Annotated in this window: 48 protein-coding genes and 4 pseudogenes (1 of these 52 cut by a window edge); 26 read left to right on the plus strand and 26 right to left on the minus strand. The window is 70.9% G+C overall.

Features of this window, described 5'->3' with window-relative positions:
- Positions 1 to 186 precede the first annotated feature (186 nt).
- Entirely contained in the window at positions 187 to 666 is a 480-nt protein-coding gene (locus tag ACWCWD_RS31835; RefSeq protein WP_450778235.1) for a DUF2000 family protein, read from the minus strand.
- Positions 667 to 682: 16 nt separating this feature from the next.
- Here ACWCWD_RS31835 and ACWCWD_RS31840 point away from each other — a divergent pair, with 16 nt between their 5' ends.
- Positions 683 to 1,567, plus strand: coding sequence for an AraC family transcriptional regulator (locus ACWCWD_RS31840; protein ID WP_450778354.1), 885 nt, complete (start codon positions 683 to 685; stop codon positions 1,565 to 1,567).
- Between the two features lie 10 nt (positions 1,568 to 1,577).
- Here the strand turns inward: ACWCWD_RS31840 and glgB are convergent, their stop codons facing one another.
- The 4 genes from glgB to ACWCWD_RS31860 all read right to left on the minus strand — a co-directional run bounded on the left by glgB (position 1,578) and on the right by ACWCWD_RS31860 (position 9,554).
- Positions 1,578 to 4,037, minus strand: a complete 2,460-nt coding sequence (gene glgB / locus ACWCWD_RS31845; RefSeq protein WP_450778237.1) for a 1,4-alpha-glucan branching enzyme — start codon at positions 4,035 to 4,037, stop codon at positions 1,578 to 1,580.
- A 131-nt stretch (positions 4,038 to 4,168) separates the two neighbouring features.
- Complete coding sequence (locus ACWCWD_RS31850; protein WP_450778239.1) at positions 4,169 to 5,611, minus strand: maltokinase N-terminal cap-like domain-containing protein; 1,443 nt, start codon at positions 5,609 to 5,611, stop codon at positions 4,169 to 4,171.
- Positions 5,612 to 5,850: 239 nt separating this feature from the next.
- Positions 5,851 to 7,557, minus strand: coding sequence for a maltose alpha-D-glucosyltransferase (gene treS, locus ACWCWD_RS31855; RefSeq protein WP_450778241.1), 1,707 nt, complete (start codon positions 7,555 to 7,557; stop codon positions 5,851 to 5,853).
- Complete coding sequence (locus ACWCWD_RS31860; RefSeq protein WP_450778243.1) at positions 7,554 to 9,554, minus strand: alpha-1,4-glucan--maltose-1-phosphate maltosyltransferase; 2,001 nt, start codon at positions 9,552 to 9,554, stop codon at positions 7,554 to 7,556. The genes treS and ACWCWD_RS31860 overlap by 4 nt, the downstream gene beginning before the upstream one ends.
- Before the next feature lie 699 nt (positions 9,555 to 10,253).
- Here ACWCWD_RS31860 and glgP point away from each other — a divergent pair.
- Positions 10,254 to 12,989: an alpha-glucan family phosphorylase gene (gene glgP / locus ACWCWD_RS31865; protein WP_450778245.1), complete on the plus strand. Its 2,736-nt coding sequence runs from the start codon at positions 10,254 to 10,256 to the stop codon at positions 12,987 to 12,989.
- 159 nt (positions 12,990 to 13,148) lie between these two features.
- Here glgP and ACWCWD_RS31870 read toward each other — a convergent pair whose 3' ends face one another.
- Positions 13,149 to 15,194, minus strand: a complete 2,046-nt coding sequence (locus ACWCWD_RS31870; protein ID WP_450778247.1) for a M4 family metallopeptidase — start codon at positions 15,192 to 15,194, stop codon at positions 13,149 to 13,151.
- Between the two features lie 970 nt (positions 15,195 to 16,164).
- On the opposite strand from ACWCWD_RS31870, the gene ACWCWD_RS31875 reads away from it, so the two are divergent.
- From ACWCWD_RS31875 to ACWCWD_RS31895, 5 genes are read left to right on the plus strand one after another with little or no spacing between them, the layout of a single operon-like run.
- On the plus strand, positions 16,165 to 17,640 hold the full coding sequence (locus ACWCWD_RS31875; protein WP_450778249.1) for a nucleotide sugar dehydrogenase: 1,476 nt from the start codon (positions 16,165 to 16,167) through the stop codon (positions 17,638 to 17,640).
- Complete coding sequence (locus ACWCWD_RS31880) at positions 17,637 to 19,166, plus strand: glycosyltransferase family 2 protein (RefSeq protein WP_450778250.1); 1,530 nt, start codon at positions 17,637 to 17,639, stop codon at positions 19,164 to 19,166. The genes ACWCWD_RS31875 and ACWCWD_RS31880 overlap by 4 nt, the downstream gene beginning before the upstream one ends.
- Positions 19,163 to 19,357: a hypothetical protein gene (locus tag ACWCWD_RS31885; protein WP_450778252.1), complete on the plus strand. Its 195-nt coding sequence runs from the start codon at positions 19,163 to 19,165 to the stop codon at positions 19,355 to 19,357. The genes ACWCWD_RS31880 and ACWCWD_RS31885 overlap by 4 nt, the downstream gene beginning before the upstream one ends.
- Positions 19,354 to 21,000: a polysaccharide deacetylase family protein gene (locus tag ACWCWD_RS31890; protein ID WP_450778254.1), complete on the plus strand. Its 1,647-nt coding sequence runs from the start codon at positions 19,354 to 19,356 to the stop codon at positions 20,998 to 21,000. The genes ACWCWD_RS31885 and ACWCWD_RS31890 overlap by 4 nt, the downstream gene beginning before the upstream one ends.
- A complete protein-coding gene (locus tag ACWCWD_RS31895) occupies positions 20,997 to 21,950 on the plus strand; it encodes a hypothetical protein (protein WP_450778256.1) in 954 nt (317 codons plus the stop codon). Before ACWCWD_RS31890 ends, ACWCWD_RS31895 begins: the two co-directional genes overlap by 4 nt.
- A gap of 340 nt (positions 21,951 to 22,290) precedes the next feature.
- Here the strand turns inward: ACWCWD_RS31895 and ACWCWD_RS31900 are convergent, their stop codons facing one another.
- The gene (locus ACWCWD_RS31900; protein ID WP_450778258.1) at positions 22,291 to 22,884 is read right to left on the minus strand and encodes an SMI1/KNR4 family protein; all 594 of its coding nucleotides are present in this window, start codon (positions 22,882 to 22,884) and stop codon (positions 22,291 to 22,293) included.
- A 63-nt stretch (positions 22,885 to 22,947) separates the two neighbouring features.
- On the opposite strand from ACWCWD_RS31900, the pseudogene ACWCWD_RS31905 reads away from it, so the two are divergent.
- Positions 22,948 to 23,332 (plus strand): annotated as a pseudogene (locus ACWCWD_RS31905) (transposase); the annotation flags it as partial.
- A 39-nt stretch (positions 23,333 to 23,371) separates the two neighbouring features.
- On the opposite strand, the gene ACWCWD_RS31910 reads toward ACWCWD_RS31905, so the two are convergent.
- Complete coding sequence (locus tag ACWCWD_RS31910) at positions 23,372 to 23,836, minus strand: DUF3885 domain-containing protein (protein WP_450778260.1); 465 nt, start codon at positions 23,834 to 23,836, stop codon at positions 23,372 to 23,374.
- A 369-nt stretch (positions 23,837 to 24,205) separates the two neighbouring features.
- Here ACWCWD_RS31910 and ACWCWD_RS31915 point away from each other — a divergent pair, with 369 nt between their 5' ends.
- Positions 24,206 to 24,412, plus strand: a complete 207-nt coding sequence (locus ACWCWD_RS31915; RefSeq protein ID WP_450778262.1) for a hypothetical protein — start codon at positions 24,206 to 24,208, stop codon at positions 24,410 to 24,412.
- Positions 24,413 to 24,461: 49 nt separating this feature from the next.
- Here ACWCWD_RS31915 and ACWCWD_RS31920 read toward each other — a convergent pair whose 3' ends face one another.
- Positions 24,462 to 24,908 carry a VOC family protein gene (locus ACWCWD_RS31920; RefSeq protein ID WP_450778264.1) on the minus strand — a complete coding sequence of 149 codons (447 nt, stop codon included), beginning with the start codon at positions 24,906 to 24,908 and terminating at the stop codon, positions 24,462 to 24,464.
- Positions 24,909 to 25,089: 181 nt separating this feature from the next.
- Between ACWCWD_RS31920 and ACWCWD_RS31925 the strand changes: the two genes are divergently transcribed.
- On the plus strand, positions 25,090 to 25,959 hold the full coding sequence (locus ACWCWD_RS31925; protein ID WP_450778267.1) for a DUF6461 domain-containing protein: 870 nt from the start codon (positions 25,090 to 25,092) through the stop codon (positions 25,957 to 25,959).
- A gap of 493 nt (positions 25,960 to 26,452) precedes the next feature.
- Positions 26,453 to 27,694, plus strand: a complete 1,242-nt coding sequence (locus ACWCWD_RS31930; protein WP_450778269.1) for a MarR family transcriptional regulator — start codon at positions 26,453 to 26,455, stop codon at positions 27,692 to 27,694.
- 285 nt (positions 27,695 to 27,979) lie between these two features.
- Here ACWCWD_RS31930 and ACWCWD_RS31935 read toward each other — a convergent pair whose 3' ends face one another.
- Both ACWCWD_RS31935 and ACWCWD_RS31940 read right to left on the minus strand, forming a co-directional pair.
- The gene (locus ACWCWD_RS31935; RefSeq protein ID WP_450778271.1) at positions 27,980 to 29,314 is read right to left on the minus strand and encodes a hypothetical protein; all 1,335 of its coding nucleotides are present in this window, start codon (positions 29,312 to 29,314) and stop codon (positions 27,980 to 27,982) included.
- Positions 29,315 to 29,608: 294 nt separating this feature from the next.
- Positions 29,609 to 30,469, minus strand: a complete 861-nt coding sequence (locus ACWCWD_RS31940) for a hypothetical protein (RefSeq protein ID WP_450778273.1) — start codon at positions 30,467 to 30,469, stop codon at positions 29,609 to 29,611.
- A gap of 382 nt (positions 30,470 to 30,851) precedes the next feature.
- Here ACWCWD_RS31940 and ACWCWD_RS31945 point away from each other — a divergent pair, with 382 nt between their 5' ends.
- Both ACWCWD_RS31945 and ACWCWD_RS31950 read left to right on the plus strand, forming a co-directional pair.
- A complete protein-coding gene (locus tag ACWCWD_RS31945; RefSeq protein ID WP_450778275.1) occupies positions 30,852 to 31,793 on the plus strand; it encodes an MFS transporter in 942 nt (313 codons plus the stop codon).
- A gap of 43 nt (positions 31,794 to 31,836) precedes the next feature.
- On the plus strand, positions 31,837 to 32,004 hold the full coding sequence (locus ACWCWD_RS31950) for a hypothetical protein (RefSeq protein ID WP_450778277.1): 168 nt from the start codon (positions 31,837 to 31,839) through the stop codon (positions 32,002 to 32,004).
- A gap of 10 nt (positions 32,005 to 32,014) precedes the next feature.
- On the opposite strand, the pseudogene ACWCWD_RS31955 reads toward ACWCWD_RS31950, so the two are convergent.
- The 4 genes and pseudogenes from ACWCWD_RS31955 to ACWCWD_RS31970 all read right to left on the minus strand — a co-directional run.
- A pseudogene (locus ACWCWD_RS31955) lies at positions 32,015 to 32,433 on the minus strand (Tn3 family transposase); the annotation flags it as partial.
- Between the two features lie 42 nt (positions 32,434 to 32,475).
- Positions 32,476 to 32,961: an NUDIX domain-containing protein gene (locus ACWCWD_RS31960; protein ID WP_450778279.1), complete on the minus strand. Its 486-nt coding sequence runs from the start codon at positions 32,959 to 32,961 to the stop codon at positions 32,476 to 32,478.
- Between the two features lie 868 nt (positions 32,962 to 33,829).
- Positions 33,830 to 34,753, minus strand: coding sequence for a hypothetical protein (locus ACWCWD_RS31965; protein ID WP_450778281.1), 924 nt, complete (start codon positions 34,751 to 34,753; stop codon positions 33,830 to 33,832).
- A complete protein-coding gene (locus tag ACWCWD_RS31970; protein WP_450778283.1) occupies positions 34,750 to 35,082 on the minus strand; it encodes a PadR family transcriptional regulator in 333 nt (110 codons plus the stop codon). Before ACWCWD_RS31970 ends, ACWCWD_RS31965 begins: the two co-directional genes overlap by 4 nt.
- 224 nt (positions 35,083 to 35,306) lie before the next feature.
- Between ACWCWD_RS31970 and ACWCWD_RS31975 the strand changes: the two genes are divergently transcribed.
- Entirely contained in the window at positions 35,307 to 35,663 is a 357-nt protein-coding gene (locus ACWCWD_RS31975) for a PadR family transcriptional regulator (protein WP_450778285.1), read from the plus strand.
- Positions 35,660 to 36,385 (plus strand): DUF1700 domain-containing protein, encoded by a 726-nt coding sequence (locus ACWCWD_RS31980; protein WP_450778287.1) that lies wholly within the window; start codon positions 35,660 to 35,662, stop codon positions 36,383 to 36,385. The genes ACWCWD_RS31975 and ACWCWD_RS31980 overlap by 4 nt, the downstream gene beginning before the upstream one ends.
- Before the next feature lie 427 nt (positions 36,386 to 36,812).
- Here the strand turns inward: ACWCWD_RS31980 and ACWCWD_RS31985 are convergent, their stop codons facing one another.
- The 4 genes and pseudogenes from ACWCWD_RS31985 to ACWCWD_RS32000 form a co-directional block, all read right to left on the minus strand.
- The gene (locus ACWCWD_RS31985; protein WP_450778289.1) at positions 36,813 to 37,934 is read right to left on the minus strand and encodes an IS630 family transposase; all 1,122 of its coding nucleotides are present in this window, start codon (positions 37,932 to 37,934) and stop codon (positions 36,813 to 36,815) included.
- A gap of 82 nt (positions 37,935 to 38,016) precedes the next feature.
- Positions 38,017 to 38,249 (minus strand): annotated as a pseudogene (locus tag ACWCWD_RS31990) (DUF397 domain-containing protein).
- A 301-nt stretch (positions 38,250 to 38,550) separates the two neighbouring features.
- A complete protein-coding gene (locus ACWCWD_RS31995) occupies positions 38,551 to 38,754 on the minus strand; it encodes a DUF397 domain-containing protein (protein ID WP_450778291.1) in 204 nt (67 codons plus the stop codon).
- Entirely contained in the window at positions 38,751 to 39,590 is an 840-nt protein-coding gene (locus ACWCWD_RS32000; RefSeq protein ID WP_450778356.1) for a Scr1 family TA system antitoxin-like transcriptional regulator, read from the minus strand. Before ACWCWD_RS32000 ends, ACWCWD_RS31995 begins: the two co-directional genes overlap by 4 nt.
- 149 nt (positions 39,591 to 39,739) lie before the next feature.
- On the opposite strand from ACWCWD_RS32000, the gene ACWCWD_RS32005 reads away from it, so the two are divergent.
- From ACWCWD_RS32005 to ACWCWD_RS32030, 6 genes are all read left to right on the plus strand, one after another.
- Complete coding sequence (locus ACWCWD_RS32005; RefSeq protein ID WP_450778358.1) at positions 39,740 to 39,937, plus strand: hypothetical protein; 198 nt, start codon at positions 39,740 to 39,742, stop codon at positions 39,935 to 39,937.
- 77 nt (positions 39,938 to 40,014) lie between these two features.
- Entirely contained in the window at positions 40,015 to 40,509 is a 495-nt protein-coding gene (locus ACWCWD_RS32010) for an NUDIX domain-containing protein (protein ID WP_450778293.1), read from the plus strand.
- Between the two features lie 273 nt (positions 40,510 to 40,782).
- Positions 40,783 to 41,250 (plus strand): hypothetical protein, encoded by a 468-nt coding sequence (locus tag ACWCWD_RS32015; RefSeq protein WP_450778294.1) that lies wholly within the window; start codon positions 40,783 to 40,785, stop codon positions 41,248 to 41,250.
- Positions 41,247 to 41,585, plus strand: a complete 339-nt coding sequence (locus tag ACWCWD_RS32020; protein ID WP_450778296.1) for a hypothetical protein — start codon at positions 41,247 to 41,249, stop codon at positions 41,583 to 41,585. The genes ACWCWD_RS32015 and ACWCWD_RS32020 overlap by 4 nt, the downstream gene beginning before the upstream one ends.
- Positions 41,586 to 41,752: 167 nt before the next feature.
- On the plus strand, positions 41,753 to 42,055 hold the full coding sequence (locus ACWCWD_RS32025) for a hypothetical protein (protein ID WP_450778360.1): 303 nt from the start codon (positions 41,753 to 41,755) through the stop codon (positions 42,053 to 42,055).
- Positions 42,056 to 42,132: 77 nt separating this feature from the next.
- Positions 42,133 to 42,513 (plus strand): hypothetical protein, encoded by a 381-nt coding sequence (locus tag ACWCWD_RS32030; RefSeq protein ID WP_450778298.1) that lies wholly within the window; start codon positions 42,133 to 42,135, stop codon positions 42,511 to 42,513.
- 475 nt (positions 42,514 to 42,988) lie between these two features.
- Here the strand turns inward: ACWCWD_RS32030 and ACWCWD_RS32035 are convergent, their stop codons facing one another.
- Positions 42,989 to 43,465: an ArsI/CadI family heavy metal resistance metalloenzyme gene (locus ACWCWD_RS32035; protein WP_450778300.1), complete on the minus strand. Its 477-nt coding sequence runs from the start codon at positions 43,463 to 43,465 to the stop codon at positions 42,989 to 42,991.
- An 80-nt stretch (positions 43,466 to 43,545) separates the two neighbouring features.
- Between ACWCWD_RS32035 and ACWCWD_RS32040 the strand changes: the two genes are divergently transcribed.
- The 3 genes from ACWCWD_RS32040 (at position 43,546) to ACWCWD_RS32050 (ending at position 45,513) form a co-directional block, all read left to right on the plus strand.
- Positions 43,546 to 43,968 (plus strand): ArsR/SmtB family transcription factor, encoded by a 423-nt coding sequence (locus ACWCWD_RS32040; RefSeq protein WP_450778302.1) that lies wholly within the window; start codon positions 43,546 to 43,548, stop codon positions 43,966 to 43,968.
- Entirely contained in the window at positions 43,965 to 45,083 is a 1,119-nt protein-coding gene (arsB, locus tag ACWCWD_RS32045; protein WP_450778304.1) for an ACR3 family arsenite efflux transporter, read from the plus strand. The genes ACWCWD_RS32040 and arsB overlap by 4 nt, the downstream gene beginning before the upstream one ends.
- Before the next feature lie 76 nt (positions 45,084 to 45,159).
- Positions 45,160 to 45,513, plus strand: coding sequence for an arsenate reductase ArsC (locus ACWCWD_RS32050; RefSeq protein WP_450778362.1), 354 nt, complete (start codon positions 45,160 to 45,162; stop codon positions 45,511 to 45,513).
- Between the two features lie 162 nt (positions 45,514 to 45,675).
- Here the strand turns inward: ACWCWD_RS32050 and ACWCWD_RS32055 are convergent, their stop codons facing one another.
- The 3 genes and pseudogenes from ACWCWD_RS32055 to ACWCWD_RS32065 all read right to left on the minus strand — a co-directional run bounded on the left by ACWCWD_RS32055 (position 45,676) and on the right by ACWCWD_RS32065 (position 47,913).
- The gene (locus ACWCWD_RS32055; protein WP_450778364.1) at positions 45,676 to 46,659 is read right to left on the minus strand and encodes an MFS transporter; all 984 of its coding nucleotides are present in this window, start codon (positions 46,657 to 46,659) and stop codon (positions 45,676 to 45,678) included.
- A 91-nt stretch (positions 46,660 to 46,750) separates the two neighbouring features.
- Positions 46,751 to 47,074 (minus strand): annotated as a pseudogene (locus ACWCWD_RS32060) (MFS transporter); the annotation flags it as partial.
- Positions 47,071 to 47,913 carry an alpha/beta fold hydrolase gene (locus ACWCWD_RS32065; RefSeq protein WP_450778306.1) on the minus strand — a complete coding sequence of 281 codons (843 nt, stop codon included), beginning with the start codon at positions 47,911 to 47,913 and terminating at the stop codon, positions 47,071 to 47,073. The gene ACWCWD_RS32065 and the pseudogene ACWCWD_RS32060, both read right to left, overlap by 4 nt.
- A 92-nt stretch (positions 47,914 to 48,005) precedes the next feature.
- On the opposite strand from ACWCWD_RS32065, the gene ACWCWD_RS32070 reads away from it, so the two are divergent.
- Positions 48,006 to 48,974, plus strand: coding sequence for a LysR family transcriptional regulator (locus tag ACWCWD_RS32070; protein ID WP_450778308.1), 969 nt, complete (start codon positions 48,006 to 48,008; stop codon positions 48,972 to 48,974).
- 36 nt (positions 48,975 to 49,010) lie between these two features.
- Here ACWCWD_RS32070 and ACWCWD_RS32075 read toward each other — a convergent pair whose 3' ends face one another.
- The 3 genes from ACWCWD_RS32075 to glgX form a co-directional block, all read right to left on the minus strand.
- The gene (locus tag ACWCWD_RS32075) at positions 49,011 to 50,894 is read right to left on the minus strand and encodes an ABC transporter ATP-binding protein (RefSeq protein ID WP_450778309.1); all 1,884 of its coding nucleotides are present in this window, start codon (positions 50,892 to 50,894) and stop codon (positions 49,011 to 49,013) included.
- On the minus strand, positions 50,891 to 52,759 hold the full coding sequence (locus ACWCWD_RS32080; RefSeq protein ID WP_450778311.1) for an ABC transporter ATP-binding protein: 1,869 nt from the start codon (positions 52,757 to 52,759) through the stop codon (positions 50,891 to 50,893). Before ACWCWD_RS32080 ends, ACWCWD_RS32075 begins: the two co-directional genes overlap by 4 nt.
- 171 nt (positions 52,760 to 52,930) lie before the next feature.
- Complete coding sequence (gene glgX / locus ACWCWD_RS32085; protein ID WP_450778313.1) at positions 52,931 to 55,219, minus strand: glycogen debranching protein GlgX; 2,289 nt, start codon at positions 55,217 to 55,219, stop codon at positions 52,931 to 52,933.
- Between the two features lie 153 nt (positions 55,220 to 55,372).
- Here glgX and ACWCWD_RS32090 point away from each other — a divergent pair, with 153 nt between their 5' ends.
- Positions 55,373 to 56,533, plus strand: the 5' portion of a protein-coding gene (locus ACWCWD_RS32090; protein WP_450778315.1) for an Ig-like domain-containing protein. 60 nt of this gene lie beyond the right edge of the window; only the first 1,161 of its 1,221 coding nucleotides appear in the window; its start codon is at positions 55,373 to 55,375; its stop codon lies off the right edge, out of view.

Raw genomic sequence — 56,533 nt, forward strand, 5'->3', positions numbered from 1 at the left:
TGCAGGGGGGACCCTGTGGGAGAGTAGGACGCCGCCGAACAATTTTTCCGGGAGACCCCCGTGCCTTTGGGCACGGGGGTTTTCTGCGTTTACGGGGAATTGCCTCGGGCTGTCCGGGGAGCAAGAGGAAGACGGCCGGCTCCCAGCGCTTCGGTCAGCGAGGAAGTCCGGCCGCCCGGGCGCGGATCAGGGGTGCATGCGCCCGCCCTTGAGCACCTTGTCCACCGCGTTGCGCGGCCCGTACACCGCGAGGCCCACCAAGTCGAGCGCGTCCGCGCCCACGGCCCGTACGGCCGCCCGGTTGTCCCGGTCGTTGCCCGTGGCGAACAGGTCCGAGGTGAACAGGGACCTCGGCAGCGCGCGGGAGAGCGCCCGGCCGTGCGCGGCCGTCAGCACCTCCTTCGTCCCCTCGAAGACCAGCACGGGCTGACGGAACATCGGCAGGTACGGGGTCGCGTCGGCGTCCTCGTAGGGTTCGCCGATCACCTCGGGCGTCACCGTGCCGAGCCCGCTGACCAGGAAGGCGGTCACGTTCAGGCGCTGCCAGGTCTCCAGGTCCTCGCGGAGCAGGACGGCGATCTTGGTGTCGAAGCGGACGGGGGCGTTCTCGTCAGGGGCGGTGACCTGGGAAGTGTTCGGGGCGGTGTTCTCGTTCTCGGTGTTCATGCTCCGAGACTCCGCGATGCCCGCCCGCCCCGTCTTGTACGTTCTTTGCGTGACGTCCTCGCAGGAGCAGGAGATCTCCGCATGGCGCCCGCACGTTCCGGGCGTCGTCGAGGTTCTGCACGCCCACTTCACCGAGCACGCCTACCCCATGCACGTGCACGACTCCTGGACCCTCCTGATCGTCGACGACGGGGCCGTCCGCTACGACCTCGACCGGTACGAGCGCGGCACCCCGCGCGACACCGTGAGCCTGCTGCCGCCGCAGGTCCCGCACAACGGCTCGCCCGCCACGGCGCACGGCTTCCGCAAGCGCGTCGTCTACCTCGACATGACGCAGCTCGACGCGGGCCTCATCGGTCCCGCGGTCGACCACCCGGATTTCGCCGACCCCCTGCTGCGCACCCGGGTCGGGCAGCTGCACGCGGCGCTCGCGCATCCCGGTGACGTCTTCGAGGCGGAGAGCCGGCTGGCCTTCGTGGGGGAGCGGCTGCGGGCGCTCCTGAGCCCCGCGGCCGAGAACGGTGGTGCCGTGCCCGACGGCCACGGCGTCGCCCGGGACCTGCGTGATCTGCTCGACGAGCGGCTGCCCGAGGGCCTCACCCTGACCGAGGCCGCCCGTCTGGTCCACGCCCACCCCACCCATCTCGTACGGGCCTTCAGCGGCGCGTTCGGTATCGCCCCGCACCAGTACCTGACCTCCCGCCGCGTCGACCTGGCCCGCCGCCTGCTGCTCGACGGGCTGCCGCAGGGCGAGGTGGCCGCCGCCGCCGGGTTCCACGACCAGTCGCACCTCACCCGGCACTTCAAACGGATCATGGGCACCACCCCGGGCCGGTACGCCGGCGGAACGCCGGGAAGCCCGGACCGCGGGGTCCGGGCTTCCGGTGGTGCGGGGGTGTGACCGCCGCGGGTCAGGCCGGGCGGAACCAGACCGTCGCCAGCGGCGGCAGGGTCACCGTGATGCTGGCCCCACGGCCGTGCGCCGGTACCTCCTCCGGCTTCAGCGGCTCCTCGTTGCGGACGTCACTTCCGCCGTAGCGGGCCGCGTCGGTGTTCAGCACCTCCACCCAGCTCTCGGCCGACTCCGGCACCCCGAGCCGGTAGTCGTGCCGGACCACCGGGGAGAAGTGGGAGACCGCGAGCAGCGGGGAGCCGTCCGCGTCGTAGCGGAGGAACGCCAGGACGTTGTCCTCCGCCGCGCCGCCGTCCACCCAGCTGAAGCCGCCCGGGTCGGTGTCGCGCTGCCAGAGCGCGGGGACCGCGCCGTACACCGCGTTCAGGTCGCCGACCAGGTCGCGTACGCCGCGGTGGTCGCCGGAGGCCTCGTACGCCGGGTCGAGCAGCCACCAGTCCGGGCCGTGGCCCTCGGACCACTCGGCGCCCTGTGCGAACTCCTGCCCCATGAAGAGGAGTTGCTTGCCGGGGTGGGCCCACATGAAGCCGAGGTAGGCGCGGTGGTTGGCGCGCTGCTGCCACCAGTCGCCGGGCATCTTCGAGACCAGCGCCTGCTTGCCGTGCACCACCTCGTCGTGCGAGATCGGCAGCACGTAGTTCTCGCTGTACGCGTACACCATCGAGAAGGTCATCTCGTTGTGGTGGTACTTGCGGTGCACCGGCTCCTTCTCCATGTAGGTGAGGGAGTCGTGCATCCAGCCCATGTTCCACTTCAGCCCGAACCCGAGTCCGCCGAAGCCGTCCGGGCCGATGTGGTGGGTGGCGCGGGTGACGCCGTTCCAGGCGGTGGACTCCTCGGCGATCGTCACCACGCCGGGGTTGCGGCGGTAGACGGTCGCGTTCATCTCCTGGAGGAAGGCCACCGCGTCCAGGTTCTCCCGGCCGCCGTGCTCGTTGGGCGACCACTGGCCGTCCTCGCGGGAGTAGTCGAGGTAGAGCATGGACGCGACCGCGTCGACCCGCAGCCCGTCGATGTGGAACTCCTCGCACCAGTACGTGGCGTTGGAGACGAGGAAGTTGCGGACCTCGGTGCGGCCGTAGTCGAACTCCAGGGTGCCCCAGTCCGGGTGCGCCGCGCGGGACGGGTCGGAGTGCTCGTACAGCGGCCGTCCGTCGAACTCCGCCAGCGCCCATTCGTCGCGCGGGAAGTGCGCGGGCACCCAGTCCATGATCACGCCGATGCCCGCCCGGTGCAGCGAGTCCACCAGGTGGCGGAAGTCGTCGGGGGTGCCCATGCGGGAGGTCGGCGCGTAGAAACCGGTCACCTGGTAGCCCCAGGAGCCGCCGAACGGATGCTCGGAGACCGGCATCAGCTCCACGTGCGTGAAGCCCAGGTCCTTGACGTACGCGGGCAGTTGCTCCGCGAGCTGGCGGTACGTCAGGCGCGGTCGCCAGGACGGGAGGTGGATTTCGTATACGGAGAACGGCGCCTCGTGCACCGGGCGGTCGCCGCGCCGGTCCATCCAGTCGCCGTCCTGCCACACGTAGTGCGAGGCGGTGACGACCGAAGCGGTGGCGGGCGGCACCTCCGTGGCGCGGGCCATCGGGTCGGCGCGCAGGGTGTGCGATCCGTCCGGGCGGCAGATGTCGAACTTGTAGAGCGCGCCCTCGCCCACGCCGGGGAGGAACAGCTCCCACACCCCGGTCGAGCCGAGCGAACGCATCGGCAGTCCGGTGCTGTCCCAGTAGGTGAAGTCGCCCGCGATCCGCACCCCCCGCGCATTGGGCGCCCACACCGTGAACCGGGTCCCGGCGACCCCCTGGTGCTCCATGACCCGTGAGCCCAGCGCGGTCCACAGCTCCTCGTGCCGGCCCTCGCCGATCAGGTGCAGGTCCAGCTCACCGATGGCGGGCAGGAAGCGGTACGGGTCCTCGATCTCGACCTCGTCGTCCGCGTAGGCGACCAGCAGCCGGTACTCCGGCACGGACGCGAGCGGCAGCACACCGGAGAAGAAGCCGTCGCCGTCGTCGAGGAGTTCGGCGCGGAGCCCTTCCGCGAGCACCGTCACGGCACGCGCGTACGGGCGCAGCACCCGCACCAGCACTCCGCCGTCGTACGGGTGCGCCCCCAGCAGATCGTGCGGGGCGTGGTGCTCACCGGCGAGCAGCCGGCCCCGGTCCGCGTCGTGCAGGGCGGGCGCGGGCCGGACGCCCTCGCGGACGTCGGTGCCGCCGCGCCGGGGGTGCGGCGGCACACCGGTCTTCCGCTTGGCCTTGGGACGCTTCGCCGAGGGAGCGTCTGCCGAAGGAGCGTCTGCCGGGGCGGGCGCGGGCGCGGTCGTGGTGACCGTGGCGGTCGTGGCGGAGGCCGCCGGCTCCGGCACGTCGGCCGTCCCGGTCGTCACCGAATGCGGAGCTGGTACGACCTCGGTTTCGACGGGGGCGGGCTTCTTCCTGGACGGCTTACGGGCGGTCACGGGGGACGGCCTCCTCGGGGGGTCGGTCGGTGCGGGGGAGGGGCGGGGCGTGCGGAAGGGGCGGACCGTCGGGCCGGGGTGCGCCCGCGGGTCCACCGGGCCGCGCGGCGGGGATGCCGCGCGGACCCGGATCAGGTGGACGCCGCCAGCCGCTGGATCGCGGCCATCGGGACGGGCAGCCAGTCGGGGCGGTGCCGTGCCTCGTACAGCACCTCGTACACCGCCTTGTCCGTCTCGTGGGCGCGCAGCAGCTCGGGTTCGCTGCGCGGGTCGGTGCCCGCGACGTCGGCGTACCCCTCGCAGTACGCGGAGCGGCAGCGCTCCGCCCACGCGTCGCTCCACGGGCGGTGGGAGCGGGCCGCGTAGTCGAAGGACCGGAGCATTCCGGCGACGTCGCGCACCGGTGGCTGCGGGCTGCGGCGTTCGGCGAGCGGACGGGCGGGTTCGCCCTCGAAGTCGATCAGTGACCAGAACCCGTCGGCGGCGCGGAGGGTCTGTCCGAGGTGCAGATCGCCGTGGACCCGGTGGGTGGCCCAGGAGCGGCCCCGGTGTCCGAGCTCCGCCACCGCGTCGAAGGCGGCGCGCAGCGCGGGGACGTACGGCAGGAGCGCGGGGACCGCCTGCGCGGTCGACTCCAGCCGCTGGGTCATCCCGGCGACCAGCTGCTCGATGCCGGGCAGGCGCAGGTCGGGGCCCGGCAGGGCGGAGGCGAGCGCGGAGTGGACCTCGGCGGTGGCCCGGCCGAGCGCGTGCGCTTCGGGGACGAAGTCGCGTCCCTCCGCGAGCGCGCCGAGTGCCAGTTGCCAGCCGTCCTCGGCGCCGCGCAGGAAGGGTTGCAGTACGCCGAGGGTGAGCGGTTCCGGGGTGGTGGCCTCGAACCAGGCGACGGGTGCGGGCACCCGTCCGCAGCCCTCGCCGACGAGGGCGAGCGGCAGCTCCAGGTCGGGGTTGGTCCCGGGGAAGACTCTCCGCAGGATCTTCAGGATGTACGCGTCGCCGAAGACGAGCGAGGAGTTGGACTGCTCGGTGTCCAGCAGCCGGGGTGCGAGTCCGGCCGGAATCGTTTCGGCGCGCTCGAAGCGGAGTGCTCCGAGGGGGCCGGGGCGGCGGAACCGCTCCAGCAGCAGTCCGGCGAGGCGGGGGTCGTGGAGGCCCTCGTACACGGTGCGGCCGGCCAGCGGGCCGTCGGTCACCCGCCCGATGAGGGCGGAGGCCAGGCTCGGCGGCAGGTCGGTCCGGACTCCCAGCAGGAGCTGGTAGCAGTCACCGGTGGCGCGGGCGGGCAGTCCCGGCTGGTGGACCCGGACCAGGAGGTGGAGCAGTCCGGGGCCGGTCGCCGAGGAGTCCACCGGCAGTATCTCGGTCGCGGAGACCAGGGTGAACCCGGCCACGGGGTGGCCCTTGCCGGCGAACCACCGTTGCCGGGGCAGCCAGTCGTGGAGCAGGGGGGCGAGTGAGGGCAGCAGTGCCGTCCCCGCCGCGGCGCCCCCGGGCCGTGGATGGGGTTGCGGGTGGGGCGCCTGTTTCGTGGTGCTCTTCGCCAGGGCGACGTGAGTGGATGCAGCCTCCGACATGGCATCGCGTCCTTTCCCCGGGCACACAGATGCGAGGAGTGTCCCGGATTGCGGCAATGGCTGTCCGGCTGTGCGGGACGTGTCGGGTGAGGATGGTCCGTACGGACTCGAATGGCCCAACGGCCGTCCGGGTCCTCCAGTGCTCGATGTGGGGGAGAGTGCCCCGTGCGGGACGGCGGAAACCGTCCCGCAGGAGCCGTGCGTACCGTTCTGTGGGCGTAACGCCCCGGTGGAGCCCGTCAGATGGGAGGGGCTTCCTTCCGCAGGCGGAACCAGTAGAAGCCGTGGCCGGCGAGAGTGAGCAGGTAGGGCCACTCACCGACGGCCGGGAACCGCACGCCGCCGATCAGTTCGACCGGGTGGCGTCCGTTGAACGAGCGCAGATCGAGCTCCGTCGGCTGTGCGAACCGCGAGAAGTTGTGGACGCACAGCACGAGATCGTCCCCGTACTCGCGGGTGAACGCGAGCACCGCCGGGTTGGACGACGGCAGTTCGGTGTACTCGCCCAGCCCGAAGGCCGGATTCTGCTTGCGGATCTCGATCATCCGGCGGGTCCAGTGCAGCAGCGAGGAGGGCGACGCCATCGACGCCTCGACGTTGGTGACCTGGTAGCCGTAGACCGGGTCCATGATCGTGGGCAGGAAGAGCCGGCCGGGGTCGCTGGAGGAGAAGCCGGCGTTGCGGTCCGGTGTCCACTGCATCGGGGTGCGCACCCCGTCGCGGTCGCCCAGCCAGATGTTGTCGCCCATCCCGATCTCGTCCCCGTAGTAGAGGATCGGGGAGCCGGGCAGCGAGAGCAGCAGGGCGGTGAACAGCTCGATCTGGTTGCGGTCGTTGTCGAGCAGTGGGGCGAGGCGGCGCCGGATGCCGATGTTGGCGCGCATCCGCGGGTCCTTGGCGTACTCCGCGTACATGTAGTCGCGCTCTTCGTCCGTGACCATTTCGAGGGTGAGCTCGTCGTGGTTGCGCAGGAAGATGCCCCACTGGCAGTTCTTCGGGATCGCCGGTGTCTTGGCGAGGACTTCGGAGACCGGGTAGCGGCTCTCCCGCCGGACCGCCATGAAGATGCGCGGCATCACCGGGAAGTGGAACGCCATGTGGCATTCGTCGCCGCCGGCCTGGTAGTCGCCGAAGTAGTCGACGACGTCCTCGGGCCACTGGTTGGCCTCGGCGAGCAGCACGGTGTCCGGGTAGTTGGCGTCGATCTCCTTGCGCACCCGCTTGAGGAAGCCGTGGGTCTCGGGGAGGTTCTCGCAGTTGGTGCCCTCGCGCTGGTAGAGGTAGGGCACGGCGTCCACGCGGAAGCCGTCGATGCCGAGGTCCAGCCAGAACCGGAGGGCGGAGATGATCTCCTCCTGCACCGCCGGGTTGTCGTAGTTGAGGTCGGGCTGGTGCGAGAAGAACCGGTGCCAGTAGTACTGCTTGCGCACCGGGTCGAAGGTCCAGTTCGAGGTCTCCGTGTCGACGAAGATGATCCTCGCGTCGGGGAACTGCTTGTCGTCGTCGGCCCAGACGTAGTAGTCGCCGTAGGGCCCGTCGGGGTCCGACCGGGACTGCTGGAACCACTCGTGCTGGTCGCTCGTGTGGTTCATGACGAAGTCGATGATGACGCGCATGCCGCGCTGGTGCGCGGCGTCCACGAACTCCACGAAGTCGGCGAGGTCGCCGAACTCCGGAAGCACGGCGGTGTAGTCGGAGACGTCGTAACCGCCGTCGCGCAGCGGTGACTTGAAGAACGGTGGCAGCCAGAGGCAGTCGATGCCCAGCCACTGGAGGTAGTCCAGCTTGGCGGTGATGCCCTTGAGGTCTCCGATGCCGTCGCCGTTGGAGTCCTGGAAGGACCGGACGAGTACCTCGTAGAAGACGGCGCGCTTGAACCAGTCGGGATCCCGGTCCTTGGCGGGGGTGTCCTCGAAGGTGTCGGGAACAGGCTCATTCACGATCATGGTGTGGGTGACCCTCCGGTCGGCGGGGACGGTCGCAGGACGACGATGTGCGCGGGCGTGATACCCGGCTCTAGGCGCACATAGAAGGTCCTGCCCCAGTGATAGGTGTCGCCGGTGAGCTCGTCGCGCACCGGCACGCTCTCGTGCCAGTCGAGGCCGAGTTGCGGCATGTCCAACGAGACCGTGGCCTCCTGGGTGTGGTGCGGGTCGAGGTTCACGACCACCAGGAGGGTGTTCGATCCGGAGCGCTTGCTGTACGCGATCAGCGCTTCGTTGTCGACGGAGTGGAAGTGGACGTCACGCAGCTGCCGGAGCGCCGGATGGCGGCGCCTGATCCGGTTGAGCGAGGTGATCAGCGGAGCCAGCGAGCGTCCCTCCCGCTCGGCCGACTCCCAGTCCCTGGGCTTGAGTTCGTACTTCTCCGAGTGCAGGTACTCCTCGCTCCCCGGGCGCACCGGGGTGTTCTCGCACAGCTCGAATCCCGCGTACACGCCCCAGGACGGGGAGAGCGTCGCGGCCAGCACGGCCCGTGCCTCGAAGGCCGGCCGCCCGCCGTCCTGGAGGTAACCGGGCAGGATGTCGGGGGTGTTCACGAAGAAGTTGGGCCGCATGTACGCGGCGGCCTCTCCGGAGACCTCGGTGGCGTACTCGGTGAGCTCCTGCTTCGTGTTCCGCCAGGTGAAGTACGTGTACGACTGCTGGAAACCGACCTTCGCCAGGGTGTGCATCATCGCCGGGCGGGTGAACGCCTCGGCGAGGAAGAGCACGTCCGGGTCGGTGCCGTTGATCTCCTCGATCACCCGCTCCCAGAAGACGACCGGCTTGGTGTGCGGGTTGTCCACCCGGAAGATCCGCACCCCCCGGTCCATCCAGAACCGCAGCACCCGCACGGTCTCGGCGACCAGCCCGCGCATGTCCTTGTCGAAGGCGATCGGGTAGATGTCCTGGTACTTCTTCGGCGGGTTCTCGGCGTACGCGATCGAACCGTCCGGGCGGTGGTGGAACCACTCCGGGTGTTCCTTCACCCAGGGGTGGTCGGGGGAGCACTGGAGCGCGAAGTCCAGCGCGATCTCCATCCGCAGGGTGCGGGCGGTCTCCACGAAGTGGTCGAAGTCCTCCAGCGTGCCGAGGTCGGGGTGGACCGCGTCGTGGCCGCCGTCCGCCGAACCGATCGCCCAGGGCACCCCCGGGTCGTCGGCGCCCGCCGTCAACGTGTTGTTGGGCCCCTTGCGGTGGGAGGTGCCGATGGGGTGGACCGGTGGCAGGTACACGACGTCGAAGCCCATCGCGGCCACCGCCGGCAGCCGTTCGGCCGCCGTCCGGAACGTGCCGCTGACCAGCCGGGTCCCGCCGCCGGGGACGGTTTCGCGGCGGGCGCCCTCGGAGCGCGGGAAGAGTTCGTACCACGCGCCGTACAGCGCACGCGGGCGCTCGACGACCAGCGGCAGGGGGCGCGAAGCGGTGACCAGCTCGCGCAGCGGGAAGCGGGCGAGCGGGTCGGCCACCGCCGGGGTGAGCGCCGCCGCAAGCCGGTCGGCGGGCGTACGGCCGGCGTCCCGCAAGGCGTCGACGGCGGCCAAGACCGCCTCCCGCCCGTCCTTCTTCGGAACGCCCGACGCGGCACGCTCGTGGAGCGCCGCCCCCTCGGCGAGCACCAGTTCGGTGTCGATGCCGGCCGGGATCTTGATCTGTGCGAGCCGCCGCCAGGTGGTCAGCGGGTCGCTCCACGCCTCGACCTTGTACGTCCAGCGCCCCTCGGAGTCCGGGGTGACGTCGGCTCCCCACCGGTCCGTGCCGGGGGCCAGTTCGCGCAGCGGTACGTAGGGGCCGCGACGCCCGCTCGGGTCGCGCAGTACGACGTTGGCCGCCACCGCGTCATGGCCTTCGCGGAAGACGGTGGCGGAGACCTGGAAGGTCTCGCCCACCACCGCCTTCGCCGGGCGTCTGCCGCAGTCGACGAGCGGGCGGACGTCCAGGACGGGGATACGACCGATCATGACATCACCTGAAAGCTGGAGCGGGGCGTGCGGGGACGACGGCACGCGCGGCGAGGACCGCGTCCGCGTGCCGCGAGCATGGGGATCAGTCCTTTGTAGCTGCTCAGCTGTCTGCTGACGGGCTGTGGGCATGGCCGCTCCTGTCCGCGTTCACTCGAATGGCACTCGAATGGCTGGCGTGCGCGGGGACGGTGCGCACGCTGCGGGGGTGTGCGCGAGGACGTGTGATGCCGGGTCGGCTGCGTACGCGGGTAGCCTTCCCACCGCTTTCGCGCGGTCAACCCGGCGCCGTGTTAACTACTGGGTCGTAATCCGGACGCCGCGCGCGTCCGACGCCGGACTCCGGGCGTGCGGCGTCACACGAGTCACCGGGTACCCGCGCTCGGGCGACTCGCACCTCCCGGTGGGTTCGCCACCCCGGAAGCCTCTCCCGGCCGGCCCGGGCCCACAAGGTCGCCCGAGGGGGTGAAATCAGCCATATCCGTTCGGCGCGGGCGGGGTTGGCGGGGCCACCGGGGCGCCTGGGGCGGCGGGCGGAGGGCGGCGCGAGAGCCCGCGGACGCGCGCCGGACCGCGCCGCCGCCCCCGTGCGCCGTGGCCGTGCGGGGCGGCAGGCCGTTACCGTCGTCGTGGTGGAGCGGCGCACACCGTGGTGCGGCGTCCCCTCGGATTCGCAACTCCCCTGTAAAGGTGGAACGCGTGAAGGCCATTCGTCGGTTCACCGTACGTCCCGTCCTCCCCGACTCCCTGCGACCCCTGCACGACCTCGCGCGCAACCTGCGGTGGTCGTGGCACACCGAGACCCAGGAGCTCTTCCGGTCCGTCGACCCCGAGGGGTGGCGGCCGGAGGACGCCGACCCCGTGCGGCTCCTGGGCTCCGTCTCCGCCTCCCGGCTGGCCGAACTCGCCCGTGACGAGGAGTTCCTCGGCCGCCTCGGCGAGGCCGCCGACGAGCTCGACGGGTACCTCACCGGAGACCGGTGGTACCAGAACCAGCTCGCCCAGGGCAGCCAACTCCCCAGCTCCGTCGCCTACTTCTCACCCGAGTTCGGAGTGACCGCCGCGCTGCCGCAGTACTCCGGCGGCCTCGGCATCCTCGCCGGCGACCATCTCAAGGCCGCGAGCGACCTCGGCGTCCCGCTCATCGGCGTCGGCCTGCTCTACCGGCACGGCTACTTCCGCCAGTCGCTCTCCCGCGACGGCTGGCAGCAGGAGACCTATCCGGTGCTCGACCCCAACGAGCTCCCGGTCACCCTGCTGCGCGAACACGACGGCACCCCCGCCCGCGTGGTGCTCGCCCTGCCCGGCGGGCGCTCCCTGCACGCCTGCGTCTGGAAGGCCCAGGTCGGCCGGGTTCCCCTCCTCATGCTCGACTCCGACGTCGAGGAGAACGCCCCCGGCGAACGCGACGTCACCGACCGGCTCTACGGCGGCGGCAGCGACCACCGGCTCCTCCAGGAGATGCTCCTCGGCATCGGCGGGGTACGCGCCGTGCGCACCTGGTGCCGGCTCACCGGCGCACCCGCCCCCGAGGTGTTCCACACCAACGAGGGCCACGCGGGCTTCCTCGGGCTCGAACGCATCCGGGAACTCACCGGCACCGACCGGACACCCGGACAGTCCGGCGGATCCGGTCAGGCGGCCGGACAACTCGGCGGCGGGGAACTCGACTTCGACTCCGCGCTCGAAATCGTCCGGGCCGGTGCCGTCTTCACCACCCACACCCCCGTCCCCGCCGGGATAGACCGTTTCGACCGCCAGCTCGTCGCCCGCCACTTCGGCGACGACGGCGAACTCCCCGGAGTCCCCGTCGACCGCGTACTCGCCCTCGGCGAGGAGACGTACGAGGGCGGCACCCCCGGCATCTTCAACATGGCGGTCATGGGACTGAGGCTCGCCCAGCGCGCCAACGGCGTCTCCACCCTGCACGGGGCCGTCAGCCGGGAGATGTTCTCCGGGCTCTGGCCGGGATTCGACCCGGCGGAGGTGCCCATCACCTCCGTCACCAACGGCGTGCACGCCCCCACCTGGGTCGCCCCCGAGGTGCTGGGCCTGGGCGCCCGGCAGGTCGGCGAGGACCGCGCCCGGGACGCGCTCGCCGGCGGCGAGGTGGCCACCGGGAACGGCGCCGACCGCACCGGCACGCCCCGCCGCTGGGACGCGGTGTCCGCCATCCCCGACCGCGAGATCTGGGACCTGCGCCGGGTGCTGCGCGAACAGCTCGTCACCGAGGTACGCAAACGCCTCTACGCCTCCTGGCGCAGGCGCGGCGCCGGCACCGCCGAACTCGGCTGGATCGACGGCGTCCTCGACCCCGACGTCCTCACCATCGGCTTCGCCCGCCGGGTCCCCTCGTACAAGCGGCTCACCCTGATGCTCCGCGACAAGGACCGGCTGACCCGGCTGCTGCTCCACCCGACCCGGCCCATCCAGATCGTCGTCGCGGGCAAGGCCCACCCCGCCGACGACGGCGGGAAGCGGCTGATCCAGGAGCTGGTCCGGTTCGCCGACGACGCCCAGGTCCGCCACCGGATCGTCTTCCTGCCCGACTACGGCATGGCCATGGCGCAGAAGCTCTACCCGGGGTGCGACGTCTGGCTCAACAACCCGCTGCGCCCGCTGGAGGCCTGCGGCACGAGCGGGATGAAGGCCGCCCTCAACGGCAGCCTCAACCTCTCGGTGCGCGACGGCTGGTGGGACGAGTGGTTCGAGCCGGACTTCGGCTGGGCGATCCCGACCGCCGACGGGTCCGCCGTGGACGACGACCGGCGCGACGAACTGGAGGCCGACGCCCTGTACGCGCTGATCGAGGACCGGGTCGCCCCGCGCTTCTACGACCGGGGCGAGCACGGGCTGCCCGAGCGGTGGATCGAGATGGTCCGCCGCACCCTGGCCGCCCTCGGCCCGAAGCTCCTCGCCGGACGCATGGTCCGGGAGTACGTGGAGCGGCTCTACGCCCCCGCCGCGGTGTCCCGGCGGGCGCTCGACGCCCCGGCCGCCCGGGACCTCGCCGCGTGGAAGTCGAAGGTGCGGGCGGCGTGGCCGCAGGTGGCCGTCGACCACGTCGAGACGGTCACCGACACCGCCGCGGGCGGCTCGGCGGAGCTGGGCGCCACCCTCGCGCTGCGGGTCCGCATCGCGCTGGGCGGGCTCGCCCCGGAGGACCTGGAGGTGCAGGTCGTCGCCGGGCGGGTGGATTCCGGCGACGCCCTCGTCGACGCCCAGACCACCCCGCTGAAGGTGACCGGTACCGGCGACCTGGAGGACCACCGGATCTACGAGGGCCCGCTCTCGCTGGACCGTACCGGCCCGTACGGCTACACCGTACGCGTCCTGCCGTCCCACCCGCTGCTGGCCTCCGGGGCCGAACTCGGCCTGGTGGCGCTGCCGGACGCGACGGTCGGGGAGGAGGAGGGCGGTCCGGTGCTCCGCTGACCGGGAGTGCCCTTCGGGGAACGCGCGGACGGCCCGGGAGGAGAGGTGGTCTCCTCCCGGGCCGTCCGGTGTGCGTGACCGGTCGGTGTGGGGCCCGCCGGTCCGTGTGGGGCCGTCCGGTCCGTGGCCGGCCGGTCACCGACCGGGCCGGCCGGTGGGTCAGAAGGTGAGCTTGAAGCTGTTGATCTTGCCGGTGTCGCCCGAGGCGACGTCCTGCACCTTCAGCTTCCAGACACCGTTGGCGACCTGCGCGGAGGCGTTGACCGTGTAGGTCGCCACCACGTTGTCGGCCGAGTCGCTCGACGAGGAGCTCTTCAGCCGGTAGGAGGTCCCGTTCGGGCCGACGAGGTCGACGACCAGGTCACCGCGCCAGGTGTGGGTGATGTCCACGCCGACCTGGAGGGTGCTCGGGGCGTTGCCGGTGACACCGGAGACGGTGAGCGAGCTGGTGACCGCGGCGCCGTTGTCCGGGATCGAGACGGCGGTGCTGTTGGTGAAGACCGTCCCGGTGGGGGGCGTCGTGCCGCCGGGGCGGGTGCCGACGTTGATGCCGGCCCAGGCGTTGGCCACGGCGGTGTACTCGGCGCTCGTCGTGCCGTACAGCTCACCGGCGGCGGCGAGGGTGCCGGTGCGCGCGGAGGCGTAGTTGGTCGTCGTGGTGAACTTCGTGGTGAGCGCCCGGTACCAGATCGCCAGCGCCTTGTCGCGGCCGATACCGGTCACGGCGAGGCCGTCCGAGGTCGGCGAGTTGTAGGAGACGCCGTTGACGGTCTTGGCGCCGCTGCCCTCGGAGAGCAGGTAGAAGAAGTGGTTCGCCGGGCCCGAGGAGTAGTGGACGTCGGAGCTGCCGATGCCGGAGAACCACGAGTCGTACGACCCGCCGTCCTTGCTCGGCTTGTCCATGTAGCGCAGCGGGGTGCCGTCGCCGTTGATGTCGATCTTCTCGCCGACGAGGTAGTCGCCCGGGTCGGCCGCGGTGTTGGAGTAGAACTCCACACCCGCCGCGAAGATGTCGCTGGTCGCCTCGTTGAGGCCACCGGACTCACCGCTGTAGACGAGGCCGGCGGTGGCAGCGGTGACACCGTGCGACATCTCGTGGGCCGCGACGTCGAGCGAGGTCAGCGGGGCGGCGTTGCCGGACCCGTCGCCGTACGTCATGCAGAAGCAGCTGTCGGTCCAGAAGGCGTTGACGTAGTTGTTGCCGTAGTGGACGCGGGAGTAGGCGGCGACGCCGTTGCCCTTGATGCCGGTGCGGCCGTGGACGTTCTTGTAGTAGTCCCACGTCTCGGCGGCGCCGTAGTGGGCGTCGGCGGCGGCGGTCTCGGTGTTGGTGCCGACGCCGTTGCCCCAGACGTCGTCCGCGCCGGAGAAGAGCGTTCCGGTGCCCGAGGAGGTGGCGTGGTTCAGGTTGTACGTCTTGTGCCCGCCGCGCGTGGAGTCGGTCAGGTTGTACGAACCCGTGGTCCCCGAGGTGCCGAGGGTGACGGTGCCGCTGTACTGCGTGTTGCCGGTACCGGTCTCGATGCCCTGCCACTCGAAGAGCTTGGCGCCGGAGGCGGCGTCGGTGATGACGTGCAGCTCGTTGGGGGTGCCGTCCTCCTGGAGGCCGCCGACCACCGTCTCGAAGGCGAGCTTCGGGGTGCCGCTCGCCAGCCAGACCACCTTGCGGGGAGCCTGGCTCGCCGCGGTGGCCTTCGAACCGTCGGCCGAGGCCGCGGTGAGCGCCTGCTTCTCCGCGGTGGCCGGGGCGACGGCGGCCACGGTGCCGACGGCCTTCAGCTGCGCGCTGGTGGCGGGGGACGCCTTGGTGACGGACTCGGTGGCGCCGGCCGTGCTCGACGTGACGACCAGGTCGCCGCCGAGGACCGGCAGCCCGCCGAGGGTGCGCTCGTAACGGGTGTGCACCGTGCCGTCGGCGTCCTTGACGACGTCACGGACGACGAGCTTCTCCGTCGCGCCGAGCCCGAGCTCCTTGGCGGTGGTCGCCTTGTCCGCGTCGGCCGCGGAGATCAGGGCGGCGCGCTGGGCGGGGGAGAGAGCCGCGGGCAGCGCCCCCGAGTTGACCTTGCCCAGAGCGGGGGAGACCGCCGGGGCCGAGGTGGGGGTGGCGGTCGCCGAGGGCGAGGTGACTCCCACGGCGACCAGGGCCGCCGCGGCTATGAGTGCGCCGGTCGCGGTGGTGCGACGGCTGTGCGTGAGTCTCACGCGGACTCCTTCTGCGAGGGGGGTACCGGCGGGCAGTGGCCCGGTCGGCAGTGCAGGCGGTGCGCGGAACGACGGAAGAGTGACAGTCGCGGCGGGTATCTGTCAGGAGCGCGTCAACGATTTGGCCAGAACTCGTCCGTTGCCGGGTGGCCGGTGTTCGTTAAGCGGACGTTTCGTCGATCTTCGTCGCGCCGACACCCGCCGGCCGTCCGGCGCCGTAACCACCGAGAACGGCGATGTGTGGCCCCATGTGGCCTGTTCGAAATTTTCGGGGCTCCGGGGCTCCGGCTCACGTGGTGAGACGATCGGGGTGCATGGCTCATAACGAGCCATGCGCGGCGCGTGCCGAGCGGGGAGCGCGGGAGGCTCGGGCGCGGGCGTGGGGGTCGCGCGCGGGTGTCGTGCGGGCGCTGGGTGGGTGCCGGGTGCGGGGGCGTGGGTGGGGTTCGGGTGTGGGGCCTGCGGGTGGGGTCCGGGTGGGGTCCGGGTGGGGTCCGGGCGGGGTCCGGGGTGTGTGTCGTCCGGCGCGTGACGGCCCGTCGGTGTGGTCGTACGGTCATTCCATCGTCGAATTCCCGGGGGAGCGTACGCATTCCCTTATGGGTAACGATCATTGAAATGATGAGTATGCGAACGGATAGCGAGAAATGGCCCGATCGCGCTCCCATGCCGTGTCCGTCCCCCTCTTTCGTGACGAATCGGGCACGATTCGTCCGTGGTGACAGGACGACATCAGAATCCGGTCGAGCCGGGTGCGAACTCCGGGCCGGAACAACCGGCATCTCCCGCTTCGACGGCAGAAGTTCCCGCCCAGGGGCGCACCGATCCCGACCGGAATTCCTCAACGCCCCCGCATGCGAACGCCTTTGCCGGGCCGGGGGGACCGCCCGGCTCCGATCCCGCGCCGGAGGACGGTACGCCGTTCCGCGTCCCGCTGTCCCGGACGGAGCGCCACGGACGGGCCGTCGCCGTGATCGGACTGGGGTACGTCGGGCTGCCGACGGCCCTGGCGTTGAGGGCGGCGGGGGTACGGGTGATCGGGATCGACGTCAGCGCGGACCGGCTGCGCGACATCCGCGCGGGCGTCGTGGACCTGGCGCCCCGGGACCGGGAACGCCTGGCGGACGCCCTGCTCGACCCCGCCTTCCTGCTCACGGACGACCCCCGGGCCTCCGCCTGGGCGGACACCGTGGTGATCTGCGTCCCCACTCCCGTGGACCGCCACCAGGTGCCGGACCTCGCCATGCTCACCACGGCCTGCGCCTCGGCGGTCGCGTACGCGGTGCCCGGGCAGTTGCTGGTACTCACCTCCACCAGTTACGTCGGGACGACCCGCGATCTGCTCCTCACCCCGCTCGCGGCTCGGGGGATGAAGGTGGAGACGGACGTCTTTGTGGCGTTCGCCCCCGAGCGGATCGACCCGGGCAACGCCGACCACAGCCAGGACCTCACCCCGCGCGTCGTGGGCGGCGCCGGGCGCCGCTCCACCGTCTCGGCCGCCGCGGTGTTCTCCCGGATCTCCCCCTCCGTCCACACGGTCGGAAGTCCGGAACTCGCCGAGATGACGAAACTCTGGGAGAACACGTTCCGAGCCGTCAATATCGCGCTGGCGAACGAACTGGCCGACAGTTGCGCGGTTTTCGGACTGGAACCCCGAGCGGTGATCGACGCGGCGGCGACCAAGCCGTACGGCTTCATGCCCTTCTACCCGGGCCCCGGGGTCGGCGGTCACTGCATTCCGTGCGATCCGCATTATCTGCTCTGGCAGTTGAGGGCCGAACGGATCGGGTCGCCGGTCGTCGACGCGGCGATGCGGGCCATCGCGGAACGTCCCGGCCGTATGGCGGGGCTCATCACCGCAAAGCTCGCCGCACGGGGAATTCCGGTCGCCGGGGCACGCGTGCTGATGGTCGGGATCGCGTACAAGCGGGGCGTCGCGGACGTCCGCGAAAGCCCCGCGCTGGAGATCATGGGGCTGCTCGCGGACTGGGGTGCGACGGTCGCCTTCACGGACCCGCTGGTGCCCCGCGCCGAACTGCGCGGCGCCACGCTGACCTGCCTCGCCGACCCGTGGCAGCAGCGGTGGGACCTGGTCGTGGTGCACACCCTGCACCCCGGCACCGATCTGAGCCGACTGGGCCCCGAACACACGGTGCTCGACATCTCCCAGGACCGGAGGGGGCCCGGAACCGCCGGGACGTACCGGGCCGCCGGGGTGTCCGGAACCGCCCGGCCGACCGGAGCCGGGGCGGCCTACGACGGGGCTGGAGCGGCGTACGACGGGGCCGGAGCGCACCGGGTGGCCGGGGCGGACGGGCCTGAGGGGGCGGCTGGGCCGAGTGGGGTGACTGTGCCTGATGGGGCGACTGCGTCTGATGGTGTGTCTGGGCCGGTTGGTGTGTCTGGGCCGGTCGGACCGGTCGGCCCGGTGGGGGAGCCCGCATGACCCTGACCGACCGGACCCCCGCCGACCGGACCCCCGACGCCCCGCCGCGCCCGCCCGCCGCCCGGCGGGCCGTCCCCGGCCGCGCTTCCGTGACCGCCCGCCCGGTCCGCCCCGCGCGCCGGTTCGCCCGCTCCCTCGCCCGGCGGCTCGCGGCGGCGGCCCCCGGGGCCGGGCGCGGGGTGCGCCGGCTGCTGGTGCTGCTCTGCCTGATGCCCCTGACCGTGCTCCTGGCCCGCCAGGCGCTCCGGCTGCCGCGTCTGACCGCCGCTCCGGTGTACGGCCTGGTGGTCCTCGCGGGCACGATTACCGTGCTGTACCTCGCCTACAGCCGGTACGAGGACCCCTCGACGACCTCCGGTCCCCGGGAGCCCGAGCCCGGCTTCCCGCCGCTCGCCGCCCGGCCGCGCGTCGACTTCCTGCTGGCGGTGAAGGACGAGGCCGGTGCCATCGAGGCGTGTGTGCGCTCCATGGCCGCCTCGGACTGCCCGAGGGTGCGGATCATCGTGGTGGACGACTTCTCCACCGACGGGACCCGCGAGATCCTGGTGCGGCTGCGGGACGAACTCGGCGTCACCGTGATGCTGTTGGACGAGAACGTCGGGAAGAAGCACGCCCTGGTCGCCGCGTGCGCACGGGCGGACGCCGAGGTCATCGCGTTCACCGACTCCGACTGCGTGCTGGCGCCCGACGCGCTCCGGCGCTGCGTGGACGCCCTCGACCGCCACCCGGACCTCGGCGCCGTCAGCGGGCACTGCAGGGCCCTCAACCCGGACGCTTCGCTCCTGACGCGCGTACAAGACGTCTGGTACGAGGGCCAGTTCAGGATCGCCAAGGCGGCGGAGTCCTCCTTCGGCTCGGTCTCCTGCGTCTCCGGGCCGCTCGCCGTGTTCCGCCGGGAGGCGATCGTCAACTACCTCCCCGCCTGGGCCGGGGACCGCTTCCTGGGCGCTCCCTTCCGCTTCGCCACCGACCGCCAGCTGACCGGGTACGTCCTCGGGCAGGCCTGGATCGGCCGGTCCCTCAAGGACCGCTACCGCGACTCCCCGTTCGTCTCGGACGAGGACCACCCCGAACGCCGCTGGCGGGTCGGTTACGTCCGGTCGGCCCACGTCCGTACCAACGTCCCCGCCCGCCTCGCCCCGCTGATGCGCCAGCAGGTCCGCTGGAAGAAGAGCTTCATCCGCAACCTCTTCTTCACCGGCTCCTTCATGTGGCGCCGGGGCCCCGGACCCGCCGTCCTCTTCTACGGACATGTGCTCTGGGTGCTCGCCGCGCCGCTGATGGCCCTCCTCCACCTGGTCCGGGCCCCCCTCCACGGCGCGTACGTCCTCACCCTCCTCTACGTCTGCGGGGTCCTGCTCAAGGGCTGCGTCTGGGGCCTCGCCTACCGGGTCGACCACCCCGGTGACACCCGCTGGAGATACCGCCCCCTGATGTCCCTCTTCTCCTCGGTGGTCCTCGCCTGGCTGCTCCCGTACTCCCTGCTCACCGTGCGGCGCGGCATCTGGTCGAGGAGCGCGACATGAGGGCGGGCGACCGGAGGTCGAGCGGCTGGCGGCTGGGCGAGGAGGACCGGGGCGGCGCCGGTGCGGGCGGCCCGGTGGCGCCCGACGGCGGGGCGGCGCGGCGCGCGGCCCGGTTGCTGGCCGGGTCGCTGACCGCCTGCGCGGTCCTCGCGCTCTACCTGCTGGTGCTGTTCCGGGGTGAGCTGCCGTGAGCCGGGACGTACCGGCCCGCGCACGGGCGCGGGCGGCGGGGGTACGGGCCCTGCTCGGGCTGCTGGCCCTGGCGCTGGTGGCCCTGCCGTTCTACGCGGCGTGGCGGTACGAGACCCACCGCAGGGCGGTCTCCCCGCAGGCGGGTCCGCCCGCCGGGGCACCGCCCGCCGTCGGGGCCGCCGGACCGGCATCGGGCGCGGCGGCGCCCCCCGTCGTGCTGGCGTACCACGACATCGGGCCCGGCGGACGCGGCAAGTACACCGTGACCCCCGAGGCTTTCGACGCGCAGCTCGCCGCCCTGGCGAGGGCCGGCTACCGGAGCCTGACCACCGAGGAGTTCGTCCGCTACCTCGGCGGAGGAGCCCCGCCCGCCCGCCGGTCCGTCTACCTCACCTTCGACGACGGCACCCACGGACTCTGGGTGCACGCCGACCGCATCCTCGCCAAGTACCGGATGCACGCGGCGGTGTTCCTGATCACCGGCTCGGTGGGCCGCCACCGCCCGTACTACCTCTCCTGGCAGGAGATCGGGCGTATGGCCGCCACCGGCCGGTGGGACTTCGAGGACCACACCCACGCCCAGCACCGGCGGGGCGAGGTGGACGCGGCCGGTACGCCGGCGTCGGCGCTCGCCAGCCGGCTCTGGCTGCCCGGGGAGCGGCGGCCGGAGCGCGTGGACGAGTACCGGGCGAGGATCGCCGGGGACCTGGACACCTCGTTCGCGGAGCTGGCCCGGCACGGACTGCCCCGGCCGCGCCTCTTCGCGTACCCCTTCTCCGAGGCGTCGGAGGCGTCGGATGCGTCGGCCGCATCGGGGCCTGTCGGCTCCCGTACCCCGAACGGCATCCTCCGGCGTGAACTGGCCCGCCGGTTCACCGCCGTCCTGACGAACAACTCCGGCCGGCCGCTCCCCGCCGGACGGCGCGCCGCAGCGGCGGGCGAGGTGCGGCGCATGGAGATCACCCGGGCGACCGACCTCCCCGCGTTCCGCGCCGGACTGGAACTCTGGACGGCGGTGCCCCCGGGCGCCCGCCCCGACCCGTTGAAGGACACGGCCCGCTGGGAACCCATGGGCCCGGGGGCCCGGGGCGGCGCCGGGGTCTTCACCGGACGGGGGCCCTACCCGGGGAGGACGGGGTACGCGGGCGCCTCCTACCGGCCCGTCGCCACGGCGGACTGGACCGACTACACGGTGGACGCGACGGTCGACCGGCTGCGCGAGGCGACGAACAATGTCGGCATCGTCGTACGCGACGGCAGCCTGGCACCCGTCACCGTCTCCCTGAGCCACAGTTACGTCAGCCTCTTCGCGGGCACCGGGGACCGGCGGGCCGAAGTCGCGCGGCGCACGCTCCGGGACGGCACCGTGCACCGGGTACGCGTCACCGTGCGGGGCGACCGTACCGAGGTCGTGGTCGACGGGCGCTTCCGGATCGACTGGACCGAGCCGGGGGCCGCCGGCGGGAACGGCAGGGGCGGCCTCGCCCTCAACATCCGCAACGGCGACGCCGAGGGGGAGTGGCCCCGCTTCGCCTCCCTCCGGGTCGCCGCACTGCCCGGAGCCGGTACGGACACGGCGGCCGCAGTCCGAACCGGTACGGGCACGGCCGGGGCAGCCCCGCCGGCGGCGGAGGCGCGGTGAGCCGTCGGCGGCAGGGCGGGCCCGCCCCCGGGTACAGCCGCCGCGCGGTGGTCGGGCTGGGGCTCGCGGCCACGGCGGGCGTACTGCCGCTGACCGACGGGCCGCCGGCCGGAGGCCCGTCGGAGACCGGGGCGGGGGCCGGGGGGCCGCGAGGCGCGGACGCCCGTGGCGCAGAAGCCGGGGCGGCACTCCGGGATCCGGCTCCGGCCCCGGCGCGGGCCGACGGTACCCCTCTCACCTGCGGAGTTCCGGACACCACCACCTTCCTCGCCACCTTCCCCCGCTCCGGCCTGATCACCAACGAGTACGCCCACCGGCACCCCGGCGCCGCCGACGCCCGCACCCACCCCGACTGGACCGTCACCAGCGGATCGCTCTTCGCGGACCGGGGCACCGCCTGGAGCGGAGTCCCGGACGGGCTCTCCCCGGACCCGCTCTCCCGCCTGCACACCGGCTCCTCGGTGCTGCGCGCGGTGACCGTACGACGGGACTTCGCGGACACCGCCGTACACACCCGGGTCCTGCTCAGGCCACCCGGCACCACCGCCCGCACCCCCGCGACGGACTGGGACGGCGGACACCTCTGGCTCCGCTACCGCAGCCCCCAGGAGCTGTACGCGCTGAGCTTCCGGCGGCGCGACGGGCTCGTCGTCATCAAACGCAAGTGCCTGCCGCCCGGGGCCGACGACGGCGCGGAGGGTACGTACACGACCCTCGCGCAGGCGCCCTGCGCGATCCCGTACGACACCTGGCACCCCGTCGAGGCGCAGGTACGCACCACCGCCGAGGCCACCGTCCGCCTGCGGCTCCTCGTCGACGGACGGACCGTCGCCGAGGCCGTGGACACCGAACCCGGGGTCCTCACGGGCCCCGGCGGGGTGGGGGTGCGCGGCGACAACACCGAGCTGCGGTTCACCGACTTCACCGCCTTGCCGTGCCCGGCTCCGTGAGTCGCGGAAAGACCGCCCGCCGCAGCGGTGCAGCGTCGTACGCGAGGACGAGCGGGCCGGGTACGTGGAGTGCCGGCTACACGACCTCACCGTAGGTCTTGGCCTGGGTGCGCCATATGCTCGCGTACTGCCGTCCTGCTGGAGGAGGGCATCGTGTGTGCCTTCTTCCATCAGACGTCCGCCGTCGAGGACGACGATCCTGTCCGCGCCGCGGGTGGATCCGAGGCGGTGGGTGATGAGGATGACAGTTCGGCGATGCGCTGCCATTGCCCGCCGGAGAGGTCGCGGCCTCCGCATCAGGAGTTGTGGGCCAGCGTGGTCCTGTGGACAGACCCCAGGGTCAGGTCTTCGCGTACCAGGAGCCGCCGCAGGCTGCCCAGCGGGCCGCCCACCCTGCGAAACCGGGCGTGCCCGGCATCAGGGAGGTGCCCGACCGGGTGCCGAAGGGCACCGCGCCGTCCTCATCGATCAGCCAGACGTGGCCGCGCTGCGGCCCGGTGACGATGAGGTGCCAGTACCTGCCGCAGCCGTCGGTGCCCAGCAGCAGCGAGCCGTGGTCGAACACGGGGTCCGTCCGCTTCTCGAACTCCTGCTCCGAGAGGGTCGCTTCGTCGCCTTCCGCCGACCACAGCCATGCCGCCGTGAGCGGGAACGGCTCAGCGAGCAGGCGCACGGAGCGGTCAGGGCCCCAGTCGGAGGGCGCTTGCGCGAAGGGCAACAGACCGTACACGGGTGGCCCTGCGCGCAGGCCGTCGCAGATCTCCGTCACGAACGTGCGGTACGGCTCCGGAAGGACGATGCCGTGTTCTGCCTCGAAGGACCGTACTGCTTCCGAGCCGGCTGGGGGTGCTGCCCCGGGGCGGCCCACGAAGACGTCGCGGAGGGCAGCCAACTCGGCCGGGTCGCAGGATTCCGTATTCATGCGGGTCATCATGCAGGGCGTGGAGGAGGCAATGACACGCCGTTTCTTATGGCTTGATCGCTCGCTGAGCTGTGCATGGCGATTCTGGTTGAGCGGCTGGTGCCGGAGGAGTTGTGGGTGTTGTTCCGGCGGGTGGTGCCGCTCACGGAGGTGAAGCGTCCGCAGGGCGGAGGTCGCCGTCGGGCCGGCGACCGTGAGGTTCTGGCCGCGGTCATCTTCGTGGCACCTCGGGCTGTACGTGGAAGCAGCTCCCGCCAGTGTTCGGCCCGGCCTGGCAGACGGTCTACCGGCGGTTCGCCCAGTGGAGCGCGGATCGGGTCTGGGGCCGTCTCCACCGCGTGGTCATGGACGAACTCGGGGCGCGGGGTGAGCTGGACTGGTCGCGGTGCGCGATCGACTCCGTTGGCGTCCGGGCGGCAAAAGGGGGCTTCTGACGGGACCGAATCCGACCGACCGAGGCACGTTGGCATAGGTTGGGCAGGGTGGTGATCCTGACCCGTCAAAGACCCGACGGGCTGCCGGAAAGCCAGTGGGCATGCCGGTCGCGGGTCCGATCCCGTTCCTCAGGCGTGGCAAGGAAGACGTCGGCGCCCCCGTCGTAGGGGTAGTGAATGCGCCGCATCTGAGTGTCGGTGACGAAGACTCCCGCCATCTTGTAGTCGGCGATGTCACGGAGCAGCTCGTCGAGGCAGCCATGTCGCCAAGGTCGGCGTACGGCGAAAAGATGGCAGTAGGTGCGGAACTCCGGGTCGGGGTCGTCCGCCACCAGCAAGCTCTGCCAGTAGCCAGCGTCTGGCTGGAACGGTGGCACCTCGGCTTCGGTCGTCCAGACCGGTGTGATCACGTAGACATCCCCACCGGCAAACAACTCATCCAGGACCGTGTTGTACCGCCCCAGGACGACGGCGTACTCGCTCTCGTCCTCTGCGTATCGCTTCGACTCCGGCAGGCTGTGGAAGCGCACCCAGACATCCCGGTACGGGTCGCGGAGCTTGTACCCAATCGGCGGGCAGTCGGGCCAACGCCGCTGCCACAGGTCCGTCAAGACCGTCCCTACGCCTCCAATCACCCGCATCACTCGTCCTCTCGGGCATGAGCTCCTGTCGACAACCATGATGCCCGGCACCCACTCACCAAGAGAAACGACTGCTGAGTCTGCGGGCTGGTTTCAGCGTCGGGTGATGGAGTACCCGGCGTGCGGCGTAGACGGCGCCGGTGGCGTTGCCAGGGTGTGGCGCAGTCGCCGGTCCCCAGGGTGTGGCGGTCGGGGTGAGGTAGGCGGCGCGGGCGGCCTGGACCGCTGCCCAGCCGCGGGGGACGACAGAGCCAGGAGATGCCTGTTCACGTGGACGTGCACGACATCCCCGAGAACCCCGCGAAGGGGGAGCCCGCGCACCAGCACGCGGACTTCCGGTTCGCCTTCCGCGCGGTCCGTGAGGTGAACCCCCGGATTCAGGAGGAGGAGGTCTCCGCTGCCGAGTGGCGACCGCTCGGCGACCTTCCGAAGACGCTGCACCAGCGCGTTGCCCCGCTGGTGTAGCCGGGCGGGTCGTCGTCGGCCTCACACGGGCAGGGTTCGTGCCGGTCCCTCAGACGAGGGTCGTGGCCGGGCCCGCCGCGACGCAGAACTCGTTGCCCTCGGGGTCGGCCAGGACGAGATGGTGCCCGGTGAACTCCTCCCGTACGACCCCGCCCGCCGCGACCAGGCGTACGGCCTCCGCCATGATCCGTGCCCAGCGCTCGTCGCGCGTGCCGTGGCCCGGTACCCGGATGTCGATGTGGAGCCGGTTCTTGGCGGTCTTGGGCTCGGAGACCTTGAGGATCGCGAGCCGGGGGCCCACACCGTCCGGATCGCAGAGCCAGGCCCCGTCGTCCACGGACTCGCCCTCCGGCAGGTCGAACTGGGCGAGCCACTCCGCGCGTGTCGCGAAGGGGGCGGGCGGCGGCTCGTCGACGTAGCCCAGCGCCTCCCGCCAGAACCTGGCGAGGAGCTGCGCGTCCGTGCAATCGAGCGTGAGGTCGATTCTGGCTGCCATGGGCGGACTGTACCGGGCGGGGCTGGGCGCTCACGGGGGCGGCGCGACCGGGGGCATGGCGGTCGGCGGAGCGGGTACGTGGGTGCGCTGGTTCGCCGTCCGTCCGTCGAGCGGCTTCGGGGCAGGCTCGGCGACCGGCTCGCCCAGGGCATTGTCAGTAGCGTCGGGCACACTGCGCGGCATGAACTCGGTGACCGCGCACGACTACGCCTGGATACGCAACTCCCCACTCTTCGACCAGATGTTGGAGTGGGGATACACCCTGACCCTGATACGGGGTCGGAGCCCGCACGAGGTGCTGCGCGCGGTGGAGGCGGAACCGCGCGGCACCGGGGAGGGCACGGCCGGGCTGAGCGAGGCGGAGGACGCTCACCGTGTCGAGGTGGGTTACGACTCCTGGGACGAGTCCTATATCGCGGGCGCCTTCAACACCCCGGGCGCGGACGGCGACTGGACGGTTGTCCTCGGTTTCGAAGGGGGCCTCGGGCTGCCGGGCTTGGCGAAGCTGTCGGAGGGTGGCCGGGTCGTGGTGCACTCGACCAATGGCGGCAAGCCCATCCACCTCTTCGACTGGTACGAGGAGGGTGAGCTCCGTACGTCCTTCGAATGGCCCTCGGCGCGCCGCGGCGGCAGCCCCGACGAACTGGTGCCTCTGCTGCGGGAAGTCGGCTCCCCGCTGACGCCCGAGGGAGAGCACGACGAGAACGTCCCGGACGCCGACAGGTTCGACCGGAAGGCGGCGGTCCTCGCTCTGACGGAGAGGCTCACCGGCGTACGCGTCACCGAATCCTTCCTCCAGGACGCCACGTACGAACTGGGCCTCGTCCCCGAACAGCCTGCCGAGGAGTGGACGAGCGTGATCATCGACATCACCGATGCCCACGGAGAGCGCCTGTACAAGGAGTGGACCTACGAGGAGGTCGCGGCGGCCTCCGACCGCGCACGGGCGGAGGCGAACGCGCCGGTCGTGGTCACCTACGACGAGCCGTTCGTGATCACCTGCAACGAGCCTCCGGTCGTGGATCGTCCGGAGCGCGGCACGGGCGAGTAGGGGCGAACGGGCGCGTGGAGGACGCCCCGGGAGAATCGCCGCTCCACAGGACACTCGCCGCTCCACGGGACCTACCCGAGTCTCGGTGTCCGGGTCTCGGGGTCCGGAACTCAAGTCCCGGGTCTCGGGGTCCGGGTCTCGGGGTCCGGGTCTCGGGGTTCGAGCGTCGATCACTCTCCTCACTCGTTCGAGGGGCACGGCAGGTGCCCGGGTCGACGCTTGAGCCGACGCTTGAGCTTCGGGATTCGGGGGTCGGGATGCGAGGTCCGGGATTCGAGCGGTGTTGTTCATCCGGGAGGTAGGTAGGGGGGTTTGAGGAAAACCTCCCCCCCCTCCCACCCCCGTCACGGCCAGCAAGTATGACTAATGGTGAGCGAGTTGCGGCGGAGAGTCACGCCTGCTTACGGTGCCCTCAATGAATCGACCCCGGCGCGGTGTTGTAGCACCAGGCCGGGGTCTTACCCAAGATCGCACCCATTAGAAAGACGATCTCGTGGCTATCCAGCACCTTAGCCCCGCCCTGTCCGCCCCCGCAGCTTCCCGCCCGTACCGCAGGGCCAACACCGGCTACGGCAAGCGGTCCGTCTCCGGTCAAGCCGCGCCTGAAGTGGGGGACTTCGCGTTCCTGCCGGAGCGTGAGCGGTATGTCGCCGCCTATGTCGACCACTTGCCCGACGGCGCTGCGATGGACATCAAGTCGCTGGCCAAGGACCTGCCCCTGTACGGGCAGATGGCCATCGGTACCGCTCTGCGCGCCCTCGGTGTGGCCGGGCACCTGCGGCGCGTACGCAGGCGGGCAGAAGGGGGCGGCCCGTGCCGGTGGGTGACCTTCACCTTCTGGTCGCGTACCGCCCGCGACAACGAGTGGTGGACCGCCCATCTCGAAGGTGAAGCCGCCGCGCCCGAGCAGCCCTGCGCACCTGCCGCGACCAAGCAGCCCGGCGTAGCTTTTGCGCCCGAGCGGCCCGGTGCACCCGCCGCGTCCGAGCGGCCCGGCGTAGCTTTCGCGCCCGAACAGCCCTGCGCGCCCTCCGTCGAGCCGTGGCCCACGTCGCGACCCGACCCGGTCGCCCCCCGGCAGCGCACCGCCGATCCGGCCCCCGGCCGGCCTCCGGCCCCGGCCCGGACACCGGAAGCAGTCACCACGGCCGACCCCGGCCCGGACCTGCCGGTGCCCCCGGCGTCGCAGGGTGCGCCGGTTGCCGCGACGCCTGCCACCTCACCGGCTCCTGCTGCTTCTCCGGTCGCCGAGGGTCCCTCACCCGCCTATGTCGCCCTGGCGGAAATCGCTCTCCGTGAGCCTCGTCTGCCGCTCTCGGCGGCGGACTGCGAGGTCCTGGAGCCGCTCGTTGCCGCCTGGTTCGCGCGGGGTGCGAGCGCCGAGTACCTGACATCGGCGCTCACCGCCGGGCTTCCCGAGCGGGTCGGATCACCCGTCGGGTTCGTGCGCAGCCGCCTCACCGACAAGATGCCGCCCCGACTGCCCGCGACCCCCACCCCGCCGCCGGTCCCGGCACCGGGCGCCCCCGTCTCCCCGGTACGCCGTCTCCTGGTGGAGTGCACCGACTGCGGACGCCCCGCCAGGGTCGAAGCACTCCCGGACGGCCTCTGCGCCCCCTGCCGCGCCGCCCACCAGGCCCCGGAACCCGCCGACCCGGCTACGGTCCCGGCCCAGGCCGAACGCGACGTCCCCGCCATCGTCGCCGGCCTCCGCAACCTGATGCGGACCCCGTGACCGGCGAGGTCGGCGACCGTCCGGTCCAGGACGGCCAGGACGGGCGTCGAGACTGGCAGGCCCGCATGTTGAGGTGCCACGGCAGGCACGACGGTGCGACGCGGCCGGTGCCGTCGTCGAGGAGGCGGGCGAGCGTGTAGGCGAGGGTGCAGTGTTCGCGGAGGGGCCCTCCAGGCAGCAGCCCTCGGGCGCCGTGGGAGCGACGCCCGACGATGACCGGCCCGCACAGACGTGGGCCCGGCCTCCTCGGGGGAGCCGGGCCCAGGACCTTTTGGTGGGTTGGACTCAGTTCACGGTGAAGAAGTAGTCGTAGGGCAGCAGCTGAAGGCCCGAGCGGGTCGTCGCGTAGACCGTGAGGTCATGCCAGCCATCCGTGGCCGGGCTCCAGTCGATGCTCGCAGTGTGGTCGGCGCCCGCGGGGACCGTCACCTCCGGGTCACCGTTGTTGAAGGTGTATGTGTAGCTCACGACATCCTTCACCCGGGGCGTGAAGGTGAAGGTGCCCGGAACGTCGATTCCACCGCCCGAACCGTTCTCCGGGTAGGTGACCGAGGAGACACCGGGGGTGGTATCGAAACTGATACCCCACCACATTGTGTCGCTCACCCAGCCGTTGGCACTCCTGCTGCTCACCAGGAGGTTCTCGCTGTAGAGGCCATCCAGCGTGAGCTCCACTGTTGCGGTGCCATCCGGTCGTGCCGTGACGTCGAAGGTCCTGTCGTCCTGACCTCCGAGGGTCTTGACGGAGTAGCTCACGACGGGGCTCTTCGCCTGTAGCTCGGGGTCGGGGCGCAACGTGAACTCGGTCGGCTGACCGAACTCGGGTTCCGGGACCGCCGGTGAGATGGTGGGCGCCGTGGACTTGACCCGGAAGTCGTACTTTGCGATTTCCGACCCGTTGTAGGCGCGGTCCAGGCTGCGCACCCACAGCGTCATCAGACCGGAGCCGGTCGGCGGCACCAGACTGAGCGTGGTCGAGCCACCGAGCGTGTTGGCGCGCTTGAAGTACTTCGTATCGGCGTACGGGTCGACGGGCTGCGGAATGCCGTAGTCACCGATACTCGTACCGATGACCGGCAGGCTCTGCTGCCAGGAGAACTCGAAGCCCTCGACATCGTCGGCGCCGTTCGCACCGAGTGTGAACTCGACCGGCTCGCCGCCTTCGTTCCATGGCTCGGATTCGTAGTTCGACGAGGTGATGGAGGGGGCATTCGCCGGTCTGCTGTTGTCGACGGTGACGTAGCAGGGTGTTGACCAGTCCGAGACGGCGGCCCCTGCCACCGTCTGCGCCTGCCACGCGTAGCTCTGCCCGTCGGCGAGCGCGCTTGCCGGAAGTGTGGCGGGAGCCTCGAATCCGGGGGTGGCGTAGTCGCGGGTGACTGTGGTGATCTTCGAGGGATCGGCTACCGGCCAGACCTGGTACCGCACGCTGACGCGAGCGCCTCCCGTGGTTTCTGTGACTCCGGGGATGCCTTCCACCAGCAGGCCTTCGCGAGCTCCCTGGTACGAAGGCTGCTCCGCGTCCGTCGCGCAGTGGCTGTACCCGTTGAACAGCTGAGTCGGCGGGGTGAGCGTCGCATCGACCGCGTTCGCCGGGGTTGCGGCGACGGCCAGTGCCACGGCAACAGCTCCCAGAGAGGCGAGAACTGCACGCGGTCTCGCACTGAAGGACATGGTCAAGTGACTCCTCCCGTTGATCGCACGCGGGGTCCCAATGGGAACAGATGTGCGAGCGGCAAGTGCATCGTATCTGTGCGTCATCGCCTGGCGCGCGGGATTTTTTGATCAGTCGAGCGATGGTTGCCCGGCCCGGCGAACCCGGCCTCGGGACTGGTAAGCCCGCATCCCGAGGTGTCGCATATTCTCGGACGGTTTCGAGCTTGAACACCCTGAGTAGTCGGTGATGCCTGCTGATCACTCTGCGCCGTGGTCGCCGGGCTCGTAGGGCGGGATCGTCCAGCGCATCGTTGCCTGGCCCGTGGGGCCAGGCTGAAGGGTCACGGGATAGACCTGTCCGAAGCCGCGTTCGCCGCGATGTCGCATCGAGTGGTCGCCGCTGTCCCAGTTGATCCCCAGGACGGAGCAGTCAGCGACCTCGATGGCGCCGATCTGAAGCGGGTGGGTCCAACTCGCGCGGTTGAAGCGGTGGAAGTCAGTGTGCTCATCGACTGCAACCATGACGCCCCGGCCCTGTTCGTCGCCTTTCCAGGCGCTGAGGGCGTCGCCGAGCTTCTTGGCGTCCTCAAGCGGGAGGTCGTGCCACCCTCGCACGTGGCTGCCGTGCCGCGGGATCAGGTCTCCGCCGAAATGAAGATGGGCGGCCTCCGCGTAGCCTCCCCAGTAGGCGACGTCGGCAAGGCCGTCGGTTGATGGATGGCCGTCTCCGGTCCAGGAGTCCAGGGCCAGCGCGTCACCGAGCACCATGCCGCAACGGTCGACCGGTAGGTCGCCAAGGACGATCGGCTCGTCCTCGGCGGTGCCGGCCCATGGCAGACCGAGATCGATCTCAAGGACTGCGATGGTTGGTCCTCCGTCGAAGGGCGACGCCGCCGTGCCGGCTCGCACCACCAATGGCCTGTCATTGGCAGCGCGAACTGCGGCCATCTCACACATCCAGTCGTGGACGTGTCCGCCGCTGATCGATGCCGCGGCCCTTGCGCGCTCGGACAGCGGTTGGCCCAGCTGCGGCCAATAGTCGATCCACGACGCCATCCCCAATACGAGGACTCCCGACGGCGCCGTCACGACTCCCAGGTCAATGTCAGTCTCGGCCATCCGGCGATTGAACCTTTCTTCTGTTCTCAGGGGCAAGGTTCGGCCGGGTCGGCGCCTGGGCAACAACCTGATCTTCTGGCTCTCGCCTCAAGCGTCTTCGGGTCCCTCGGGACTTCGCAGGGCCGCGTAGCCCAAGTAGTCCGTGCCGGCTCGCTCGGCGTAGCGCATCGCCGTCTGAGGGTTCACGCCAAGGGCGCCCGCAGCAAGCACCGCCGCCGCGGTCAGGCCCGTGCCCTGCTCGACGGCGGTGCTGCCGGTCCGGGGCGTATCCGCGTCCGCGTCACCCATGGTCCGATGCGGGCAGTGGTCGGACCGGGGCACCGCTATAGTCCACAAGTCGGCCTTCGGTGCCCCAAGTTGGGTGCGCGCGAAGGCTTTTTTCATGCCTTCTGACACATCTGCCTCCGGCACACGTCCCACCACCTACCGCGACCTGCTCCGCAACCGTGAATTCGTCGGCCTGTACGCCGGCTTCATATTGACGGTCGCCGCGAGCACCTTGTCGGGCTTCGCGCTCGGCACGCTGGTCAACCAGCAGACCAAGTCCCCGTTCCTGACCGCCGTGAGCATGTACGGCGCCACCTTCGCGACGGTACTCGGCGCGCTGACGCTGATGTCGGTCGCTGACGGAAGCCGTCCTCGCCGGACCCTCGTCGCGCTCCAGTGCGTCTCGCTCGGAGGTGTTGCCGCACAGGCGATTCCAGGGCTGCCGCTCGCCGCCCGGTTCGGCCTGCTCCTCGTGCTGAGGTTCTTCCAGTCCCTGGGAACGGGCACACGGATGGGACTGCTCGCCGAGGTAGTGCCGAACTCCACCTACGCACTGGCACGTTCGCTGATGAACATCACCTCGGGAGGCATGGCCATCCTCGGCTACGCCATCGGCGCCGTACTGCTGCGCTACCTGAGCCCGCAGGAGGTCTTCGCCGTCGCGACCGCCCTGACCGGCGGTGGATTGATCATTGTGGCGGTGACGGTCCGGGAACGCTCGATCCGTCCGACCCGCCGCCCCGGACTGCGCCAGACCTGGACAACGAACATCGAGCTCTTCTCCCACTCCGGCCAACGCGCGCTGCTGCTGAACCTGTGGGTCCCCAACGGCCTGATCGTTGGCTGCGAGGCCCTGTTCATCTCCTACGCCCCCCATCACGCCGGCGTCGCAGCGGCGCCGCCACGCATTCGCCCTGCGACTGCTGCTCGCCGCCCCCTACCTGCTGTTCGCCGTCCACCCGCCCGTGCTGGTGGCGACAGCCGCGGTGTTCACCGCCAGTGCCGGCTTCGCTGCCACCCTGCCGCTCCAGGAGCAGCTTCTGGAGCTGACTCCTGATCCGGTCCGTGGCCAGGTCCAGGGAGTCGAGTCCGCGGGTCGGATGACGTGGCAAGGTATCGGGGCCGCGATCGCCGGCGGCATTGCCCAGCACTTCACCGCCGGCACGGCCATCACTCTTGTGGCCGCCGTCTCCATCGCCATCACCGTCTTCTCCCGGCCCTTCGTGGTCCGCGCCCGAGCCGTCCGCGTCCAGGCGGTCAACCCATAGGGTTCCCACGACGGTGCGAGCGGCGGGCGCGGCCAGGCGCGCCCGCCGTGTCTCGAAGGTCCAGAGCGTCGTCCACCGCCCGCGACGTGAGGTTCACGGTGGTGTCCAGCAGCAGCGTCGCCAGGCGGCGAGCGTCGGAGTGCCGGCGCAGCAGCGACGCCTTGCCGTCCACCCCGTACCGGGACAGCTCCGCCAGCCGCCGCGGCGGTATCCGCAACATCAACGGGGCCCATCCCGAACGCGGCGATCTCCTCCGCCCGCTCCAGTGCCCGCTTCGTCTGTGGACCCCACCCGCACCGGCCCGTGCCTCAGCCGGTCCAGCTCCGATACCCGCTCCCCGGGCGGCACCGTCAGCAAAGAGTCCAGCACCGCCCGCTGCCTGGTGCTCAGCATCCCGTACAGGCTGTCCCACAGCACAAAACGCTGGTTGTCTGGCCCCACATCGGGCCGGACCACCAGCGCATGTTTTCGCTATACCGGCTTCCCGTGCTCCAGGTACACCGTCAGCCCCTGCTCGCGGGCCAGCACACACGCCTCCACCCGCACCGCGAGCCGCTCCACCAACCGCTCCCGGAGCCGGTCGACCGCAACGAACTCCATCGCCCCGAGCTCCTCCGCCTGCAACCGGACCCCCGACAGCCGATCCCCGCTGAGCACCCCGCCGTCGAACACGTAGGCGAGGCCTTCGCTACGCCCTGGCCGCGCCCCGCGCCAGTCCACACCAAGGAGTCTGCCCGGCTCCCAATCCAGCCCCAGTTCCTCCTTGACCTCCCGCACCGCACCGGCGCGAGGGGACTCATCACATTCAACGGCTCCGCCGGGGATCTCCCACAAGGGCTTGTAAACCGGGTCCACCAACAGCACCCGCCCCTCCGGATCAAAGAACAGGACCCCCGCGGCGACCCGCTTGCGCGGCAACGTCCGCTCGTACTCCTCCGGGTTCATGTGCGCGTTCATGCACACGACCCAAACACGCCCGCAGGGGACACCAGCGATCTTCTGACACCAGGTACACAACTGTTGCAAACCACCGCGAAGGCGAACGCGAGAGGACCACGGCCCGGCCCACAGTGAGCGCTTCCCGGCCAGCTGTCTCGCCACGGGCAAACGCCCCCACCCATCCGCTGCCCAGGTCGCTGCTCTCGGCACCTGACAGGACCGCCGCCATCACCCGGGCCTCAGCTCACCGACGGGCGTGCAGCCAGGGCGGTCCGCGACGAGGAGAGATCTGCGTAGCTGGCCGATCGATCGGCCAGTGCCTTCACCGGGTCTCGCCACCTAGCAGCGGACAGCCCCACCGCGCAGTCGCGATGGGGCTGTCCGCTGCTAGTGCTGTGACCGAAAACGATCACCGGGGTGTCCTGCGATGATCGGTGAATGAGCGAGCGTGAGTGGCAGGCGTTGACCAAGTCCGAGGAAGCGTTCATGCTCAATTCGTATGAGATCGACATCCTGGCTGGTGTCCGGCGTTCACTAGGCAAGTGACTTGTCGGAATTCATGTTGTCGGATCGGCGACTTCTGATGTCGCAGGACGCGACGAGGTGCACGGCGGAAGACGGCTCCCGCGCCAGGCTTCCGTAAGCTGCTTCCGGGTGGACGGGCGCCGGGCGCGAAGGCGCCCCCTGTCGGCACTCAGGTGGTTCCCGACTGCGGGAAGCTGCGGGCTGGGCAGCAGCCGTCCTATGTCCGTGAAGGGGCCTCCAACATCTCCAGGCCCGGTGACTCCACCCCCGTCAAGCCTTCGGTGAGGGGGTAGTCGTGCGGGGTCCGGAGGCTGGCGGCCCCATTGCAGAACCGTAGAAACATAGCGGGGCGAGTGCTTCGTCAGAGCGCCGAATCTCGGTTCTCGGTACCGGTCCGGTGGCCGGTGGGCTGGAGTCGGGCGACGGCGGCCAGGGCCACCCCTGTCACGACCGCGGCGACCAGCCCGGCCTCCAGGCGGGAGGTGAATGCGGAAGGCTCTTCCCACAGGCGCTGGAGAGCGGAGGGATACAGCGGCAGCAGGGCGACCAGTCCGGTCGCAGCTGCCCTGCGGGTCCGGCGGACGAGGGTTGCGGCGGCGAGCAGCAGAGCCGCGTCCGTCACGGCCCAGGTGTTCGAGCCGGGGATCTCGCACAGCGCGGCGAAGGCCAGTACGCCGGCGGCGGTGGTCAGCCATGCGGTGCGGTTGCCGGGGGTCGGCACGAGCCGCAGCGGAGCGAACCAGAGTAGTGCGCACACCAGGACGGGGCCGGCCATGCCGACCAGAGGAAGGGCGACCATGCCGGTGCGCTCGGACCAGTAGGAGGCGGAGGTGACTGCCGCCATCACCGCGAGGACGGCGGCGGCGGAGGCCAGAATCCTGCTAGCCGGGACACGGCCCAGGAGCAGGGCGGCCAGGGCCAGCGCGGTCAGTGTCGCGCCCGCGAGGGCCGGGACGAGGCCGAAGGCCTCGTTCATCTGGTCGAAGGACAGGGCGCGCCGGAACATGTTGGTCTGCAGGATTCGGTCGGCCAGCTGGGCGGCGATGCCCAGCGCGAGCGCGGCGGGAGCGGCGGTGGCGAGGATCTGGCCGGGCACCTGGTCGGGGCCGAGTCCCGTGCGCAGTCGCAGGCCGTGTGCCGCGAGCGAGGCGGCCTCCGAGGCCATGGCGGTGGTTCCGCGGCCGGCTGCGGCGGCCAGTGCGGTGTCTTCGAGTTCCGCTCCCATCTGGGCGCGGTAGCGGGCCGGGTGGGTCCTGATGGCCCATCGGACGAGACGTGCGGTCACGCGATCCCCCCTACGGTCCCCGTGAGGGGGGACCCCATCCTGCGGCGCGCTTCCCGCGCGATCGCTTCCATGCGTTGCACTTCGGTGTCGAGGGCGGCGCGGCCGGTGTCCGTGAGGGCGTAGCTGCGGCGGGCCCGTCCGTCGACGACTTCCTCGCGGTCCACGCGTACCAGCCCTTGGTTCAGGAGTCGGTCGAGGGCTCCGTAGAGGGTTCCGGCTTTGAGGTTGACCCGACCGCTGGAGATGCGCGCCACTTCGCCGATCAGGGCGTAGCCGTGCCGGGGCGCGTCGGCCAGCGCGGCGATCAGGAGCAGTGTGGGCTCCCGCATTGGTTGAGAACGATCACTGTCACTCATGGCGCCTATATATATCGGCTGGCTGACTATGCGTCCAGTCCAGTGCCTCGCGCCGAGAACACCCGCGCGGCCGACGTCGCCGCCCTTCGCCTCCCTGTGTAGGGGGCTGGGCAGGGTTCGTGGCCCTGGGTACGTTGCTGGACTGCTGGTCAGAGGGGTCTTGCTTTGCAAGGTACCGGCTGTCTAGCATGCATTGCATGGAACCTGGCAAGACATTGAGCCAGCTCCGCAAGGGGGTCCTTGAGTACTGCGTGCTGTCCCTTCTCCGGGACGGTCCGCGCTACGGCACGGAGCTGCTGGGAGCACTCGCGGACACCGGGGCGCTGGCGACGAGCCAGGGCACGGTCTACCCGCTGCTGTCCCGGCTGCGACGCGAGGAGCTGGTGACGACCGACTGGAGCGAGTCACCGAACGGCCCGCCGCGGCGCTACTACACGCTCACCGACGAAGGCCACGCGGCGCTCGCCGACTTCGCCGCGGTGTGGGCCGAGTTCACCGACGCCGTCGACTGCCTCATAACCCCCCAGACCCATCCCGACCGGAGTGCACAGTGAAGACCACCACCCACCCCGAGATACGCCGCTACCTGGCAGCCGTAGACCGAGCCTCCTCCGCTCTGCCGTCCGACCGCCGCAGAGAGCTGGTGGCCGACCTCTCCGAGCACATCGATGTAGCTCTGGCCGAACGGCCCGGCGAACTCGACCAGATCCTCGCCGAGCTCGGCGACCCCCGCGACATAGCGACGACAGCCGTCCGCGAGGACGCCGCGTCTACCGACCCCGGGCAGAAGCGCGGCAACCCCCGCACCGTGCTCACCCTGCTCGCCCTCGGCTCGGCCATCGGCATCCTGCCGCAGATCGCCGGGCACGGCGAGCAGCTCAACTTCCCGGTCCTGGTCCTCAACATCGCCGGCCTGGTCGCCCTCGCCCTGTCCGCGTGGTGGACCACCTCCCGCAAGTGGCTCACCCTCGCCTGGTTCATCGTCCCGAACCTGCTCATGCGCGCCCTCGACCAGCCTCTGGGACTGGGCCATGCGGCCGAAGTGGTCTTCTCCTGCGCATCCATCGCCATCCGTGCAGGTGTGCTCGTGTGGCTGTGGCGCCACCGCGTAGTACCGGAAGGACCCGGCCGGATCTCCCTGCGCGTCCCGCGCTGGGCCCGCATCCTGCTGTGGAGCCTCCTGATCCTGTTCCTCGGCATCGAAGTGATCCTCTGGATCTCCGCCTTCGCCGTCACCGACGGCCTCTCCTCCGTCAAGACCGGAACCCTGAACTGACCGCCGAAAGCCCCCCGTCTGTCTCCGCTGGCTGGCCAACGTTACGGCCGGGCCGCAGCCTGGCCCCGGCCACAACGTTGGCCTGCTGTTCAACAACTCCTCAGGCGCCTCTACCACCGCTTGCAGGCGTGAACGCTCTATGAGGCACAACACGCGTTCGAGTCCAATCACCACCAGCTCCCAGCGCGTGGATGGATCGAGGTTCGTCGAGTCGCGCCGTGGACGTCCCCATCAGAGGAGAAGGGCTTCCAGTCCGGAGAGCTGGTGCCTCGTGATCAACTTCCGGCGGTCCTGGAGGACCCAGCAAACTGGGAGTACCCCAATGGTGACCGGATCGGTGCGGTGACCCTCGTGGAGACCGAAGCGGGTAAGAAGATCACCCGTCGTTCTCCCGAGGAGATGGCCGAGTCGACCGCCGTGGCGATCCTCAGGTCGCTGCCGCCAGTGGTCGACCGCCCCACCGAGTGCCCCGCTCACTGCGGACACGGGCGCGTTCGCGCCGTTGAGCGGCCAAGACGGAGGGGTGGCGTGCGTTCTGGTTGCGCCAGCGCAGATACCGCTGCAACTCGCGTGTCTGCACGGTGCGGTTGGGGTGATTCGAGTTGGCTAGGGTGAACTGCCTCATGGGCCCGAAGTGCGCCTCGATCGGGTTCGCCCAGGAGGCGTTGGTCGGCGTGAGGCACAGCTCGACCTTGTTCATCCGGGCCCACTGGCGGATCTTGCTGCCCTTGTGGGCGGACAGGTTGTCCAGGATCACGTAGATCGGGGCGCCGTCCGGTCGGGCGGCCCGGATCGATTTCAGCGCGGCCAGGGACGGGGCAGTTCCTTTGTGTCGGCGGTTGATACCCCAGAGGGTGTCGTCGCCGACCGAGTAGCAGCCGTGGAAGTAGGCGACTCCGTGCGTGCGGTGGAAGGTCGCCGACAAGCGGTTCGGCCTGCCCTCCTTTGCCCAGCAGGACCCGGCGGTGGGACGGATGCCAAGCGGCCCGAACTCGTCAAACGCGAAGATGCGGCCGGGACGCTCGGTCAGCGCGTACTCGACCCGGTCCAGCTTGGCGCCGAAGTCCGGGTCGGTAGATTCCTTCCACGTCTTGGTCCGCTCGAACGTCACACCACGGCGCGAGAGCAGGCAGCGCAGGGCCTCGCGACCAATGCGTATCGGACGGGCGACGTTGCGCCGCAGATGGGCTGCGAGCTTGCGGATCGACCAGCGGCTGAAGGGCATGCCGAGCTTGGTGGGGCGGGTAATGGCCGTCTGGATGACGAAGTCCTCGTCGTCATCCGTGAGCAGGCGGGGACGGCCTCCCGCCCACCGAGGGTCCAGGCAGGCCAGCCCGATCTCGTTGAAGCGGTGGATCACCCCCCGGACGGTGTCCTCGTCCGCTTGGACGAGATTCGCGATCACCGGCACGGCGTTCCCGCCAGCCGATGCAAGCAGCATCATCGCCCTGCGATAGCGCACCGTACTGGTGCTTCCGCGCCGCACAATCCGCTGGAGCTTCTGCTCCTTCTGCTCGGCCAGCTTGCGGACCCTGACCGGCCCTGCCATCGCGCCTCCTCGTGCCAATCGGACGTGTTGTCACATCCAATCGGCGCAAGCCCAGTTGCCGCCACCCGGTGATCGTTTCCGGTCACAGCACTAGGCAGGGGTCGCTCGGTGGGCAGCCGGCGAACTCTTCGGTCTTGACGCCTGCTACGAACGCGGCGAACGAGGTGGCGGAGATGTCCAGGACCGGACCGTTCGTGACCTTGGAGTCGCGGACGGGGACGATGTTGTGCGACGCGGCAAGGTTGGCAGCGACCTCTACGCACTGCCCGCCGCCGCTGCTGTACGAGGACTTGAGCCAACAGGTGACTCGGTCATCACGGGGTGCCCTTCCAAGCCAGCTCGATACGGTCAGGAATGCCGCCTGCGGGAGTTCCACGGATTGCGACAGCTGATGGTAGGGCGGCAACAGCGATGGAGAGCAGGTGTGTCGCGCGATTCGGCCACCGCCGTGAGGCGTGGAGATGGCGCGCGGTCGGGACGGTCTGTGACGGCGAGAGATCTACGTAGTGAGTTGATCGCTCGATCGGCGTCACGGATGTGCGTCACCCCGGTCAGCTGACAGCCCCACCGTGCGGACACGGTAGGGCTGTCGGTGGGTGGCGTATGCGCTGGGTGATCAGCCGGCGAAGCCTTCGGTCTTGACGCCTGCCACGAAGGACGCGAACGCCGAGGAGGTGACGGCGAACGTCGGGCCGTCGACAACCTTCGAGTCCCGGACGGGGACGACGCCGTTTGCCGCGATCAGGTTCGTGGCGACCTCGATGCAGGCACCGCCGTTGTTGCTGTAAGAGGACTTGAACCACTGTGGGGACTCGGTCACTGGATACCCTTTCGTACCTGTTCGATCATGGCCACGGACGCCGCCTGAGACAGCGCTTCGGCTTGCAACTGATGGTAGTTGGTCAGCATCGGTACGACTGCCGCGCTGTCACGGTCAAGATGGCCTTGCGCTTGAGACTCAGCGTAGGAGAGGACCGACCGATCAGCCATCGTCAGCAAGTAGACCGGCAAGTCGAAGGTTCGTCGCTCGCCTATGTCGAACGGGGCGATCTGCAACATGGTGTTGGGCTGTGCAGCGAACTCGATCAGTCGGCCGAGCTGGGCGCGCATGACATCGGGGCCGCCCACCTGTCGCCGGATGCAGCTCTCGTCCATGGTCACAAACAGCATGGGCGGCCGAGGGCGAACCAATGCGGCCTGGCGCTGCGCCAGTACCTCGATGCGCTCCGCCGCCTGTTCGGGCGTGATCGCGCCCCGCTTCATGGCGCTGTGAGCTAGGACCCGTGTGTACTCGGGGGTCTGCAACAGGCCAGGAACGATTGCCACTTCGTAGAGCCGCAGCTCGACCGCGCGCCCCTCGTAACTGACGTACTCGGGGAAGCCCTCAAGTAGCGCCCCATACCGAATCTCGCGCAACTCCCGCTCGAAGCTCTCGGTGGAGTCTGACAAGCCAAAGGCCTGATCAACGTCTCTTGAGAATGGCAGAGTTGGCACTTTGCGGGCAGTTTCGACAGCCGAAATGTGTTTGCTGGAATATGCCCCCCTGCCCGCCAAATCATCCTGCGTCCAACCCTTACTTTCTCGGACACTGCGGAGGCGTGCGCCGTACGCCGCATGCGGCCCCGCATCCGGGTTCAGCTCTTTCCGGTTCACCATGCCGCTACCTAAGTCTTCCTTCCGATCTGACACCTTGATGACTTCTCGAAGGTAGTCCACTCTGGGCACCCCTGGTAGCGAAACTGCTACAGAGAGGAGCGATCGTGTATGCGCCTGGTATCGCCTTTCCGCCGCCTGCCGTCGGAACGATGGTGGTGGACACCGGCCGTGACGGCCGCATCGGCGAGTTCCGGGGAGTCGCAGGCCCTTACTGGTCGTTGCGCCCCCTCGGTGGCGGGCTCGAATGGGAAGCCGAACCTGGAGCCGTCCGGCCGGCAACCTCGATAGAGCGGCTGCGGGCGGAGAACGCCCGGTGCAACGCCCGGAGTCGGGGTGACGTGCTGTGAGGGTGCCGAGCATGCGTGAGCCGGTGGCTGCCCCGGAGTCGGCGGCGCCTCGTGTGAGTAGAGAGGACGGTACAACCGTGGCACGGGTCGACAGCATCGAACTCCCCACCCCCGTCCGACGGGTTGGCGCCACCGTTCTGGTGCGCGACCATGCCGGGGCCGTACTTCTGGTCAGGGCCCCGCGCGAGAGCGAGTGGCGTCTGCCCGGTGGTGTGGCGTACGAGGGGGAGACCGTTGCCGAGGCGGCCATCCGTGACCTCGCCGAAGTGACGGGAATCGTGAGGAACTTGGTCCTCTTCGCGGCCCTCGACTTGATCCCGGCTCCTCGGGGAAGCCGCTCCGCCAACGGGTTCAACGTCGTCGGCGACGGGGGCACGCTGAGCGCCGAGGAAGCCGCCCGTGTCGCCGTCCCCGAGGGGGCCGAAGACCGGGTCGCCGAACTCCGCTGGGTTCCGCTGGACCAGGTGGAGCTGGTCGCGGCCAGTCTCCTGGCGCGGCGTATTCGTCAGGCCGTGGCCGCGTTCGAGCACGGGCGGCAGCCGTTGTTGCTGAACGGTCTGGTGGCCGCGTGACCCCCTCGGGGCCGCCTCCCGGCCGCCCCGACCGGCTCTTTTCGGTGCCGTAGCCCCTGGAGTCGTAGCCCCGGAGTCGTAGCCCCCGGTGCCGTAGTCCCCGGTGCCGTAGCCCCCGTAAAGCCCCGTCCGCCGGTTCTGCCCCCCGCCGGGATCAGGCGGACGGCCCACCCCGCTGCACCTGGTCCCCGCAGTGCGGGTGCGAGCCCCGCTCGGCCCTCCCTCGGGGCTGGGCGGGGTTTCCCCTGTCCACGACACTTCCGTGAGGCTTCCGTGCTGCAATGCACCGCTGTACACCGCATCCCCGAGATCGACGCGCTGGTCGCCCTGACCACCATGGAGGGGGCGCCCGAGCAGCCCGCCGACCACCTCTCCTTACTCGACGAGTACGCGCTCTGCGAGCTGGGTGAGCATGCCGAAGACGTTGAGCACGCCGCCTTCATCGGGGGCGCGGAGGACGGATCCGACATCGAACTCTGGATGTACTGGGACGACGGTCTCCCGGCCCGGTTCGAGGAGTCCCGCTCGTGCCGTGCCGTCATGTGGCTGATCAGCCGGCCCGATCGGGCGGACCGGTGCACTCTGCCCCCGGGGCATCCGTCGGGGCATTCCTGGGACGTGACCGACCCGCTCGGTGACCTGTTGGACGAGGCCGCCCGCCGAGCCGTCAGCCCTCTCCTGGACGAGCGCCCGGACGGGCACATGGACGAGCACGCCGATGACCAGGGCGAGACGGCGTGACGGACGCGCTGTACTTCCACTGCAACGACGCCCGTCGCGCGCCCTGGGCGGACTTGGCCGAGTACCACATGCTGACCGACGTATCCCGCTCGGTGACCTGCGAACTCGCGCGGAACCACGACGGTGACCACGCGGACCACCTCGACTACCTCGGGCTCGGGCACGGTGACCTCTGGGCGTACTGGAACGGCGCCGACCACGTCACGTACGCCGTTGCCCCACCGTGCGGAGTGGCAGACCTGACACTCCCCGGGATTCACCAGGACCCCTGCCATCTGTACACCGGCCATCCGCCGGGGCACTCGTGGGACTTCGTGGACATGCTCCACGACTGATCGCGCATCACCCCCGGGGCGCACGGTGTGGGCGGGCGCCGGGGCGGAGGTTACGGCCACCGTCAGCGCCCAGACGATGGGACAGCACCGCGGAGCGGACTGAGCACGGTGTCGGACCCTGAACCGGGCCATGAAAATGCCGTCATCGTGGGCTGGTGACGACATGGATGCGCTGCTGCTGGGACGAGGAAGATGTCTGGTTCTACTTCGAGGTCGACGCCGAAGGCTGGGTGAATCGGCAGATCGAGCTCGAAGGTCCGGAGCAGACCCCGATCGCAGCGGCCTCCCTCGCCGAATGGCAGCAGGCCTCCGACACAGGCCGCCTCGACGAGTACGACAGCAGGTTCGGCGCCACGGCGGAAATGCCCGTCTCCGACTGGGAAGACCACGATCCGGAGGAGCTGACCTCTGAGGAGTTTGAGAAGGTCTGGGATTCTGCCCGCCGGCAGATCACAGCGCAGCTGTCGTGATCGCTTGCTGGGACGGATAGGCACTTGCCGCACCCGCCCTGCCGGCTCGATCATGAAGTCTCGATCGAGGAGGCTTCGTGGGATTGTGTCTGTTCCCGGGGAGCGGTGACCTCGCCGACCCGGACATCAGCTGGTCCTACTCGGGTTTCAAGGCCTTTCGTCAACGCTTGGCACAGGCTGAGGGGTTCACACTGCCGGACATGAGGGGCTTTGGCGGGGACCGGGAATGGAGCGAGATCTCAACGACGCTTGAGCCCCTCCTTGACCATCCCGACGATGACGGCGATCTGTCCGCCGCCGACTGTGCCAAGATCCTGCCTCGGCTGGCCGAGATCATCACGGAGTGGGAGACCGCGGAAAGCAACCCCGTTCTCACGCGGCACATCGAGGACGCCCGACAGCTCGTGGCCGTACTGAAGATCTGCGTCGACTCCCATGTCGAACTGCTCTTTGGATGACCCTGAAAAGGACCCCGCTGCAGGCCAGGGACCAGGGAGGGCCACGTCGGGGCGGCTGCGGAGGCGGAGGGCCCGGTCGGCTGTCGGGCTGGGTGGGTCAGTGGGATGCGGCGGCCCGGCGGCCGGCGGCCTGTCTTGTCGACCGGTTGGCTGAGTCCGGTGGCGAGGCCCGGGGCGAGCGCCCGTACGGGTGCTGATGGGGCGGGCCTGGTGCGGTGTCAGGTGTGCGCGAACCAACGCTGCGACGACGGCATCAACCTGGACACCCGTGTCGAGCGCGAGAACCGCGCCAACGGGGCGCCCTCTGGCCCGGCTCCCGGTCAGCTGGGCCAGAGGGCCGCCTTCATTGCTTTGCTCTACGCCTGGTCATCTTCGTAGAGCTCACCGGTGAAATGCCCCTTCACTCCGCGGCATCCTCACCGACTGCTGAGGGAATGCACACCCCGCTTCGACGCGGTGTTCTTCTTGCGGTCGTTCACGCCGCCCCCGTGCCCGCTGCCGTGGTCGCGGCCTCGCCCGCCTCCGGCCGGTCCGCGCAGCAGGCGTCGCCGCCGCTCGCGAGCGCGGGGCTCTTGCCCATCTGATCGGCGTCGGCCTTGACGGTGTAGACCTCCCAGGGCTCCTTGCCGGGGCCGTGGACCCACACCTTGTCCTGGAGGGCGTAGCAGCAGGAGGTGTCGTTCTCCTCGAAGGTCGCGAGCCCGGCGTCCTTGAGGCGGGTGGTGGCGGCGGTGACCTCGTAGGTGCTGTCGACCTCGACGCCGAGGTGATCCAAGCGGGTCTCCTGGCCCGGCTCGCCCTCGATGAGGACGAGCTTGAGCGGCGGGGTGGTGATCGCGAAGTTCGCGTAACCGGGGCGCCGCTTGGCGGGGTCGGTGCCGAACAGCTTCGAGTAGAAGGCGACGGACGCTTCGAGATCGGCGACGTTGAGCGCGAGCTGGACGCGGGACATGACGTACTCCTCGATCAGGTTGTATCGATGCCTGTCTATTCAAGGTTGCGCCTTGGATCGAGAAACGTCAATATAGAAGCATGTCGAAACAAGAGTTCGTGGTGCTCGGCCAGGACGGTGCCGGGGGTACCGGAGGCGCCGGGGGATGCTGCCCCGGTCTGCTGGCCTCCCCGCTGGACGAGGAGCGCTCGCAGGCGCTGGCGAAGGTGTTCAAGGCGCTGGGTGACCCGGTGCGGCTGCGCCTGCTGTCGATGATCGCCTCGCGGGCGGGCGGGGAGGTCTGCGTCTGCGACCTGACCCCGGCCTTCGACCTGTCGCAGCCGACGATCTCCCATCACCTGAAGCTGCTGAAGCAGGCCGGGCTGATCGACTCCGAGCGGCGCGGGACGTGGGTGTACTACCGGCTGCTGCCCGAGATGACCGACCAGCTGGCCCAGGTCCTCTCCCGCCCCGCCGGTCCTGCCGGGGCACCCCAGCCCGCTTCCGCGGGGACCTCTTCGTGAGCGGGGGTGCGACGGTGCCCGCCGCGCCGGTCGCCGGGAGGCTGTCGTTCCTGGACCGGTTCCTCGCCGTGTGGATCCTCGCCGCGATGGCCGCCGGCCTCGGACTGGGCCGCCTCGTACCGGGGTTGGGCGACGCGCTCGCGAAGGTGACCGTCACCGGGGTCTCGCTGCCGATCGCGCTCGGCCTGCTCGTGATGATGTACCCGGTCCTCGCGAAGGTCCGGTACGACCGGGTCTCCACCGTCACCCGCGACCGGCGCCTGCTCGTCCCGTCCCTGGTGCTGAACTGGGTCGTCGGCCCGGCGCTGATGTTCGCGCTCGCCTGGAGCTTCCTGCCCGACCTGCCCGAGTACCGCACCGGGCTGATCATCGTCGGCCTGGCCCGCTGCATCGCCATGGTGGTCATCTGGAACGACCTGGCCTGCGGTGACCGCGAGGCCGCCGCCGTCCTGGTGGCCCTCAACTCGGTGTTCCAGGTCCTCGCGTTCTCCGCGCTGGGCTGGTTTTACCTCAGCGTGCTGCCCGGCTGGCTCGGACTGGAACAGACGGCCCTGGACGTGTCGGTGTGGGAGATCACCCGCTCCGTACTGATCTTCCTCGGCATCCCGCTGCTGGCCGGTTTCCTCACCCGGCGCCTGGGCGAGAAGGCCAAGGGGCGCACCTGGTACGAGACGAAGCTGGTCCCCCGGATCGGACCGTTCGCCCTGTACGGGCTGCTCTTCACCGTCGTCGTACTCTTCGCCCTCCAGGGCGACGCCATCACCTCGAAGCCCCTGGACGTCGTCCGCATCGCGCTGCCGCTGCTGGTGTACTTCGCGGTGATGTGGGCCGGGTCCCTGGTGGCCGGCCGTGCGCTCGGACTCGGCTACCCGAAGGCGGCCACGCTGGCGTTCACCGCCGCGGGCAACAACTTCGAGCTCGCCATCGCGGTCGCCGTCGCCACCTTCGGCGCCACCTCCGGCCAGGCCCTCGCCGGAGTCGTCGGCCCCCTCATCGAGGTCCCCGTCCTCATCGGCCTCGTCCATGTCGCCCTCGCCGTACGCCACCGCTTCCCCCGGTCCGCCGACACGGCAGCCGGCCCCGTCACCGCTCCGGAAGGTCCCGCCCGTGTCTGAGTCCGAGCCCGAAGTTACCCCCGAGTCCCGGCCGTCCGTGCTGTTCGTGTGCGTCCACAACGCGGGCCGCTCCCAGATGGCCGCCGCCTGGCTGACCCACCTGTCCGAGGGCCGGGTTGAGGTAAGGTCCGCCGGTTCCGCACCCGCCGACGCGGTGAACCCGGCCGCCGTACGAGCGATGGCGGAGGCCGGCATCGACCTGTCCGCCGAGACCCCGAAGGTGCTGACCGCCGATGCCGTACGGGCGTCGGACGTGGTCATCACCATGGGCTGCGGCGACACCTGCCCCGTCTTCCCCGGCCGGACCTACCTCGACTGGAAACTCGACGACCCCGCCGGGCGAGGCGTCGACGCGGTCCGCCCGATCCGCGACGAGATCGAGCGCCGGGTACGGGACCTGCTCGCCGAACTCCTCCCGGAGAACGTCTGAACTCCGCCCGGTCACCCGGTACCCATGGGTGAACGCCGAGTGTGCCGCGCCGGTTTGGTGCGAGGTCAACGCGAACTCGGCCGCCGCCTTCGTGATGGCCTCGCGATTCGGAGCGGGCACGGCCGACGGGGCGGGGCGAAGGTCGCTGGAGAGACCGGCGCTCTACCTACGTGCCCTTCCGCTGTGGCCGCTGTGGCCCTGTATGGGCTCGGTGCCAGGCAGGTGGTGCAGCCGGAGGCTGATCAGCGCGGTGATCGTGAAGGCGGCGACCTGGTAGAGCATGGCGTGCCGGAACGCGGTGTCCGCATCGGCGGCGGGGGCGTAGTAGGCGAGCCCGGCCGCGGTCACTCCGATGGATCCGCCGAGCTGCTGTGCTGTGGGCAGCAGGCCGGAGACCGAACCGGCGGCGGGGCCGTGCACCCCGGCCAAGACCTGGGTGAACACCGACGCGGTGAAGGCGCCGAACGCGGCTCCGCCGACGGCCAGCACGGGCAGTGCCGCCTGGCGTCCTGTCGCCGAGCCGACGAGGGGGGCCAGCGCCAGGCACATCCCGGCGAGGACCAGGGAGGCGACGGTGAGCACCTTCGGACCGTGCCGGCGGGTGAGAGCGGGTGCGGCTCTGCTGCCGACGACGGCGCCGGCGGCGAACGGTGCCGACGTCAGTGCGGCAGCCAGCGCCGAGTACCCGACGGCGGACTGGAGGTGGAGGAAGAGCAGGTAGGTGAAGGAGGGCACGCCCGTGTTGAACACGAACACCAGCAATGTGCCCTTCCGAGCCGACCGGTCACCAAGCACCGCGGGATGGATCAGCGGGTCGGGCCGGTGCGGGAGAGTCCGGACGAAGTGGCCGAGGGCGGCCACAGCCACGGCGGGACCGGCCCACGTCCACCAGGGCCAGCCTGCTTCTCGCCCCAGCGCCAGGGGCAGGACCAGCGCGCCGGCTCCCACGGTGACCAGCAGCGTACCCAGCTTGTCGACGCGGAGTCCGTCCGCTCCGTGGGCGCGGGGGAGCGCGGTCGCCCCTGCCAGCGAGGCGAGCGCCACCGGCACGGTGAGAAGCATCACCGGCCTCCAGCCGAGGCCGAAGAGATCGGCACTGAGGACGAGGCCGCCGATCAGCGGCCCGGCGAGTGACGCGACCGCCATGGTGGCGCCGTACAGGCCGAAGGCGCGCGGCCGGCCTGTCGCGGGGGTGGCGGTCTGGATGAGCGACAGGACCTGGGGGGGCGACCAGGCCACTGCCCGCGCCCTGCACCAGCCGGGCCGTGATGAGCGATGCGGCGTCGGGGGCACACGCGCCGGCCACCGAACCCATGGTGAACACCACGGTGCCCGCCACGAACAGCCGGCGGTAACCGTACCGGTCGCCCAGCCGCGCGGCGGGGACGAGCAGGCATGCGTACGTCAGGGTGTAACCGGCGATGACCAGTTGCACGGCGCCCGGACCGGCGCCCAGGCCCGCCTGTATCGCCGGCGCGGCCACCTGGGCGACAGTGACGTTGAGGAGCTGTACGAAAGTGGCGCTGAGTACCACCGGCAGCACAAGGCGTCCGCCGCTCACAGCAGAGCCGATGCGAGCTCACGGGGGCGGGCGGCGAACGGACTGTGGCTGCCCGGGAGGGTGCGCACGGTGAACGGGTTGCCGGGCGTGGCCCGGTCGGCTTCCGCGATCATGAGATCCTGCACGGCCGTGGGCAGTGCACGGTCCTCCGCGCAGCGCAGGAAGGTCCGTGGGACGCGCCCCCAGCGTTGCGGAGTCACGGTGACCGGGGTGGTGGGGATCGCAAGCGGCAGATCGGGGCTCAGTGCCGAGCGCCAGCGGTCGAAGCGGTCCGGAGCGGTGTCGTGGTAGTGGGTCTGCCGCAGTTCCTCGACGTAGGCGGGATCCTGCGAGAGCGGGTTGATCCGCACGGCGCCCAGTTCCTCGGGGTTGCCTAGGCCGAGGCTCTGCCCCCACGCCGTGGCGTTCTCGGGCGAGCCGAGATAGTCGGAGAACCGGGGCCGTCCGGCGGGCACGAAGGCCGAGAGGTAGACGATCTCGTCGACGAGTTCGGGTGCGCGTTCGGCGGCCAGCGACGCGGGGCCGCCGCCCGCGCTGTGCGCGACAAGCACGACGCGGCGGTGGTGGCGGGCGCGGCTCAGCGTTTCGAGGACGGCCTCGGCGCTGTCGTCCATCGTCACGGTGGCGAGCGCGGACTTCTCGGTCAGCAGGCCCGGCTGGCCCGGCTGGAGGTACCCGCTGGGCAGTGGCGCGTCGAAGCCGTGCCCCGGCAGGTCGACGGCCACGCTCGCGGCACCGAGTCCGGCGAGTGCGCGCTGCGTCGCCGCCCACTGCCCGGAGCCGTGCCAGGCCCCGTGCACGAAGACGAAAACGGTGCCTGAGGAGGAAGAAACAGTCATGACCGCATTCCACGCGGCCCGGCCCAGATCATCCAGTGAAAGATCTGACAAGCTGTTCGACGATACATGTGAGGTATGACCGGGAGGTTGGCGTGGAGGCGCGGCACCTGAGGTACGCACTGACCCTTGCCGAGCACGAACACTTCGGCCGGGCGGCCGGTGCCCTGGGCATCGCGCAACCTCCGCTGTCCAAGCAGATCGCCGACCTCGAACGGGAAGTGGGCGCCCGCTTGTTCGATCGCACCCGCCAAGGGGTGTTTCCGACGGCTGCGGGCGCGGCCTTCCTCTCCCGGGCACGCAGGGCGCTCGACGAGATCGCGGCGGCCTCGGTCGACGCGGCCAGGGCAGCACGCGGCGAGACGGGCCGACTGCGCCTGGGATTCATCGCCTCGGCGCTGCTCGAACCCCTGCCGGACGTCATCGGCCGGTTCGGCCGCGAACGGCCCGACGTGCGGCTGGAACTGCACGAGATGGCGACCAGCCGCAGCACGGCCGCTCTCGTCGCCGGCGAACTGGACGTGGCGATCGGCCTCGGCCCACCAGGGGGCATCGGGGCCGAGCAGCTGGTATCGGTGCCGGTCGGGCACGACCACCTGGTCGCGGTCGTGAGCAGCACACACCCGTACGCGGGTCAGTCGTCGGTGGACGTGGATCAGCTCCGGCGACAGCCGCTGATCGTGGCGCCGGGCGACGAAGAGCCCGCCGTCGTCACCGGTCTGCGGGACCTGCTGGGCAAGGACTCCCCGGCGCTCTCCGGCGCGACCGTCGCGAGGGACATCCACACCATCATCGGCCTCGCCGCCTGCGGGATGGGCGTCGGCCTGGGACCCTCCCGCATGCTGACGGCCCCACGGCGGGGCACGTGGTTCTGCGAGGTGACCCCGCGCACGCCTCTGCCCGATCTGGTCCTGTCCTTCAACGCCCGGGACCGTTCCCCGGCACTGAACGCCTTCCTCGACGTCATCCGCAAGAACTGCCCCGACGTCGGTGCCGCGCTCGACCACCGGCTCGGCCCACTCGAACCAGAGGAAGAGGGCGACCGCGACTCGCCCCCTGTCTGACTTCGCCCAGCCGGACGGAACTTTGACGGCCGGAACTCAGGCCAGGCTCTCCCGCCACGCCCGGTGCAGCCCCGCGAACCGGCCCTCTCCGCCGATGAGTTCGGCCGGCGAGCCGTCCTCCACGATGCGGCCGTGCTCCATCACCAGCACCCGGTCCGCGATCTCCACCGTGGACAGCCGGTGCGCGATCACCACCGCCGTACGGCCGTGCAGCACCGTGTCCATGGCCCGCTGCACCGCCCGCTCACCGGGGACGTCGAGGGAGCTGGTCGCCTCGTCGAGGATCACCACCGCCGGGTCGGCCAGCAGCGCCCGCGCGAACGCGACCAACTGGCGCTGCCCGGCGGAGATCCGGCCGCCCCGCTTGCGTACGTCGGTGTCGTACCCCTCCGGCAGCCCCTCGATGAACTCGTGCGCGCCGATCGCCTTCGCCGCCCGCTCGATCTCCTCCGGCGTGGCGTCCGGGCGGCCGATCGCGATGTTCTCCGCGACCGTCCCGGAGAACAGGAACGCCTCCTGCGTCACCATCACCACACCGCGCCGCAGCTCCGCCGTGCCCAGCTCCCGCAGGTCGACGCCGTCCAACAGCACCCGGCCGCCGGTCGGGTCGTAGAACCGGGCCAGCAGCTTCGCCAGCGTCGACTTGCCCGCGCCCGTCGAACCGACCACGGCCACCGTCTGCCCGGCCGGCAGGGTCAGGTCGAAGCGCGGCAGCACCTCGCCGCCGGTGCGGTACGCGAACCGGACCCCGTCGAAGACGACCTCCCGGCCCGGCTGCTCGCCGCGCAGCGCGGGCAGCTCCACCGGGGCGGCGGGCTCGGGCACGGACGGGGTCTGGGCGAGCAGGCCCGCGATCTTCTCCAGGGACGCGGAAGCGGACTCCCAGGAGTTGAGGAACATCGCCAGCCGGTCGATCGGGTCGTACAGCCGGCGCAGATAGAGCACCGCCGCCGCCAGCACGCCCAGCGCCAGCGTGCCCGAGGCGACCCGGTACGCGCCCCACAGCACCATGCCCGCGACGGCGATGTTGGCGACGAGCCGGGAGCCCGTCACGTAACGGGCCATCTCCAGCAGGGCATCGCCGTTCGACCGCTCGTGGCGGCGGTTGAGCTTCTCGAACACGGCGTCGTTGGACCGCTCGCGGCGGAACGCCCGCACCGGCCGGATGCCGTTCATCGTCTCGGCGAACTTCACGATCACCGCCGCCATCGCGGAGGACCGCACGGAGTACGCCTGGCCCGCCCGCGCCTGGTAGAGGCGCACCAGCAGATAGAGCGGTACGAAGGAGAGCACCGCGATGCTCCCGGTGCCCAGGTCCAGCCAGAGCAGCATCCCCGCGATGAAGACGAAGGAGAGGACCACGGTGATCAGCTCCTGGAGGCCCTCGCTGAGCAGCTCCCGCAGCGACTCCACGTCCGTCGTCGACCGGGAGATCAGCCGGCCCGAGGTGTAGCGCTCGTGGAAGTCGACGCTCAGCGCCTGGGCGTGCCGGAAGATCCGGCCGCGCAGGTCGAGCAGCACGTCCTGGTTGATGCGGGCCGAACCCCGGATGAAGGCGTACTGGAGGAGGCCGCCCGCCGCCGCGCAGAGCGCGTAGCCGACGCCCACCGCGATCAGCGGGCCGTGGTCGGAGTCCCGGAACGCGGGCACCGCGCTGTCGATCGCGTACGCCACCAGCAGCGGGCCGGCCTGGACCGCCGCCTGCTGGACGAGGAGCAGCACCACGGTCACCAGGACCCTGGCGCGCAACGGCCGCAACAGCGAGGCGAGAAGTGCCCGGGTGGCGCCCGGGGGAGTGGGCAGCGCGTCCCGGTCGAACGCGTCGCCGGACTCGGGGGCGGTGGGGGGCGTCCTCGCGTCCTCGCCGACGGACGGAGTGCCGTCGGCGGACGGGGGGCCCGCGGTGGTGGTACTGGTCATGGGGTCGTGGCCTCCTCGGCGACCGTGATGCCCGGGTGTTCGGAACCCGACATCAGCCAGGCGTACTCGGTGTTCGTCCGCAGCAGCTCCTGATGCGTGCCGACGGCCGCGATCCGGCCGCCGGAGAGCAGCGCCACGCGGTCGGCGAGCATCACGGTGGACGGCCGGTGGGCCACGATCACCGCCGTGGTCTCCGCCAGCACCTGCCGCAGCGCCGCCTCCACCCGCGCCTCGGTGTGCACGTCCAGCGCGGAGAGCGGGTCGTCGAGCACCAGGAAGCGCGGCCGGCCGACGACCGCGCGGGCCAGCGCGAGCCGCTGGCGCTGACCGCCCGACAGGCTCAGCCCCTGCTCACCGACCTGGGTGGCGGTGCCCTCGGGCAGTTCGTGCGCGAACTGGGCCTGGGCGACCCCGAGGGCCCGCACCAGGTCCTCGTCGTCCGCGTCGTCCGAGCCCATCAGGACGTTCTCCCCGACCGTCGCGGAGAACAGCGTCGGCTCCTCGAACGCCACCGACACCAGCGACCGCAGCCGCGCCCGGTCCATGGCGACGATGTCCTCGCCGTCCAGGGTGATCCGCCCGCCGGTGAGCTCGTGCAGCCGGGGCACCAGGGCGGTGAGCGTCGTCTTGCCGGAACCGGTGGTGCCGACCAGCGCCATCGTCTCGCCCGGCCGGACGTGCAGGTCGATCCCGGAGAGCACGGGTACGGAGTCGGGGGCCGCGTCCGGGTAGCGGAAGGAGACGCCCTCGAAGGCCAGCCCGGCGGCGGTACCGGGCGTGGCGCCCGCTTCGGTGCCGGTGGCGGTGTCGGTGCCCGCTTCAGTGCCGGTGTTGTCGCCGGTGCCGGTGTCGGCGCCGGGGGCGAGCCCGGTCTCCTCGGCCAGGTCCATGACCTCGAAGTACCGGTCCGTCGCGGTCGCCGCCTCCTGGCTCATCGCGAGCAGGAAGCCGATCGACTCCACCGGCCAGCGCAGCGCGAGCGCCGTCGACAGGAACGCCACCAGCGTCCCCGCCGAGAGGTCGCCGTCCGCCACCTGGACCGTGCCGAAGACCAGCGCGGCGCCGATCGCCAGCTCCGGCACCCCGGTGATGAGTGCCCAGATCCCCGCCAGCAGCCGGGCCTTGGTCAGCTCGGTGGAGCGCAGCCGGTGCGAGAGCGCCTTGAACGCCCGCGCCTGGCTGCGGTGACGGCCGAAGCCCTTGATGATCCGGATGCCGAGCACACTCTCCTCGACCACCGTCGTCAGATCGCCGACCTGGTCCTGGGCGGTGCGCGCCGCCAGCGAGTACTTCGACTCGAAGACGGAGCTGAGGACCATCAACGGGACCGCCGGGGCGAGCAGCACCAGCCCCAGCGTCCACTCCTGGAGGAAGAGGATGACGAACCCGATGGCGATCGTCACCGAGTTGACCAGCAGGAACGTCAGCGGGAACGCCAGGAACATGCGCACCAGCATCAGATCGGTGGTGCCGCGCGACAGCAGCTGACCGGACGGCCAGCGGTCGTGGAAGGCCATCGGGAGCCGCTGCAGCCGGTGGTAGAGGTCGGTCCGCATGCCCGCCTCGACCCCGGCAAGCGGCCGGGCCACCAGCCACCGCCGCAGCCCGAACAGCCCCGCCTCCAGGATGCCCAGGAGCAGCAGCCAGAGCGCCCCGAGCCAGACCCCGCCCGGGTCGCGGTCGGCCACCGGGCCGTCCACCATCCACTTGAGTACGAGCGGGATGACCAGCCCGAGACCGGACGCGACCACCGCGACGAACGCGGCGGTGAACCAGCGTGCGCGTACGGGACGGAGATAGGGCCACAAGCGCTTGAGGGAACGCACGGTGGACCGGTCCGTGCGCTCGGCGGGGTTCTCGGGCATCAGGGGCGATCCTATGTTTCACCACTGACATCCCTCATGGGGTTTTCCGGCCGTCCGGGCGCTCGGCTCCGCACTGCCCCGGCGGCGGGGGCGCCGGAACTGTCACCCCGTTACGCCCGTTCGCGCCCCTCACCCCGTCACGCCCGTTCGCGCCCCCTCACCCCGTCGGCGTCACCCCGTCACCCGCAGCAGCAGCACCGAGCGCCCCGGCACCGTGAGCACCGTGCCGCCCGGGTGGACCGTGCCGGGTGCCTCGGCCTGGTCCTCCCGGGAGGTGTCGAGGACGAGCTCGTAGGAGGCGGCCCACGGCGGGCCCGGCAGCAGGAAGCCGGCCGGGTGCTCCGCCGCGTGCAGGATCGCCAGGAAGCTGTCGTCCACGATCTGTTCGCCCCGCGCGTCCCGGCCCGGGATGTCCCGCCCGGAGAGGAAGAGCCCGAGCGTCGCCGCGGGCGCGTACCAGTCCTGGGCCGTCATCTCCTCGCCGTGCCGGGTGAACCAGGCCAGGTCCCGCAGCCCGTCCGCGGTCTGGGGCCGCCCGGAGAAGAACGCCCGGCGGCGCAGGACCGGATGGGTGTGGCGCAGCCGCAGCACCCGGGCGGTCAGCTCGGTCAGCCCGCGCCATCCGGGGTCCTCCAGCAGCGACCAGTCCACCCAGCTGATCTCGTTGTCCTGGCAGTAGGCGTTGTTGTTGCCGCCCTGCGTACGCCCCATCTCGTCGCCCGCCACCAGCATCGGCACCCCGGTGGAGAGCAGCAGGGTGGTGAGCAGGTTGCGCAGCTGGCGGCGGCGGAGCGCGTTGATCCCGGGGTCGTCGGTCTCGCCCTCCGTACCGCAGTTCCAGGAGCGGTTGTCGCCGGTGCCGTCGCGGTTGCCCTCGCCGTTGGCCTCGTTGTGCTTGTGGTGGTAGCTCACCAGGTCGCGCAGGGTGAAACCGTCGTGCGCGGTGACGAAGTTGACGGATGCGTACGGGCGCCGCCCGCCCCAGGCGTACAGGTCGCTGGAGCCGGAGAGGCGGTAGCCGAGGTCGCGTACGTCGGGCAGCGCGCCGCGCCAGAAGTCACGGACGGCGTCGCGGTAGCGGTCGTTCCACTCGGTCCACAGCGGCGGGAAGGCGCCCACCTGGTAGCCGCCGTTGCCCACGTCCCAGGGCTCGGCGATCAGCTTCACCCGGCGCAGCACCGGGTCCTGGGCGATCACCGCGAGGAACGGGGAGAGCATGTCGACGTCGTGCATGGAGCGGGCCAGCGCCGCCGCGAGGTCGAAGCGGAAGCCGTCGACGCCCATCTCGGTGACCCAGTACCGCAGGGAGTCGGTGATCAGCCGCAGGACGTGCGGCTGCACCACGTGCAGGGTGTTGCCGCAGCCGGTGTAGTCGGCGTACCGGCGGGCGTCGGACTGGAGGCGGTAGTAGCCGCGGTTGTCGACCCCCCGCATGGACAGCGTCGGGCCCAGCTCGCCGGCCTCGGCGGTGTGGTTGTAGACGACGTCGAGGATCACCTCGATCCCGGCGTCGTGCAGGGCGCGCACCATCCGCTTGAACTCGCCGACCTGCGCCCCGGCGGTGCCGCTCGCCGCGTAGTCGGCGTGCGGGGCGAAGTAGCCGATCGAGTTGTAGCCCCAGTAGTTGTGCATCCCGCGCCGGAGCAGATGGTCCTCGTGCGCGAACTGGTGCACCGGCAGCAGCTCCACCGCCGTCACCCCCAGCCGCTTCAGGTGCTCGATCGCGGCGGGGTGGGCGAGACCGGCGTACGTACCGCGCAGCTCGGGCGGGATGCCGGGGTGCAGCTTGGTGAACCCGCGCACGTGCAGCTCGTAGATGACGGAATCGGCCCACGGCGTCTTGGGGCGCCGGTCGTCCATCCACTCGTCGCCCCGGGGGTCGTCGTCCACGACGACCCCCTTGGGCACGAACGGCGCGGAGTCGCGCTCGTCGCGCACGGTGTCGGCGACGTGCTGCTGCGGCCAGTCCCGCATGTGGCCGTACACCTCGGGCGGCAGCGCGAAGGTGCCGTCCACGGCGCGGGCGTACGGGTCGAGCAGCAGCTTCGCGGCGTTCCACCGCGCCCCCGTCCACGGGTCCCAGCGGCCGTGGACGCGGTAGCCGTACCGCTGGCCCGGCCGCACCCCCGGCAGGAAACCGTGCCAGATCTCATGGGTCAGCTCGGTCAGCCGGCACCGCGTCTCTCGGCCCGCCTCGTCGAAGAGGCAGAGGTCGACCGCCTCCGCCCCGCCCGCCCACAGGGCGAAGTTGGTGCCCGCCACCCCGTCCGGACCCACCCGGAACCGCGCCCCCAGGGGCATGGGCGCCCCGGGCCAGACCCGGGGCGGTACGGCTCCGTCCGGGCTCCCCGCCGGGGCACCGGACTGCGGCACACGGGTGGTGTTTCCCGACGGTCCGTCGCCCGTGCGCACCGGTCGTACCGGCTCCTGCACGGCTTCCTGCTCGGCTGCGCTCGACACTCCCGGCCTCCTGCGGCTCGTGGGGACGGGCAAGACGGGAGACGCACGCGGCGTCCCGGCCGCGGCCTCCCGGTGAAGTCCTCCCCCCTGTTCTGCCCACCGGGAGGCCCACACTCACGTTTCCCCGGAGCGACCCTGGTCGTTGGTGGGTGCGTGACTCACACAGCGAAGAGAGCACGGACCGGTCCGGCCGCCGTGCTGACATGGGCAGGACTACTGGTGGCCGCGGCCGTACTGACCGGCTGCACCGGGGGAATTCCGTTCGTCAACGGCAAGGCGCGCGCCCCCGAGGACGTGATCCTGGTCCTTCCGGCGGACGGCGCGAAGAACGTCCCGGCCTCCACCCGGATCGGGGTGGAGGTCCCGGACGGGCACCTGGAGAGCGTCGAGGTGTCGCAGATCGAGGACGCCAGGAGCGACCGGATCACCGGCAAGATCTCCGAGGACGGCCGCCGGTGGACCCCCACCGGTGGTGCGGGACGGCTCCGGCTCGCCGCGAAGTACAGCGTCGACGCGGTCGCGGTGGACCGGGTGGGGCGCAGGTCGGCCCGGCACACCACCTTCACCACCCTGATCCCCGGGCACCACTTCATCGGCTACTTCAAACCGGAGCACCGCTCCACGGTCGGCACCGGGATGATCGTCTCCTTCGACTTCAGCAGCCCCGTCACCCACCGTGCCGCGGTGCAGCGCGCCATCAAGGTCAGCGCCGAGCCCGCCGTGGAGGTGTCAGGCCACTGGTTCGGCAAGGACCGGCTCGACTTCCGCCCGGAGAAGTACTGGAAGCCGGGCACCGTCGTCACCGTCGACATCGGGCTGCGGGACGTCGAGGGCTCGCCCGGGGTGTACGGCAGCCAGAACAAGCGCGTCCGCTTCACCGTGGGCCGCTCCCAGATCTCGGTGGTGGACGCCGCCGAGCACACCATGGAGGTACGCCGCGACGGCAGGCTCGTCAGCACCGTGCCGATCACCGCGGGCGCGGCGAAGACCACCACGTACAACGGGAAGATGGTGGTCAGCGAGCTCCACGAGGTGACCCGCATGGACGGGCGCACGGTGGGCTTCGGCGGCGAGTACGACATCAAGGACGTACCGCACGCCATCCGGCTCACCGAGTCCGGCACCTTCCTGCACGGCAACTACTGGGCGCCCGAGGACACCTTCGGCAACGAGAACGTCAGCCACGGCTGCATCGGGCTCCGGGACGAGAAGGGCGGCAGCGGGTCCGCCCCGGCCGGCTGGTTCTTCGACCGCACCCTCGTCGGCGACGTCGTGGAGGTCGTCAACTCCGAGGACAAGACGGTCGCCCCGGAC

This window comes from Streptomyces sp. NPDC001493 (assembly GCF_053597235.1).

What these genes read in the sequence shown, in the direction of transcription:
- ACWCWD_RS31940 (WP_450778273.1), bottom strand. Translation starts at nt 30,469, where the DNA reads ATGGCCGAGACTGACATTGACCTGGGAGTCGTGACGGCGCCGTCGGGA.
- ACWCWD_RS32055 (WP_450778364.1), bottom strand. Translation starts at nt 46,659, where the DNA reads ATGGCGGTCGCGTCACTCGCCGGGCCGCTGATCGGCGGCCTCGTCCTC.
- ACWCWD_RS31925 (WP_450778267.1), top strand. Translation starts at nt 25,090, where the DNA reads ATGAACTCGGTGACCGCGCACGACTACGCCTGGATACGCAACTCCCCA.
- ACWCWD_RS31885 (WP_450778252.1), top strand. Translation starts at nt 19,163, where the DNA reads ATGAGGGCGGGCGACCGGAGGTCGAGCGGCTGGCGGCTGGGCGAGGAG.
- ACWCWD_RS31960 (WP_450778279.1), bottom strand. Translation starts at nt 32,961, where the DNA reads ATGAACGCGCACATGAACCCGGAGGAGTACGAGCGGACGTTGCCGCGC.
- ACWCWD_RS31920 (WP_450778264.1), bottom strand. Translation starts at nt 24,908, where the DNA reads ATGGCAGCCAGAATCGACCTCACGCTCGATTGCACGGACGCGCAGCTC.
- ACWCWD_RS31850 (WP_450778239.1), bottom strand. Translation starts at nt 5,611, where the DNA reads ATGTCGGAGGCTGCATCCACTCACGTCGCCCTGGCGAAGAGCACCACG.
- ACWCWD_RS32075 (WP_450778309.1), bottom strand. Translation starts at nt 50,894, where the DNA reads ATGACCAGTACCACCACCGCGGGCCCCCCGTCCGCCGACGGCACTCCG.
- ACWCWD_RS31945 (WP_450778275.1), top strand. Translation starts at nt 30,852, where the DNA reads ATGCCTTCTGACACATCTGCCTCCGGCACACGTCCCACCACCTACCGC.
- ACWCWD_RS31915 (WP_450778262.1), top strand. Translation starts at nt 24,206, where the DNA reads ATGCCTGTTCACGTGGACGTGCACGACATCCCCGAGAACCCCGCGAAG.
- ACWCWD_RS31840 (WP_450778354.1), top strand. Translation starts at nt 683, where the DNA reads ATGCCCGCCCGCCCCGTCTTGTACGTTCTTTGCGTGACGTCCTCGCAG.
- ACWCWD_RS31970 (WP_450778283.1), bottom strand. Translation starts at nt 35,082, where the DNA reads ATGCGGGAGCCCACACTGCTCCTGATCGCCGCGCTGGCCGACGCGCCC.
- treS (WP_450778241.1), bottom strand. Translation starts at nt 7,557, where the DNA reads ATGATCGTGAATGAGCCTGTTCCCGACACCTTCGAGGACACCCCCGCC.
- ACWCWD_RS32065 (WP_450778306.1), bottom strand. Translation starts at nt 47,913, where the DNA reads ATGACTGTTTCTTCCTCCTCAGGCACCGTTTTCGTCTTCGTGCACGGG.
- ACWCWD_RS32080 (WP_450778311.1), bottom strand. Translation starts at nt 52,759, where the DNA reads ATGCCCGAGAACCCCGCCGAGCGCACGGACCGGTCCACCGTGCGTTCC.
- ACWCWD_RS32035 (WP_450778300.1), bottom strand. Translation starts at nt 43,465, where the DNA reads ATGTCCCGCGTCCAGCTCGCGCTCAACGTCGCCGATCTCGAAGCGTCC.
- ACWCWD_RS31835 (WP_450778235.1), bottom strand. Translation starts at nt 666, where the DNA reads ATGAACACCGAGAACGAGAACACCGCCCCGAACACTTCCCAGGTCACC.
- ACWCWD_RS32025 (WP_450778360.1), top strand. Translation starts at nt 41,753, where the DNA reads ATGCGCTGCTGCTGGGACGAGGAAGATGTCTGGTTCTACTTCGAGGTC.
- ACWCWD_RS31900 (WP_450778258.1), bottom strand. Translation starts at nt 22,884, where the DNA reads ATGATGACCCGCATGAATACGGAATCCTGCGACCCGGCCGAGTTGGCT.
- ACWCWD_RS32040 (WP_450778302.1), top strand. Translation starts at nt 43,546, where the DNA reads ATGTCGAAACAAGAGTTCGTGGTGCTCGGCCAGGACGGTGCCGGGGGT.
- ACWCWD_RS32050 (WP_450778362.1), top strand. Translation starts at nt 45,160, where the DNA reads ATGGCCGCCGCCTGGCTGACCCACCTGTCCGAGGGCCGGGTTGAGGTA.
- ACWCWD_RS31985 (WP_450778289.1), bottom strand. Translation starts at nt 37,934, where the DNA reads ATGGCAGGGCCGGTCAGGGTCCGCAAGCTGGCCGAGCAGAAGGAGCAG.
- ACWCWD_RS32005 (WP_450778358.1), top strand. Translation starts at nt 39,740, where the DNA reads ATGGTGGTGGACACCGGCCGTGACGGCCGCATCGGCGAGTTCCGGGGA.
- ACWCWD_RS31860 (WP_450778243.1), bottom strand. Translation starts at nt 9,554, where the DNA reads ATGATCGGTCGTATCCCCGTCCTGGACGTCCGCCCGCTCGTCGACTGC.
- ACWCWD_RS31975 (WP_450778285.1), top strand. Translation starts at nt 35,307, where the DNA reads ATGGAACCTGGCAAGACATTGAGCCAGCTCCGCAAGGGGGTCCTTGAG.
- ACWCWD_RS31880 (WP_450778250.1), top strand. Translation starts at nt 17,637, where the DNA reads ATGACCCTGACCGACCGGACCCCCGCCGACCGGACCCCCGACGCCCCG.
- ACWCWD_RS32000 (WP_450778356.1), bottom strand. Translation starts at nt 39,590, where the DNA reads ATGGTGAACCGGAAAGAGCTGAACCCGGATGCGGGGCCGCATGCGGCG.
- ACWCWD_RS31950 (WP_450778277.1), top strand. Translation starts at nt 31,837, where the DNA reads ATGACGTGGCAAGGTATCGGGGCCGCGATCGCCGGCGGCATTGCCCAG.